The organism is Herbidospora sakaeratensis (assembly GCF_001570525.1).
In the GTDB taxonomy this organism is placed as follows: domain Bacteria; phylum Actinomycetota; class Actinomycetes; order Streptosporangiales; family Streptosporangiaceae; genus Herbidospora; species Herbidospora sakaeratensis.
Map to the genome: position 1 here is coordinate 112,603 of NZ_BBXC01000020.1, position 57,671 is coordinate 170,273.

43 protein-coding genes (2 of these 43 only partly in view) are annotated in these 57,671 nt (G+C 70.3%); 12 read left to right on the forward strand and 31 right to left on the reverse strand.

From position 1 onward, the window contains the following. Together AW271_RS30910 and AW271_RS30915 are read left to right on the forward strand one after the other, a co-directional pair. On the forward strand, window positions 1-93 hold the 3' portion of the coding sequence (locus AW271_RS30910) for a LacI family DNA-binding transcriptional regulator (RefSeq protein WP_062341133.1). It extends 921 nt beyond the left edge of the window; the window shows 93 of its 1,014 coding nt (coding positions 922-1,014); its start codon lies beyond the left edge, outside the window; its stop codon occupies window positions 91-93. A gap of 92 nt (window positions 94-185) precedes the next feature. Next, window positions 186-1,730, forward strand: coding sequence for a glycoside hydrolase family 26 protein (locus AW271_RS30915; RefSeq protein ID WP_062341134.1), 1,545 nt, complete (start codon window positions 186-188; stop codon window positions 1,728-1,730). Here AW271_RS30915 and AW271_RS30920 read toward each other — a convergent pair. From AW271_RS30920 to AW271_RS30965, 10 genes are read right to left on the reverse strand one after another with little or no spacing between them, the layout of a single operon-like run. Then, entirely contained in the window at window positions 1,723-2,439 is a 717-nt protein-coding gene (locus AW271_RS30920) for a DUF1684 domain-containing protein (protein WP_062341135.1), read from the reverse strand. The genes AW271_RS30915 and AW271_RS30920 overlap by 8 nt on opposite strands. Further along, window positions 2,436-3,551, reverse strand: a complete 1,116-nt coding sequence (locus tag AW271_RS30925; protein WP_062341136.1) for an LLM class flavin-dependent oxidoreductase — start codon at window positions 3,549-3,551, stop codon at window positions 2,436-2,438. The genes AW271_RS30920 and AW271_RS30925 overlap by 4 nt, the downstream gene beginning before the upstream one ends. Next, window positions 3,548-4,582, reverse strand: coding sequence for an LLM class flavin-dependent oxidoreductase (locus AW271_RS30930; RefSeq protein WP_062341137.1), 1,035 nt, complete (start codon window positions 4,580-4,582; stop codon window positions 3,548-3,550). Before AW271_RS30930 ends, AW271_RS30925 begins: the two co-directional genes overlap by 4 nt. Continuing rightward, window positions 4,579-5,703 (reverse strand): LLM class flavin-dependent oxidoreductase, encoded by a 1,125-nt coding sequence (locus tag AW271_RS30935; protein ID WP_062341138.1) that lies wholly within the window; start codon window positions 5,701-5,703, stop codon window positions 4,579-4,581. Before AW271_RS30935 ends, AW271_RS30930 begins: the two co-directional genes overlap by 4 nt. Next, on the reverse strand, window positions 5,700-7,022 hold the full coding sequence (locus tag AW271_RS30940; RefSeq protein WP_062341139.1) for an NtaA/DmoA family FMN-dependent monooxygenase: 1,323 nt from the start codon (window positions 7,020-7,022) through the stop codon (window positions 5,700-5,702). The genes AW271_RS30935 and AW271_RS30940 overlap by 4 nt, the downstream gene beginning before the upstream one ends. Then, a complete protein-coding gene (locus AW271_RS30945) occupies window positions 6,943-8,520 on the reverse strand; it encodes a dipeptide ABC transporter ATP-binding protein (protein ID WP_062341140.1) in 1,578 nt (525 codons plus the stop codon). The genes AW271_RS30940 and AW271_RS30945 overlap by 80 nt, the downstream gene beginning before the upstream one ends. Next, on the reverse strand, window positions 8,517-9,299 hold the full coding sequence (locus AW271_RS41700; protein WP_062341141.1) for an ABC transporter permease: 783 nt from the start codon (window positions 9,297-9,299) through the stop codon (window positions 8,517-8,519). Before AW271_RS41700 ends, AW271_RS30945 begins: the two co-directional genes overlap by 4 nt. Then, entirely contained in the window at window positions 9,296-10,219 is a 924-nt protein-coding gene (locus AW271_RS30955; RefSeq protein ID WP_062341142.1) for an ABC transporter permease, read from the reverse strand. Before AW271_RS30955 ends, AW271_RS41700 begins: the two co-directional genes overlap by 4 nt. Then, entirely contained in the window at window positions 10,216-11,859 is a 1,644-nt protein-coding gene (locus tag AW271_RS30960) for an ABC transporter substrate-binding protein (protein ID WP_245653294.1), read from the reverse strand. The genes AW271_RS30955 and AW271_RS30960 overlap by 4 nt, the downstream gene beginning before the upstream one ends. 58 nt (window positions 11,860-11,917) lie before the next feature. Then, on the reverse strand, window positions 11,918-12,703 hold the full coding sequence (locus AW271_RS30965; protein WP_218008221.1) for an SDR family NAD(P)-dependent oxidoreductase: 786 nt from the start codon (window positions 12,701-12,703) through the stop codon (window positions 11,918-11,920). Window positions 12,704-12,775: 72 nt separating this feature from the next. Here AW271_RS30965 and AW271_RS30970 point away from each other — a divergent pair, with 72 nt between their 5' ends. The 3 genes from AW271_RS30970 to AW271_RS30980 all read left to right on the forward strand — a co-directional run bounded on the left by AW271_RS30970 (window position 12,776) and on the right by AW271_RS30980 (window position 15,831). Next, the gene (locus tag AW271_RS30970) at window positions 12,776-13,348 is read left to right on the forward strand and encodes a TetR/AcrR family transcriptional regulator (protein WP_062341144.1); all 573 of its coding nucleotides are present in this window, start codon (window positions 12,776-12,778) and stop codon (window positions 13,346-13,348) included. Window positions 13,349-13,421: 73 nt separating this feature from the next. Further along, complete coding sequence (locus AW271_RS30975) at window positions 13,422-14,069, forward strand: hypothetical protein (protein ID WP_157554801.1); 648 nt, start codon at window positions 13,422-13,424, stop codon at window positions 14,067-14,069. Between the two features lie 91 nt (window positions 14,070-14,160). Next, window positions 14,161-15,831 (forward strand): choice-of-anchor P family protein, encoded by a 1,671-nt coding sequence (locus AW271_RS30980; RefSeq protein WP_157554803.1) that lies wholly within the window; start codon window positions 14,161-14,163, stop codon window positions 15,829-15,831. A 58-nt stretch (window positions 15,832-15,889) separates the two neighbouring features. On the opposite strand, the gene xynA is transcribed toward AW271_RS30980, so the two are convergent. The 14 genes from xynA to AW271_RS41710 all read right to left on the reverse strand — a co-directional run bounded on the left by xynA (window position 15,890) and on the right by AW271_RS41710 (window position 35,325). Continuing rightward, a complete protein-coding gene (xynA, locus tag AW271_RS30985) occupies window positions 15,890-16,852 on the reverse strand; it encodes an endo-1,4-beta-xylanase XynA (protein ID WP_062341147.1) in 963 nt (320 codons plus the stop codon). Window positions 16,853-17,142: 290 nt separating this feature from the next. Continuing rightward, the gene (locus AW271_RS30990) at window positions 17,143-17,934 is read right to left on the reverse strand and encodes an alpha/beta hydrolase (RefSeq protein WP_062341148.1); all 792 of its coding nucleotides are present in this window, start codon (window positions 17,932-17,934) and stop codon (window positions 17,143-17,145) included. Then, a complete protein-coding gene (locus AW271_RS30995) occupies window positions 17,931-18,752 on the reverse strand; it encodes an alpha/beta fold hydrolase (protein ID WP_062341149.1) in 822 nt (273 codons plus the stop codon). Before AW271_RS30995 ends, AW271_RS30990 begins: the two co-directional genes overlap by 4 nt. A 54-nt stretch (window positions 18,753-18,806) precedes the next feature. After that, window positions 18,807-21,530: a helix-turn-helix transcriptional regulator gene (locus AW271_RS31000; protein WP_062341150.1), complete on the reverse strand. Its 2,724-nt coding sequence runs from the start codon at window positions 21,528-21,530 to the stop codon at window positions 18,807-18,809. 7 nt (window positions 21,531-21,537) lie between these two features. Next, entirely contained in the window at window positions 21,538-22,740 is a 1,203-nt protein-coding gene (locus tag AW271_RS31005; protein ID WP_062341151.1) for an MFS transporter, read from the reverse strand. Continuing rightward, window positions 22,737-25,391, reverse strand: coding sequence for an AMP-binding protein (locus AW271_RS41705; protein WP_218008222.1), 2,655 nt, complete (start codon window positions 25,389-25,391; stop codon window positions 22,737-22,739). The genes AW271_RS31005 and AW271_RS41705 overlap by 4 nt, the downstream gene beginning before the upstream one ends. Continuing rightward, window positions 25,388-25,576, reverse strand: coding sequence for an MbtH family protein (locus AW271_RS31015; RefSeq protein ID WP_062341152.1), 189 nt, complete (start codon window positions 25,574-25,576; stop codon window positions 25,388-25,390). The genes AW271_RS41705 and AW271_RS31015 overlap by 4 nt, the downstream gene beginning before the upstream one ends. Next, the gene (locus tag AW271_RS31020) at window positions 25,566-29,228 is read right to left on the reverse strand and encodes a non-ribosomal peptide synthetase (RefSeq protein ID WP_062341153.1); all 3,663 of its coding nucleotides are present in this window, start codon (window positions 29,226-29,228) and stop codon (window positions 25,566-25,568) included. Before AW271_RS31020 ends, AW271_RS31015 begins: the two co-directional genes overlap by 11 nt. Window positions 29,229-29,270: 42 nt before the next feature. Then, complete coding sequence (locus AW271_RS31025; RefSeq protein WP_062341154.1) at window positions 29,271-29,537, reverse strand: phosphopantetheine-binding protein; 267 nt, start codon at window positions 29,535-29,537, stop codon at window positions 29,271-29,273. Beyond that, window positions 29,537-31,024 (reverse strand): NAD(P)/FAD-dependent oxidoreductase, encoded by a 1,488-nt coding sequence (locus AW271_RS31030; protein ID WP_062341155.1) that lies wholly within the window; start codon window positions 31,022-31,024, stop codon window positions 29,537-29,539. The genes AW271_RS31025 and AW271_RS31030 overlap by 1 nt, the downstream gene beginning before the upstream one ends. Before the next feature lie 368 nt (window positions 31,025-31,392). After that, window positions 31,393-33,045: a DUF885 domain-containing protein gene (locus AW271_RS31035; RefSeq protein ID WP_062341156.1), complete on the reverse strand. Its 1,653-nt coding sequence runs from the start codon at window positions 33,043-33,045 to the stop codon at window positions 31,393-31,395. A 19-nt stretch (window positions 33,046-33,064) separates the two neighbouring features. After that, window positions 33,065-33,922 carry a hypothetical protein gene (locus tag AW271_RS31040; protein ID WP_062341157.1) on the reverse strand — a complete coding sequence of 286 codons (858 nt, stop codon included), beginning with the start codon at window positions 33,920-33,922 and terminating at the stop codon, window positions 33,065-33,067. 82 nt (window positions 33,923-34,004) lie between these two features. Further along, window positions 34,005-34,907 carry a hypothetical protein gene (locus AW271_RS31045; RefSeq protein WP_062341158.1) on the reverse strand — a complete coding sequence of 301 codons (903 nt, stop codon included), beginning with the start codon at window positions 34,905-34,907 and terminating at the stop codon, window positions 34,005-34,007. Between the two features lie 118 nt (window positions 34,908-35,025). Continuing rightward, window positions 35,026-35,325 carry a hypothetical protein gene (locus AW271_RS41710; RefSeq protein WP_218008223.1) on the reverse strand — a complete coding sequence of 100 codons (300 nt, stop codon included), beginning with the start codon at window positions 35,323-35,325 and terminating at the stop codon, window positions 35,026-35,028. Between the two features lie 207 nt (window positions 35,326-35,532). On the opposite strand from AW271_RS41710, the gene AW271_RS31050 reads away from it, so the two are divergent. Together AW271_RS31050 and AW271_RS31055 are read left to right on the forward strand one after the other, a co-directional pair. After that, on the forward strand, window positions 35,533-36,459 hold the full coding sequence (locus tag AW271_RS31050; protein WP_062341159.1) for an SDR family NAD(P)-dependent oxidoreductase: 927 nt from the start codon (window positions 35,533-35,535) through the stop codon (window positions 36,457-36,459). A gap of 70 nt (window positions 36,460-36,529) precedes the next feature. Continuing rightward, window positions 36,530-37,807, forward strand: a complete 1,278-nt coding sequence (locus tag AW271_RS31055) for an esterase-like activity of phytase family protein (protein WP_062341160.1) — start codon at window positions 36,530-36,532, stop codon at window positions 37,805-37,807. Window positions 37,808-37,809: 2 nt separating this feature from the next. Here the strand turns inward: AW271_RS31055 and AW271_RS41175 are convergent, their stop codons facing one another. The 5 genes from AW271_RS41175 to AW271_RS31080 all read right to left on the reverse strand — a co-directional run bounded on the left by AW271_RS41175 (window position 37,810) and on the right by AW271_RS31080 (window position 44,407). After that, entirely contained in the window at window positions 37,810-39,114 is a 1,305-nt protein-coding gene (locus tag AW271_RS41175; RefSeq protein WP_218008224.1) for a hypothetical protein, read from the reverse strand. A 12-nt stretch (window positions 39,115-39,126) separates the two neighbouring features. Then, entirely contained in the window at window positions 39,127-40,194 is a 1,068-nt protein-coding gene (locus AW271_RS31065; protein ID WP_169806420.1) for an OmpA family protein, read from the reverse strand. Between the two features lie 164 nt (window positions 40,195-40,358). After that, window positions 40,359-41,228 (reverse strand): hypothetical protein, encoded by an 870-nt coding sequence (locus AW271_RS31070; RefSeq protein ID WP_157554805.1) that lies wholly within the window; start codon window positions 41,226-41,228, stop codon window positions 40,359-40,361. 33 nt (window positions 41,229-41,261) lie between these two features. Continuing rightward, a complete protein-coding gene (locus tag AW271_RS31075; RefSeq protein WP_062341164.1) occupies window positions 41,262-43,454 on the reverse strand; it encodes a hypothetical protein in 2,193 nt (730 codons plus the stop codon). Next, window positions 43,451-44,407 (reverse strand): AfsR/SARP family transcriptional regulator, encoded by a 957-nt coding sequence (locus tag AW271_RS31080; protein ID WP_083977506.1) that lies wholly within the window; start codon window positions 44,405-44,407, stop codon window positions 43,451-43,453. The genes AW271_RS31075 and AW271_RS31080 overlap by 4 nt, the downstream gene beginning before the upstream one ends. Before the next feature lie 120 nt (window positions 44,408-44,527). Between AW271_RS31080 and AW271_RS31085 the strand changes: the two genes are divergently transcribed. Then, a complete protein-coding gene (locus AW271_RS31085) occupies window positions 44,528-44,725 on the forward strand; it encodes a DUF397 domain-containing protein (RefSeq protein WP_062341166.1) in 198 nt (65 codons plus the stop codon). 59 nt (window positions 44,726-44,784) lie between these two features. Here the strand turns inward: AW271_RS31085 and AW271_RS31090 are convergent, their stop codons facing one another. Further along, window positions 44,785-45,663: a helix-turn-helix domain-containing protein gene (locus AW271_RS31090; RefSeq protein ID WP_062341167.1), complete on the reverse strand. Its 879-nt coding sequence runs from the start codon at window positions 45,661-45,663 to the stop codon at window positions 44,785-44,787. Window positions 45,664-45,928: 265 nt separating this feature from the next. On the opposite strand from AW271_RS31090, the gene AW271_RS40250 reads away from it, so the two are divergent. Further along, window positions 45,929-46,096 (forward strand): hypothetical protein, encoded by a 168-nt coding sequence (locus tag AW271_RS40250; protein ID WP_157554807.1) that lies wholly within the window; start codon window positions 45,929-45,931, stop codon window positions 46,094-46,096. A 219-nt stretch (window positions 46,097-46,315) separates the two neighbouring features. Beyond that, window positions 46,316-51,946, forward strand: coding sequence for a ThuA domain-containing protein (locus AW271_RS38040; protein WP_218008225.1), 5,631 nt, complete (start codon window positions 46,316-46,318; stop codon window positions 51,944-51,946). A gap of 46 nt (window positions 51,947-51,992) precedes the next feature. Here AW271_RS38040 and AW271_RS31100 read toward each other — a convergent pair whose 3' ends face one another. Continuing rightward, window positions 51,993-53,177, reverse strand: a complete 1,185-nt coding sequence (locus AW271_RS31100) for an ROK family protein (RefSeq protein WP_062341168.1) — start codon at window positions 53,175-53,177, stop codon at window positions 51,993-51,995. A gap of 131 nt (window positions 53,178-53,308) precedes the next feature. Here AW271_RS31100 and AW271_RS31105 point away from each other — a divergent pair, with 131 nt between their 5' ends. Together AW271_RS31105 and AW271_RS31110 are read left to right on the forward strand one after the other, a co-directional pair. After that, on the forward strand, window positions 53,309-56,119 hold the full coding sequence (locus tag AW271_RS31105) for a PQQ-dependent sugar dehydrogenase (protein WP_218008226.1): 2,811 nt from the start codon (window positions 53,309-53,311) through the stop codon (window positions 56,117-56,119). After that, window positions 56,119-57,671: the 5' portion of a ThuA domain-containing protein gene (locus tag AW271_RS31110; RefSeq protein WP_169806421.1), read on the forward strand. It continues 550 nt past the right edge of the window; only the first 1,553 of its 2,103 coding nucleotides appear in the window; the start codon lies at window positions 56,119-56,121; its stop codon lies beyond the right edge, outside the window. Before AW271_RS31105 ends, AW271_RS31110 begins: the two co-directional genes overlap by 1 nt.

Genomic DNA, 57,671 nt, shown 5'->3' on the forward strand with positions numbered 1-57,671 from the left:
CTGATCGACGGCGAGCCGATCGACTCACCGCGCGTCGAGCTCGCCACCAGGCTCGTCACCCGCGAGTCCGTCGAAACTTTCTCGAAACATTGACTTAGCCGCGATCTCCACCGCACCATGGCGCACACGACACCTGTTCGGCGGGCCGGGTGCCGTTCGCCCGTACGACGAGTGGAGATCCCCGCATGCGCAGAACCGTCCTCCTGGTCGCCGCCTTACTGGCGGGCCTGACCGGGACCACCGTCCTCCCCGCATCGGCCGACGTGGCCGGGCGCAACCTGCCCGCCGGCGGCAGGGTGCTGTTCATGATGGGCCAGGACAGCACGACCCTGTCCGACCTGAAGCGCGACGTGCCGTCGATGAATCCCGGCGGCGTCACCCTCTACACGAACATCGTGCTCGGCGGCTCGCCGCCGCCGCTGGCCGGGATCGCCGCCCCGGCCGACTGGGGCGCGGGGCGGGTCGACTTCCCGCAGACGCTGGGCGACTATCCGAACGCCGCCCTCGCGGTCGGCCTCTACCTGTCCGACGCGACCTCGGGATGCGGCAACCAGCCCCTGCGCGCCATCATCGCCAACCCCGACGCCGACATCACGCCGTCGCTCGTGTCCGCCTACCGCGCCCAGGTCGACGAGCTGGTGAACCGGCTGAAGGGCTACGACCGCGCGGTCTACCTGCGTATCGGCTACGAGTTCGACGGCCCGTGGAACTGCTACAACACCGACTTCTACAAGCGGGCCTTCCGCTACATCAAGGGCCGCATCGACGCGCTGGGCGCCTCGAAGGTCGCCACGGTCTGGCAGACGGCGGCGTGGCCGCTGAACACCTCGACCGACCACCCCGAGTGGAACTACGTCGTCACCGACCCCGACCACCTGACCAAGTGGTATCCGGGCGACGACGTGGTCGACTGGGTCGGCCTGTCGGCCTTCTACAACTCGGGATCGGTCGCCACGCAGTGGGGCTGCCGCGCCTACGACCAGGCCCCGGTGGCCGCGCAGACCCGCGCGCTCGACTTCGCCCGAGCCCGCAACAAGCCCGCGATGATCGCCGAAACCGCCCCGCAGGGCTACACGAACGGCACGCTCACCCGCTCGTGCATCTTCTCCAAGGCGCCCGCCGGCACGTCCGCGGAGACCATCTGGTCGCAGTGGTACGCGCCCTTCTTCGCGTTCGTCGAAGCCAACCGCGACGTGGTGCGGGCCGTCTCGTACATCAACACGAACTGGGACTCGCAGCCGCTCTGGCAGTGCGCGACCGGCGCGCAGGCGGGCGGGCCGGGGTGCGCGAACGGCTACTGGGGTGACTCCCGGATCCAGGCGAACCCCCTGATCAGAAGCCGGTTCCTCGCCGAACTGAGCAAGCCGGTCTACGTCGGCGGCACCGGCCCGAACCCCACGCCGTCGCCCACGCCCACCTCGTCGCCCAGCCCGAGCCCGTCGCCGACGCCCACCGTCACCCCCACGACGGGCCGCTACGACGTCGGCGCGTCGCGGTCGGTCATCTGGTTCCGGCCGAACGGGTTCACCTCGTCGTACGTCACCGTGCACTACCGGGTGAACGGCGGTGGCCAGCTCAACTACTTCCTGACCTGGAACGCCGGGTCGGGACGCTGGGAACTGCCGGTCACCCTGACCGCCGGCAGCTCCCTGAACTACTGGTTCGACTTCCAGCCGACGTCGCAGACGTACCAGGAGTCGACGCCCGCCCGCACCACGACGATCAGCTGACGAGGCCCTTCTCCCCGGCCGTGACCCGGACGTCCAGACGGTTCCCGGCCGGGGGGAAGAAGCAGAGGAAGTGGTCGGTCAGCGCGCACGGCGGCAGGTGGGCCCTGTTGAAGTCGGCCTCCAGCGTCCCGTCCGGGCCCGGGGCGGGCAGCGGGAGGGTGCGGAAGCGGAAGGTCTCCTCGCCGTTCGTCAGGTCGCCGAACTGGGCCGACAGGCCGCCGGGGGCCTCGGTGACCGCGAGGGTGCGGCGGCCTCCCGGGAGGTCGATCTCCACCTCGCCGACCAGGAGCAGGTCGCGGTCGCGGCCGTCGGCGGTGGGGACCGTCTCGGGGCGGGTCTCGCCGTAGGGGCGGAAGACAGCGGGGCGGATCCACGCCGGGTCGTGGGCGTAGGAGTCGATGCCCCGGAAGGCGCGCAGGGTCGCGGCGTCGGGATCCCAGGTCCGGATCACCGGGAGGCCGTCCCGGATGAGGGCCTGGATCTTGACGCGGCCGTGGTGGAGGCCCGAGACGTCGGGGGTGATGACGACCGGGCCGGTCACGGGTTCGCCGTCGATGGTCAGGCCGTCGTCGGGGCCCGCCTTCAGTTCGACGCCGCCGCCGGTCGGGCTCCACACGCCGGGCACGCCCGGGACGACGGTGTCGCCGTCGATCCAGGTCGTGCCGGTCAGGGTGAGCAGGTCGCGGACTTCGGCCTCGCGGGTGGTCATGAGAGCTCCTTCCAGGCCCGGCCGAGCAGTTCGGCCGAGCGCACGCGGTCGGCGTGGTCGTGGGTGATGGTGGTGACGAGCAGTTCGTCCGCGCCCGTGACGTCGCGGAGGACCCGCAGGCGCTCGACCACCTGGGCGGGGGTGCCGACGAACTGGGTGTCGAGACGGTCGGCGATCAGTTCGCGGTCTTCGGGCGTCCACTCGTGCGCGAGCGCCTCCTCGGGCGTGGGGAACGGGATCGCGCCCGCTCCGGTACGGATGCTGCGCACCCACAGGCCGTAGGGTTCGGCGATCCTTTTCGCGTCGGCTTCGGTCTCGGCCACGACGACGTCGGCCGACACCATCACGTGGGGTTTCGCGTGCAGATCCGACGGCTTGAAGGCGTCGCGGTAGGCGTCCACGGCCTCGAGGACCGCCGACGGGGCGACGTGGTAGTTGGCCGCGAACGGCAGGCCGCGTTCGGCGGCGACCTGGGCGCTCTGGCCGCCGCTGCTGCCGAGGATCCACAACTCCAGCTCCGCGCCCTCGCCCGGGTTCACGCGGGCCTCGACGCCCTCGGCCGACCGGTAAGTGCCGGCGATGAACGCCCTGATGTCGTCCACCTGCTCGGCGAAGTCGGGCGACTGCGCGCCGGGCTGCTGGAGCAGCTGCGCCCACAGGGTGAAGATCGACTTGTCGGCGATCGAGGCGAACGAGAACGGCTTGGGGATCAGCAGGCCGTCGACGACCCGCGCCTCCTGGGGCGGCGGCGCGGGCGCGTCCTTGAACTCCTTGGCGCGCTGGCCCGACCGGCCCAGGCCCAGGTCGATGCGGCCCGGGTGGAGCGCGTCGAGGGTGCCGAACTGCTCGACGACGCCGAGCGCGGTCTGGTGACCGAGCTGCACCGCGCCCGAGCCCACGCGGATGGTGCTGGTCGCGGCGGCGACCGCGCCGATCAGCACCGCCGGGGCCGAGCTCGCCACGCCCGGCGTGAAGTGGTGTTCGGCCAGCCAGTAGCGGTGGTAGCCGGCCGCCTCCGCCGCGCGCGCCAGGTCGAGGGTGTTGGCGAGGGCCTGCCGGGCGTCGCCGCCGGAGACGATCGGGGCCAGGTCGAGGATGGACAGCCGGGTCATGCGAGCCCTCCCAGGGGTCTGCTGGGGATGTCGGCGCGGAGCACGGGCGCGATCTCCGCTTGGAACAGTTCGAGCGAGGCGCGGTGCCGCGCGGCGGGCAGCCCGTCGGCCTCGGCCGAGATGTGGATCACCTCGTGGCCGAGCCGGTCGTGGTAGCGGTGGACCTTGTCGATGATCTGCTGGGGGCTGCCGACCAGGATCGAGCTGCGCTCGATGGCGTCCTCCAGACTGTGGAAGACCGGGTCGAGGCCGCGCTGGGCGAAGAACTTCAGCCGCGCGTCGAAGATCGGCCGGTAGGTCTCGATGGCGTCCTGCGACTTCGGGGCGCTGTAGTAACCGGCCGTGCCCGCCCCGACCACGGCGTCCTTCGGGTCGTGGCCGTGGTGTTCCCAGCGTTCGCGGTAGTAGGCGACGAGTTCGGCGTACGGCTCGACCGGATTCGAGACGTTCGCGGAGAACAGCGGGTCGCCGTAGGAGGCGGCCAGGTCGACCGACTCGCGGCTGGTGGCGCTGCCGTGCCAGACCCTGATCGGCCGCTGGAGCGGGCGGGGCAGCACCTCGGCGTTCTCCAGCGGCGGGCGGAACCGGCCCGACCAGGTCACCCGGTCCTCCCGCCAGAGGCGGCGGAACAGTTCGTAGCCCTCCCGGTTGCGGTCCCACTGGTCGGCCTCGGTGACGTGGAACAGTTCGGCCTGCGCGGTGCCGTTGCCCTTGCCGATGATCAGCTCCAGCCGGCCGCCCGACAGGTGGTCGAGGGTCGAGTAGTCCTCGAAGGCCCTGACCGGGTCGAGCAGCGCGAGCGTGGTGACGGCGGTGAACAACCGGATCGTCGAGGTCTTGGCGGCGATGTGGCTCAGCACGACCGTCGGCGACGACGACAGGAACGGGCGTTCGTGGCGCTCGCCGAACGCGAACCCGTCGAAGCCCAGTTCCTCGGCCACCACCGCGCTGTCGACGATCTCGCGGAAGCGCTGCTCGACCGGCGTGCCGGGGTCGGTGTGGAAGCCCAGCGTGAGGGCGAGGAACTTCACGACACCCTCGCGTACCGGCTGGCCGGACGGCCGAGCCCGAGGCGTCCACGCAGGTCGGGGGTCTCGTACGCGGTCCGGAACGCCCCCCGCGCCTGGAGCTCGGGCACCAGGCCCCGGGTGATGGCGGTCAGGTCGTGCGGCAGGGCCCCCGGGCGCAGCCGGTAGCCCTCGAAGCCCCAGTCGAGCAGCAGGTCGGCGAGTTCGGCGGGGCTGCCCTCGAAGACGTGGGCGTCCGACTCCAGCGGCGCGCCGTCGAGGTCGTCGAGGCGGGCCTTGTGGTCGCCGAGGAAGACGACCAGGTCGGCGAACACCTTCAGGTCGGGGTTGAGCTCCCTGACCTCCTCGGTGATCCGGCGGGCGTCGTCGCGGCCGGTGGGGGTCACGTACAGGACGTCGGCGTTGGCGGCGGCGAACTCGTAGGGCTTGGTCGCGTGGCCCAGCGCGGTGACGAGCGGCTGGCCCTGCGGCGGGCGGGGGGTGATCGACGGGCCCTTGACCGCGAAGAACTCGCCCTGGAAGTCGATGTAGTGCAGCCGGTCGCGGTCGATGAACCGGCCGGTCGTGGCGTCGCGGATCTCGGCGTCGTCCTCCCAGCTGTCCCACAGGCGGCGCACCACCTCGACGGCGTCGGCCGCCTCGCGGAAGAGGGCGTCCACGAACTCGGCGTTCGCCGGGTCGAACGGCGGGAACTCCCGGCGGCCGAAGTGGGCCGCCTCGTCGGGACGTCCCGACACACGCGGACGCCAGCCCGCGCGGCCCTTGCTGGCGTAGTCGAGCGAGGCGATGCCGATCGCCACGTGGAACGGCTCGGTGTGGGTCACGCTGGTCGTCGGGATCAGGCCGATCTTCGAGGTCAGCGGGGCGACGGCGGCGGCCAGGAGCACGGCGTCGAGCCGGCCGCGCACCTGGTCGAGGCGGTCGTCGGGGGCGTCGTGCCGGGACGACTGGAGGCTGAGGGAGTCTTCGAAGGTGACCCAGTCGAGCAGGCCGCGTTCGGCCTCGATGACCAGGTCGGCCCAGTATCCGGCGGTGAACAGCCGGTCAGGCCGGGCCCCTTCGGCCCGCCAGGCGGCCGGGTGCCAGCCGGCCCCGTCGAGGGCGACCGCGAGGTGCAGGCTCATGAGAGCTCCTTCAGTCCGAGGTGGTGGCGCAGGGTCGGGCCGGTGTAGTCGGCCCGGTAGACGCCCTTCTCCTGGAGCAGCGGCACGACCTTGTCCACGAGGTCGTCGAGGCCGCCCGGGGTGAGGTGGGGCACGAAGATGAAGCCGTCGGCGGCGTCGGTCTGCACGAAGTGGTCGATCTCCGCCGCGACGGAGAGCGCGGTGCCGACGAAGGTCTGCGGGGCGGCCGTCTCGATGACGAGTTCGCGGATCGACAGGTTCTTCTCCTCGGCCAGCGCCCGCCACTTGGCCGCCGTCTCGGCGCGGTCGCGGCGGAACTGGGCCCGGCCCTTCGAGACGTCGGTCGACAGGTCGGGCTCGACGTCGGGGAGCGGGCCGTCGGGGTCGTACCCGGACAGGTCGCGGCCCCAGATCGCCTCCAGGAACAGGATCGCGGTGCGCGGGCCGACCTGGGCGCGGCGGATCTCGGCCGCGCGTTCCTCGGCCTCCTCCTGGGTGTCGCCCAGCACGTAGGTGACGGCCGGGAGGATCTTCAGGTCGTCGGCGGTGCGGCCGTACTTGGCCAGGCGGCTCTTGACGTCGCGGTAGAAGACGCGTCCCTCGTCCAGCTTGCTGTGCCGGCTGAAGATGACGTCGGAGGAGGCGGCGGCGAACTCGCGGCCCTCCTCCGAGTCGCCGGCCTGGATGATCACCGGGTGGCCCTGCGGCGGCCGGGGCACGTCGAACCGGCCGCGGATGTCGAAGTGCTGACCCGTGTGCTCGAAGAAGCCGATGCCGCCGGGCCGGGCGAACCGGCCGTCCGACCTCGGCAGCGCGTCGGGGGCCCAGGAGTCCCACAGTTCGCGGGCGGTCTGGAGGAACTCCTTGGCGCGGGTGTAGCGGTCGGCCTCGGCCAGGTAGCCGCCGCGCCGGAAGTTCTCGCCGGTGAAGGCGTCCCAGCTGGTCACGACGTTCCAGGCGGCCCGGCCGCCCGACAGGTGGTCGAGGGTGGCCAGCCGCCGGGCCACCTCGTAGGGCTCGTTGAAGGTGGAGTTGACGGTCGCCGCCAGCCCGAGGTGGGTGGTCACGGCCGACAGGGCCGACAACACGGTCAGCGATTCGGGCCGGCCGACGACGTCGAGGTCGTGGATGCGGCCCTTCATCTCGCGCAGCCGCAGCCCTTCGGCGAGGAAGAAGAAGTCGAACTTGCCCCGTTCGGCGGTCTGCGCCAGGTGCGTGAAGGAGTCGAAGTCGATCTGGCTACCCGACCTGGGGTCGGACCAGACGGTCGTGTTGTTCACGCCCGGGAAGTGCGCGGCGAGATGGATCTGTTTGGTCATAGTGCCCTCCTGGCACGGCTGCGAGCAGTTCTCGGGTGTACGGGTCGGCCGGCGCCGTGAAGATCTGGTGCACGTCGCCCGACTCGACGGCCCGGCCGTCCTTCAGCACCAGCACGTGGTCGCTGACGTGGTGCACCACCCCGAGGTGGTGGGAGATGAACAGGTAGGCGAGCCCGAGTTCGGCCTGCAGTCCGGTGAGCAGGTCGAGCACCTGGGCCTGGATCGACACGTCGAGCGCCGACACGGGCTCGTCGCAGACGATCACGCGGGGGCGCGGGGCCAGCGCGCGGGCGATGGCCACCCGCTGGCGCTGCCCGCCGGACAACTTCAGCGGCCGCCGGTCGAGCACGCTCTCGTCGAGGCCCACCTGTTCGAGCAGCTCGACCGCGCGCCGGCGGCGTTCGGGCCGGGGGGTGCCGCCGACCTCCAGGGCCTCGTCGAGGACGCGGCGTACCGAGAACCGGGGGTCGAAGGAGCTGAGCGGGTCCTGATAGATCACCTGCGTCTGCCGCCGGTCGATCTCGACGCTCCCCCGGTCGGGCCGGAGCAGGCCGAGCACCAGCCGGGCCGTCGTGGTCTTGCCCGACCCCGACTCGCCGACGACGCCGAGCGTCTGCCCGGCCCGCAACTCGAAGGAGACCCCGTCGACGGCGGTCCTCCCCTTGAACGTCTTGACCAGGCCCTCGGCCCTGATCACCACGTCACCGGGCACGGTGGTGCGGGAGCCCGGTCGCGGGATGGCGGCGAGCAGGCTCTTCGTGTACGCGTGCTCCGGCGCTCCCAGCACCTGCCGGGCCGGGCCGTCCTCGACGACGACGCCGTCCTTCATGACCAGGATCCGGTCGGCGAGCTCGGCCACCACCGCGAGGTCGTGGCTGATCAGCAGCAGCGCCTGACCGGCCCGTTTGCGTTCGGCCAGCAGCCGGAGGATCTGCGCCTGCACGGTGACGTCGAGCGCGGTGGTCGGCTCGTCGGCGATGAGCAGCCGGGGCCCGCAGGCGATGGCCGAGGCGATCAGGGCCCGCTGCCGCAGGCCGCCGGACAGTTCGTGCGGATACTGCCTGGCCCGGACCGCCGGCTCGGGCACGCCGACCTCGGTCAGCAGGTCGATCACCCGGCCGGGGAGCTCGTGCCGGGGCGCGGCGCGGTGCAGCTTCAGCGTCTCGGCGATCTCCTTGCCGACGGGGCGGAGCGCGTCGAGCGAGACCAGCGCGTCCTGGAGGACGTAGCCGATCGTGCGTCCCCGGATCGACCGCCACTGGCGTTCGCCGAACCTCGACGCGTCCACGCCCTCGACCGCCAGCCGCCCGGCGGTGACGGTGGCCTCCTCCCCGGTCAGCCCGAGGAGGCTGCGCGCGGTGACGCTCTTGCCCGACCCCGACTCGCCCACCACGGCCACGCACTCGCCCGGGTGGACGGCGAGCGAGACGCCGCGCACGGCGGCCACGCCCGGGAAGCTCACGTGCAGGTCGGTCACCTCGACCACGGGTGTGCTCACGCGATCCTCCGCTGGAGCCGCCGTCCGACGACGGTGACGGACAGGACGGTCAGCGTGATCGCCACCCCGGGGAAGACGGCGATCCACCAGGCGACCGAGAAGTAGTCGCGCCCGGCCGAGAGCATCGCCCCCCATTCGGGCGCCGGCGGTTGCGGCCCGAGCCCGAGGTAGCTCAGCGAGGCGGCGGCCACCAGGGCGGTGCCGACCTCGATGGTGGCCAGCACCGCCAGCGGCTCGAACGCGTTGGGCAGCACGTGCCGGGTGATGATCCGGCCCCGGCCGAGCCCGAGCGAGACGGCCGCCTCCACGAACCCGGCGTTGCGGATCACCATGGTCTGGGCGCGCACCAGCCGGGCGTAGCCGGGCGCGGTGTAGAGGGCGATCGCGAAGATCACGTTGACCGTTCCGGGCCCGGTGACCGTGATGACGAGCAGCGCCAGCAGCAGCGTCGGCAGCGACAACACGATCTCGATCAGGCGGGTCACGATCTCGTCGACCACCCGCCCGCCGAGGGCGGCCAGCAGTCCGAGCGCGGTGCCGACGACCACCGCCAGGGCGGTCGCGCCGAGCCCGGCCAGCAGGGAGGGCGCGGCTCCGTACACGATGCGGGCGAAGACGTCGCGGCCGTTGGCGTCGGTGCCGAGCAGGTGGTCGGCGCTCGGCCCCTGGAGGGCGGCGAGCGCGTCGGCGGCGTCGGGGGTGACGCCGCCCGTGAGCAGGCTCGGCGCGAGCGCGGCCAGCGTGATCAGGGCCAGGAAGGCCACCGCGAAGACCTTCACGCCGCACCCCGCAGCCGGGGGTCGATGAGGAGGTAGAGCAGGTCGACGACGATGTTGACGACGACGTACACCACCGCCGTGAGCAGCACCACGCCCATCACGACCGGCAGGTCCTTGCCGCCGACGGCGGTCAGGGTGAGCTGGCCGACGCCCTGGCGGGAGAAGATCTGCTCGACCGCGACCATCGCGCCGACCGTCAGGCCGACCAGCCAGCCGATCAGCGTCACGGTCGGGACCAGCACGTGCCGCAGCGCGTGCCGGAGCCGAACGCCGAGGTCCGACATGCCGCGGGTGCGGGCGGTCAGCACGAAGGGCTGCTCCAGCGTCAGCTCCAGGCCCTCGCGCATCATCTGGGTGAGCAGGGTCGTGATCGGCAGCGCGACGGCGATGACCGGGAGCACCAGCGCGGCGAGACCGTCGTTGCCCACGGCGGGGAACCAGCCGAGCTGGAAGGAGAAGATCGTCAGCAGCAGGATCGCGGTCCAGAACGTCGGGATCGACACCCCGACGAGCTCCAGGCCCGACGACAACCCCCTGATCCAGGGTCTGCGCCGCGCGGTCAGGATCGCCAACGTCGTCGACACCACCACGGCGACCAGCAGCGAGACCCCCGCGAGCTGCAACGACGGCCCGAGCTGCGCCCCGATCGCCGAGGCGACCGGTTCGTGCAGCTGGTACGACTGCCCGAGGTCGCCCCGCAGCACGCGCCCCAGGTAGGTGGCGTACTGGACGGCCAGGGGCTCGCCGAGCCCGTAGTCGGCGATGATCTGGGCCCGCACCTCGGGCGTGACGACGCTGCTGCCGATCAGCACGTCGACCACGTCGCCGGGCGTCAGGTGCAGGGCGGTGAAGGAGACCGTCACCGCCCCCCAGAGCACCAGCACCGAGGTGCCGAGCCGGGTGAGGATGCGGCGGATCATGCCTTCGACACCCAGGCGTCGTAGAAGGTCGGGAACGCCTGCGGCTCGAAGGTGACGTCCTGGACGTTCTTCGACGCGCCCAGCAGATAGGTGAAGACGTAGACCGGGACGATCGAGGCGTCGGCGTTGGCCTTCTGCTGGACCTTGGCGTAGAGGGCGGCCCGCTCAGTCAGGTCGGTGGTGCGCAGCGCGCCGGTCAGCCAGCCGTCGACCTCGGGGTCGTGCCAGCGGGCCAGGTTCTGGCCGAAGAAGTCGGGGCGGGGGATGTTGGAGATCGCGAACAGGTTGCGCAGCGCGTCGCCGTCGGCCCGCTGCCAGCTGAAGTCGATGAGGTCGTAGTCGCCGGCCAGCGCCTTGGGGGTGAAGTCGGCGGGCGTGACGTCGACGAACTGGACGTCGAACCCGGCCTTCTTGGCCTCGGCCTGCACCTGTTCGGCCAGCGTGCCGCGCTGCTCCCGGGCCAGCGCCTTGAGGAACGGCCACTTCACCGTCAGCCGCCGGCCGTCCTTGGTGCGGTAGCCCTCGGCGTCCTTGCTCGACCAGCCGGCCTCGTCGAGCAGCCGGGCGGCCCCTTCGGGGTCGTACCTCCACTGCGTCTCGGTGGCCTTGTCGTATCCGGCCGTCGCCGGGGAGATCGCGCTGAACGCCGGGTCGAAGGCGCCGAAGTAGAGCTTCTCGACGACGGTGGCGAAGTCGATGCCGTCGCGGAACGCCTGCCGGACCTTCTGGTCGGCGAAGACCCCCTTCTCGTTGTTCGGGTAGTAGTTGTAGTTCCCGCCCGGGGCCTGCTTGCGGATGATGGTCAGCTTGGGGTTGGCCTCGACCTGCGTGACGTTGACGGGCGGCACGCTGGCGATGGCGTCGATCTGCCCGCTGGTCAGCGCCCCGAGCCTGACGGCGTCCTCGACGATGACCTTGAACTCCAGGCGTTCGAGGCGGGCCGGCCCGGCGTGCTTGGCGGTCGGGGGCGCCCAGTCGTAGTCGGGGTTGCGGCGGTAGGTGATGCCCTGGTGCGGCACGTACGCGTCGATGACGAACGGCCCCGTCCCGACGACCTTCTTGGCCAGCGCCTCGGGCCCGAGCGCCAGCTGCTTGGGCGACTGGATGCCGAAGTAGGCGGTGGCCAGCGCCGCCAGGAAGGGCGAGTACGCCTCCTTGAACGTCACCTCGATGGTCTGCGGGTCGACGACGGTGCTCTTCTCGTACGGCCCGAACGCCGCCGCCGCCAGCTGCGACTTGGTCGCCGGGTCGACGATGTGGTCGAGGTTGGTCTTCACGGCGGCGGCGTCGAAGGGCGTGCCGTCGCTGAACTTCACCCCGGTACGGAGCTTGAAGGTGTAGGTCAGCTGGTCGTCGGAGATCTCCCACGAGCTGGCCAGCCACGGGTGCACGTCGCCCTTGTCGTCGAGGGCGACCAGGGAGTCGAGGACGGGCCGGGTGAACAGGCCGGTGACGTCCTGCGGGCTGGCGTGGGGGTCGAGGTTGAGCGGCTCGGTGTTGACGCCGAAGACGAGCGAGCCGCCCTGGGCGGGCGGGCCGGCCGGGGCCTGCTCGGGTGCGCTGGTCCCGCCACAGGCGGCGAGCAGCGGAAGTAGGAGTAGTGCGGCAAGGGGGGCGCGGAACCGGCGCACGGAGATCACCTCTCAGTTTCCTACTTTTAATGTAGGAAATAGGGGAATCTCCGTCAAGCGGCTGTGGTCAGTGCCACCCTCCGTCGACCCGCAGCGTCGCGCCGGTGACGTAGCCGGAGCGCGGGCTGGCCAGGAACGTCACCAGGCCGGCGTACTCCTCGGGCAGCCCGATCCGCCCGACGTCGACCATGGTGGTGAGCCGCTTGCCCGCGGTCTCGGCCATCTCCTCCCAGGTCTCGCCCCAGCCCGACTGCCGCCCGAGTTCCGTCAGCCGGACCTTCGCCTTCGGCGTGAGGATGCCGCCGGCGGCCACCGCGTTCGAGGTGACCCCGGAGTCCTTCAGCTCCCGGGAGAGCGAGGCGGCCAGGTTGTTGCGCGCGGCGTTGGTCGCGGCGTAGTGGGGCTGGGTGTCCATCGGGTGGTCGGAGAGGGCGCTGCTGATCTGGATGACCCGCCCCCAGCCCCGCTCCTTCATGCCCGGCACGAACCTCTTGATCATGCGTACCGAGGCGACGACGTTGACGTTGTAGATGTCGTTCCAGTCGTCGGCCGACAGACTGTCCCAGGTCAGCGAGGGGTCGAAGACGCCCAGGTTGTTGACCAGGATGTCGACCTCCTTGGCCGCCTCCGCCACGGCGTCGGCGCCCTCGTCGGTCGTGAGGTCGCCGATCGCGACGGTCCCGCCGATCTCCTTCGCGATCGCCTCGGCCCGGCCCCGATCCCTTCCGTGGACGACCACCGTCACCCCCTCGGCGGCGAGGGTGCGGGCGATCTCCTCGCCCAGACCGCTGGTCGATCCCGTCACGAGGGCGCGCTTGCCGGTGAGCTGCAGGTCCATTTCGGTTCCCTTCATGGATTGGACTACGCGGTCCAAAATGCCATCAGAAAAATGGACTGTCAAGTTCACTTTTGCTAGAGTACCCAGGTGAGAGCACTGACTCCGAAGGGCGCCGCCACTCGGCAGCGGATCGTCGAGGGCGCCGCCAAGCTCATCCGCGACCACGGCCCCGCCAACGTGGGCCTCGACGACATCCGGGCCGCGACCACCACGAGCAAGAGCCAGCTCTTCCACTACTTCCCCGACGGCAAAGCCGACATGCTGCTCGCCGTCGCCGCCCACGAGGCCGAACTCGTGCTCGCCGAACAGGAGCCCTACCTGAGCGACCTGACCTCATGGTCGCAGTGGGAGGCCTGGCGCGACCGGGTGATCGCCCGCTACGCCGCCCAGCGCCGCCGCTGCCCGCTGTCGGCGCTGACGGCGCAACTGGGCCTGGCCGACCCGGCGGTCGAGGGCATCATCACGGGCATGTACACCCGCTGGCACCGCCACGTGGCCGACGGCGTGCGGGCGGTCCGCCCCGACGCCGACGCCGAACGCGTGGCGACCCAGATCATCGGCGCCATCGCGGGCGGCGCGACGATGCTGGTCGCGACCGACGACATCCGCTATCTCGAAATCGGCCTGACCGACGCCATCGAAAGCCTCAGAAACGCATAATCAACGCGATCCATTCGTGACCGATGGCTGTGATCATCAGATTCACCAGTTCGTGGCCGGTCGGGGCGTCTCCATGACGTCGACCTTCTCCACGGTGGAGGAGGACTTCGACTACCGGCAGAAATTCCGCGTCGAATTCGGTCCCGACGGGATCGTGGCGGTCGACCGGCGCGACGTCGCCGATCCGAGATATCCCGATCCGCCACTCCGCTACGTCTTCTTCGAAGACCGTTACTACTGCCAGGGCTGGTGGTGCCTGACTCCGCCGACGAAGACGTGGGTCAAATTCGAAGAAACCGGCCGCGTCCCTGACTTCTCGGCAGGCGACATCGCCATGGACGAGCCCGCCACCCTGAAGGCGCTGCTGGCCCGCGCCGTGAGCAAGAAGCCCGGCGGCGTCTACGACGGCACTCGCACCACCCTTCACCGAGGCGCCATCAGTCACCACGATCTCTATCGGATCTCTCCCGCGTTCCAGCGCAACTACGGCGGCAAACGGCCGACCGGAAACAACGCGAAGCAGAGAATCGTCTGGCGGATCTGGATCGGCGAGGACGGGCTGGTCCGCCGCGTCTGGACCTCGGACGCCGAGAAGATGGGCCCTACCCGCATCGTCACCTCGATCACCGACTCCCTGCTCAGGGGCTGGGGCGCGGAGACCCACATCCAGGAGCCGTCGGCCAGCGATTCGGCTGAGCCCGACGAATGGCGTGAACACTGACGAATGCCTCAGTTTCTTGACAGGGAGTAGTTCGTCGGAGACTTTGTGTACGAACTGAGGACCGCCAGTTCGCCACGAAGGGATTCCACCTTTGCGACGAATCGTCCCTGCGGTCGTGCTCACCCTCATTCCACTGACCGCCGTCCTGTCCCCGCGAGCGGCCGCCGCCGCGCCCGCCGATCCGCAGGTCGTCTTCAGCGAGGAGTTCGAGAACGGGATGGGCACGGCGCCTCTCATGGTGACCGACTACACCGGGCCCGCGCCGCACGCCATGACCTACACCGCCGACCCCGCCTGGCTGACCTCGTGCAACGGTCTCATCGCCAGCCGCCTCAACCCGGCCGTCGCGCCTCCGCTGGCGCAGCAGTGCGGCGGGTGGTGGCCGGTCGTGCGTGATCTGGCCGCCTCCCTGGGCCAGTGGGCCGGCGGCGACCCCGCCACGAACCACGCCGTGACGGCCTTCACGCACACGCCTCCCGGCGCCGGCAAGGTGCAGCTGGAGACGGAGAACCCGGTGTCCATCGGGAGCGGCAACCGGTTCGTCACCTTCTCGGTCGACGCGGCGGCGGTGAACTGCAACGTGGACCATCCGCTGATCGCGTTCTACCTGCTCGACGGGAACACCGCGATCCCGACGTTCAGCCAGCCCATCGACACCTGCGCCAACCCGGGGGCCGTGATCAACGGCATCTCGGTCGGCACCTACACGAGCGACGCGCCCGTCCTGTTCTCCGGGTCGCAGCTCGGCATCCGCCTGGTCAACACGCAGGGCGGCACCAACGGCAACGACGGGGCGATCGACAACGTGCGGGTGCTCGACGTGACCCCGGCGCTCGGCGTCTCCTACGCGCCGGGCAGCCCCGCGATCGGCCAGACCGCCACGCTCAAGCTGACCGTCACCAACACCTCGGAGTTGCGGGAGAAGGACGGCTGGTCGTTCAAGGTCGCGCTGCCCGACGGGCTGACCCCGGCCGGGGCCGCCACAAGCGACTGCGCCCAGCACTCGGTCTCGGTCGCCAACGGCGTCGTGTCCGCCGGAGGCGCCATCGGCGACGGCGTGACCAGCTGCACCGTGAACATCCCCGTGAAGGCCGGGGTCATCGGCGAGTACACGACCTGCCCGGCCGACGTCTCCGACCGGGTCGGCATCAACCCGCCCGCCGCCTGCGCGTCGGTGACCTTCGTCGCGCCGGAGCACAAGTTCGACGCGCACGCCCACGCCGCCAAGGTGACCGCGCCGCTGATCGGCGGGGCGGCGCTGGTTCCCTCCGACGTGACCTGCACGGCCACGCCCGGATCCGACCACGACTCGCTGCTGACCGCGATCCTCCCGGCCGTCGCCTCGCTCGGGGTGCTCACCACGGAGGCCGAGGGCACGGTGGGGCCCGACGGGCTGCGTACCGCGCGGGCGAAGGCCACCACCGCGAAGCTGAACCTGCTCAACGGCCTGATCACGGCTGAGGAGATCACCGCCCAGGCGACCGCGACCGCCACCGAGAGCGGGACCGTCACCACCTCGGGCACGACCACCTTCACCACGCTCAAGGTCAACGGGTCGACCGTCACGAACCCGCCGGTGAACCACACGATCACCATCCCGCTGGTGGCCAAGATCGTGCTCAACGAACGGGTGCCCTACGGGAACGGCACCGGCATCAAGGTCAACGCCGTCCACGTCACCACGATCGCCGGGGTGGACGTCGTCATCAGCCACGCCCGCGCCTCGCTGACCCTCCCGGGCCAGTCCTGTCCGTCGGCCTAGCCGGAGGACGACGGAAAGCCCAGGCGCCGATCACCTGGGCTTTCCGCTCATCGGGAGGTCAGCCTGCCTGGCAGGAGACCGTCGGCCACGTGCTGTTGCCGTTGCGCATGATCGTCACGCCCCAGTTGTTGCCGCTGCCGTTCGGGCGCGCGGTCAGCGTCTGGGCGTTGGGGTAGCTCGCGGAGATGTTCCAGGTCGAGCTGATCTTCGCGGGTGACGGCACGTTCATCGTGACCGTCCAGTTGCTCGAACCGCTCACCGAGACGTTCAGGTTGTAGCGGTCACTCCACGACTGGCCCGCCGACAACGACGCGGTGCAGCCGCCGCCGCCTCCGCCCCCGCCGTTGGTGGGGGTGGGCTGCGGGTTCGGGTTGCCGCCGCCGATCGTGATGTTGGAGCTGCCGCTGCTCTGGTAGCCCTCGGTCGCCATGATCATGTAGTCGTGGTTGCCGAGCTGCATGCCGGCCCGCGACCACGCGTCGAAGTGGTTGCCGGCCGTGATGGTGCCGCCGGTCTTCTTCGACTGCCGCACGCTCCAGAACTGCTTGAACGTCCGGGTGCCCTCGATCGACGGCGCGTTGGTGCGGGTCGTCTCGTAGATGTCGTAGGTGCCGCCGTCGCTGGTCACCGTGCCCTTGAAGGAGCCGGTCGGGCGGTAGGTGCCCCAGTTGTCGACGATGTAGTACTCGATCAGCGGGTTACGGGTCCACCCGTAGAGGGTCAGGTATGCGTTTCCCGACGGGTTGAAGCTGCCCGAGTACGAAACCGTGCGGCGGCCACCGGTCTGCCAGCCCTTGCCGGCGACGAAGTTGCCGGTGTTGCGCCACGAGGTGCTGTAGTTGCCCCCGGAACCGAGCTCCATCGAGACCGTGCCCTGCGAGTCGGTCCAGAAGGAGTACCAGTAGCCGTTGTTGTTACCGGTCTGGTTGGTGGTCACGGCTGCCTGGGCGACGCCCGGCAGCAGCGTGATCATGGCCATCACCGTGGCCCAGATTCCGGCGGCCGCTAAGCCTTTTTTCATGGGTGTGCTTCCTCCCTGCCTAAGGGGCTCGGAACGACCGACGGGAGCGGATCGGTATCCCCGAAAGTGTCGGCGGGGACCTCCGGGCTGTCAACAACTTTCAGAAACATCTCCGAAACCTGAATCCGCAGATCAGAGGCGAATTCGCAGGTCAGCGGTCATCAATCGAGACGGCTTCGTGATGCACACAGATGAATGCAGCGCTCTGCCAGAAGTCGCGGAAAGAAACTTTCGGGCCGGAAGCGAAAAGCCCGCTCCCCCGGGGCGGGGAGCGGGCTCGGGGCCGGGCGTCAGCGCTTGTGCTTCAGCGCCCACTCCAGGGCGTGGTCGGCGACGGCCTCCCAGCCGGGAGCGCCGCACGTCCAGTGGTCGCGGCCCTCGAACTCGTGGTAGTCGGTCAGGGCGGGCGAGTTCTTGTAGTGCTTGGCGTTCGACCGGTTCACCGACGGCGGCATGATGTGGTCCTTCTCGCCGGCGATGAACAGTAGCGGCGCGCGGTCGGCGTCGAAGTCGACCCACGTGTCCTGGTGGCCGGGCTTGAAGTTGGCGAACAGGCCGTACTCCCAGACCCAGTAGCCGGGGGCGGCGATCGCGTAGCGCTCCCAGACGGCGCGGGAGTCCTCCTCCGACAGGGTGTTGGTGAAGGCGTAGTGCCACTCCTCCGGCGTGAAGCCGACGGCGCGGTGCCGGTTGGCGGGGTTCTTCAGCGCCGGGAACAACGACCTGGCCTGCGAGATCGGGTTGACCCGCACGCCCTCGGTCGGGGCTGAGTCGATCACCACGCCGGCCGAACCGAGGCCCTTGGCCAGCAGCAGCTGGGTCAGCGTGCCGCCGAACGAGTGGCCGATGATGATCGGCGGCTCGGGCTCGGCCTCGATGACCGAGGCCAGGTGGGCGACCGTCTCGTTGACGGTCAGGTTGGCGATGACGTCGGGGTTCTCCCGCAGCGCCTCGACCTCGATGTCGAAGCCGGGGTAGGCCGGGGTGAGCACCTTCACGCCCTTGGACTCCAGGTAAGGAACCCAGGCCTCCCACGAACGGGGGGTGACCCACAGGCCGTGGACGAGTACGACGGTCGTCATGAGATGAACTCCAGGATGTCGGCGTGGAGGCGGTCGCGGTCGGTGTCGGGCAGGGCGTGGCCGCTGCCCTCGTACACCTTGAGGACGGCGCCGTCGATCAGGGCGGCCGAGCGCTTGCCGCCCACCTCGAACGGCACGATCTGGTCGTCGTCCCCGTGGATGACCAGCGTCGGGACGTCGATCTTGGCCAGGTCGGGGCGGAAGTCGGTGGCCGAGAACGCGGCGATGCACTCGTAGGCCGCCCGGTGCCCGCAGGCCATGCTCTGCAGCCAGAACGCGTCGCGGAAACCCTGCGCCACGTCGCCGCGCCGGTTGTGGCCGAAGAAGGGGCCGTCGGCCAGGTCGCGGTAGAGCTGCGAACGGTTCGCCAGCTCACCGGCCCTGATCCCGTCGAACACCTCGATCGGCAGGCCCTCGGGGTTGTCGTCGGTCTTCAGCATGAGCGGCGGGACCGCGCCGACGAGCACGACGCGGGAGACGCGCGAGGTGCCGTGCCGGCCGATGTAGTGGACGATCTCGCCGCCGCCGGTCGAGTGTCCGACGAGGGTGAGGTCGCGCAGGTCGAGGTGCTCGATCAGGCAGGCCAGGTCGTCGGCGTAGGTGTCCATCTCGTTGCCGTGCCAGGTCTGCGACGACCGGCCGTGGCCGCGCCGGTCGTGCGCGATCGCGCGGTGGCCGTTGGTGGCCATGAAGAGCGCCGAGGCCTCCCAGGCGTCGGCGTTCAGCGGCCAGCCGTGGCTGAACAGGACCGGGGAACCCTCGGTCCCCCAGTCCTTGTAGAAGATCCGCGCACCGTCATCCGCGGTGACAAAGGGCACTGTGGCCTCCTTGGCTCGAGTGGGGTGACTCGAGCGTCGCTCGGAGGCGGGTGCCTACGTACCACGCGATTCACGTAGTTTGTCGGCCAGTTGCCGGCGCGACGAGATGCCGAGTTTCTGAAACACCTTCCGCAGGTGGTAGTCGACGGTGTTGACGCTGAGGAACAGGTTGGCCGCGATCTCGGCGTTGGTGCGGCCCACGGCGGCCAGCCGGGCGATGGTCAGCTCCTGCGTGGTCAGGTCGGGCATCTCCGACCCGGCCGACGCCGCCGCCTTCAGCCCGGCCGCCTCCAGCTCCGCCTTCGCCCTCGGCACGAAGATGTCCGCGCCGCTGCGCTCGAACAGCCTGACCGCGATCTGCAGCTGCTCCCCGGCCTCCCGCCTGCGGCGCTGGCGGCGCAGCCATTCGCCGTAGAGGAGATGCGCCCTGGCCAGGTCGATCTCGGCGCAGGCCGGGCCGAGAAGCTCGACCGCCGACGTGTAGCAGCCCTCGGCGTCGGCGTCGTCGCTGATCAGCGCCAGCGACCGCAGGGCCACACCCCGGCACCAGTCCGACCCGTTCGCCTCGGCGCGCGTCAGGAGGTCGTCGACGAAGGGCCGGGCCTCGGCGGCGTGCCCGCTGCGGACGGCGGCCTCGACGAAGTCGGGATACTCGATCGGCGTCACCTGGAGGAACGGATTGAGCATCAGCGGCCGGAGCCGCTCGTACGCGTCGCGGTAGGCGCCCTCGGCGAGGTCGCGCAGGCCGACGGCCCCGACGGCGGTGGCGCCGACCCCGCCGAAGCCGAGCGCGTTGGCCCCGTCGGCGATCGCGAGCACGACGTGCCGGGGTGAGCCGGTCCAGCTCATCAGCGAGGCGTTGATGACGTGCTCCGCGTCGTAGCCCATCGCCAGGCGCACCTCGCGGACCTGCGCCATCGACTCCTCCGCGAGGCGGACCGAACCGCCCATCAGCTCGGTGAGGGAGATCACCCAGAGCAGGGTGTCGAGGGCCTGCAGCGCGCCCATCTCCCGGGCGGCCGCGGCGGCGCGGGCGAGCCCCGCGCGGCGTCTGTCGTCGTCCCACAGGAACGCGCCGAGCGCGGCGATGGCCGAGCCCATGTGCATCATCTCGTGGTCGGGCAGCGTCAGGATCGCGTCGAACGCGGCCCGGACGTGCGGCACCGCCTCGGCATAGGGGAGCAGGATGAGCGCGCCGATGCCCGCCAGGATCTCCCGGTCGGGCCCGTCGCCGACGGCCCCGGCGGTGATGCGCCGCCCCAGTTCCTCCTGGCTGATGCCGACCATCAGGCGGTCGGCGACCGCGCAGGCCTCGTAGGCCCGTAGCAGCGCGCGCCGCTCCCGTTCGAGATCGCGCCCCTGGAACGCGTCGGCCGCCCGGACCAGCTCGGCCGCGGCCGAGGGCAGCAGCCGCGCGTCGGCCGAGAACATGGCCAGCGCGCACCGCACGACGATGGCCCGGCCCTGCTCGACCGGGCCGACGGTGGTCTCGTCGACGAGGCCGAGCAGGTCGCCCGCGACGTGCACCGCGCCCACCGCGAGCGCCGCCTCGGCCGCGCCGACCAGGCGGGAGTTCTTGACCGGGCCCGGCGGGGTGAGCTCGGCGGCGCGGGTGAGGATGCTGGCCCGGGAGGCGAAGCCGCCCCGGCGGGCGGCCAGGTCGGCGGTGTGTTCGAGCCGGTCGGCGACGCGGGCGTCGGTGCCGATGGCGGCCTTGGCGGCGTGCCAGGCTTCGAGCTCGACCATGCCCAGCCCGGCCGCCGCCCTGGCGAGGCCCCGGTGGGTGCGCCTGCGGTCGGGGCCCGACGAGGCGTTGTAGGCGGCCGACCTGACCAGCGGGTGCCGGAACCGGACGGTCTCGTGCAGTTCCACCAGCCCGATCGCCTCGGCCCGTTCGGCCACCTCGTCGTCGAGGCCCAGCTCGCGGGCGGCCGAGGTGATCAGGTCGACGTTGCCGGTGGTGTCGGCGGCGGCGAGCAGGACCCAGAGGCGCACGTGGGGGTCGGTCTGCCCCAGACGGCGGGCGTAGTGGGCCTCCAGGCGGCGGCCGACCGGGATCGGGTCGCCGCCGAAGCCGAGGCCGGCCATGTCGCGGGCCTCTTCGGCCAGGTCGATCAGGGCCAGCGGGTTGCCGCCGGTGGCGCGGGCGATGGCCGCCGCCGACGCCGGGTCGATCGGCGCCGACAACGACCGCAGCAGCAGCGCGGTCGCGGGTTCCTGGGGAAGCCCTTCGAGCAGCAGCTCGGGCACCCCGGCGAGCCGGGAGGCGATGCCCTGCTCGTCGCGGGCGGCGAACAACAACGCCACCGGCTCGACCGCGATGCGCCGGGCCACGAACGCCATGACGTCGAGGCTCTCCTGGTCGAGCAGGTGGGCGTCGTCGACGGCGCAGACGATCGGCACGTCGCCCGCCGCCGCCGCGAACAAGCCCAGCACGCCGAGGCCGACCAGGAACCGGTCGGGCGGCGGCCCCTCGGCCAGGCCGGAGGCGACCCTGATGGCCTCGCGCTGCCGGTCGGGCAGGGCCCCCAGGTGGTCGCTCAACGGGATCGTCAGCCGCTGGATGGCCGCGAACGGCAACTCCATCTCCGACTCGAAACCGTCGAGCCGGATCATCCGGAGCCCGGCCACGCCGGTGGTCGTCGCCTCCAGCAGCGCCGTCTTGCCTATCCCCGGCTCCCCGGTGATGAGCAGCGACCCGCCATGACCGTTGCGCGCGTTGCCGAGCAGCAGTTCCAGCCGCCGCCGCTCGTCATCCCGCCCGAGGAGCCTTAACACGGACCAATCACACCAGATCCCTCCTGCGTCCCGGAAGGCAGAGCCACGCTGACACCAGACCGCCGACGAGGCACACCGCCCACAACGCCCATTCGTTGTACGCGTACACCAGCCCGCCGAGGATCGGGCCCACCCCGGTGCCCGCCGTGATGGCCGCCTGGTAGAGGCCCTGGTATCGGCCGCCCAGGTGCGGCGGGGCCAGGCCGCCCAGGTAGGCGCTGGCCATGGCGGCGTAGAGCATCTCGCCGAGGGTCCAGACGACGACGGTCGCGCCGAGCCAGCCCAGGTCGCCGAAGAAGCCGGTCATCGCCAGACCGACGCCGGTCAGCAGGTTGCCCAGGGCCAGCACCGCGCCGGGCGACCGCCGCGAGACCAGCCCGGTCAGCGGCAGTTCCAGGGCCAGGACCAGCACCCCGTTCAGGCCCATCAGCAGACCGAAGTCGGCCGGGGTCATCTGCTCGGCGTCGATGTGCAGCGGCAGGCCGACCGTCGCCTGGATGTAGACGAACTCGGCGATCAGCGTCATCACCAGGAACCGCCGCAGGCGGCGGTCGGCCAGGGCCCGCCGGTAGCCGCCCTTCGGCTCGTCGTCGGGCGACTCCTCGACCGCCTGCGGCACGTCGCGCAGCGCCACCGCCGCGATCACCGCCAGCAGCAGGCAGGCGGCCGCGTTGCCGACGAAGAGGGTCTCGTAGGAGACGGTCGCCAGGAAGCCGCCGAGCACGCCGCCGGCCGCCGCGCCGATGTTCATGGCGAAGCGGTGCACCGCGAAGGCGGCCAGCCGCTCCTGGTCGGTGTGGGTGGCGTCGACGAGCAGCGCGGCGGCGGCCGGGCGGTAGATCTGCGCGGTCGTGCCGGCTGCGAAGGCCAGCAGGATCAGCATCGGCAGGTCGTCGAACAGCGGGATGGCCGCCGTCGGGCCCGCCGTGGTGACCATCGACAACACGATCGTCCAGCGGCGGCCGAGCCGGTCGGCCAGGTAGCCGCCGATCGTGCTGCCCAGCACGTTGCCCAGCCCGGCCGCGCCCAGCACCAGCCCGGCCGCCGCCGGGGCGATGTCGCGGCTGGTCAGGAACAGCACCATGAAGACCGGCAGGAAGTTGCCGATCCGGACCACCAGGATCCCGGCGCTCACGATCCACACCGTCGGCGGCAGCCGGCGGATGGTGTCGCGGAACCGGGGCGCGCTCTCCGGCGGGTTCACCGTCATGGGGCCGCCTCGGTGTGGATGCGCACCAGCGCGGCCAGCCGCTCGGCGTTGGCGACGGCCTCCGCGACGGTGCCGCCGCGCGCCAGGACGTAACCCACCCGTTCGTCGCTCCAGGTCAGCTCGACGACCTCGCCGCCGGGCTCGACCGTGATCTCCAGCTCGACGAGCGCCGGGTCGCGCCGGGCCTCCTCGACGCCGGTGATCTCGACGACCCGTCCGGGCGCGGGGGTGAGGAAACGGATCGCCGCCCCCGCCCTCGGCGCGGGCGGCTCGGTGAGCGGCTCGACCACGCCGAGGCGGGCGCCGATGGCGTGGCGGTCCATGTCGACGCCGTAGGCGATCTCGGTCAGCTCGTTGATGCGGTCGCCGCCGATGCGGGCGTGCCCCTCGACGACGCGCGGGCCCCGAGCGGTCAGCTTGACCTCGGTGTGCCCGGGGCCGTGGCGCAGCCCGACCGCGTCGAGGAAGCGCACGACCAGCTCGGTCGCCTCTCTGAGCTGCTCTTCGGGGTGCACGCTCGGCGCGGAGTGGCCCACCTCGACGAAGCCGGGGCCGCCGAGCACCTTGTCGGTGATGCCGACCACGACGTGGCGGCCGTCGTAACTGAGGGTCTCGACGCTGATCTCGGGGCCGTCGAGGAACTCCTCCATGAGGAACCGGTCGAGCGGGGCGACCAAGTCGGCGGGGTCGAACCGGGCCTCGATGTCGCGTAACCGGCCCGGGACGGCGACCAGGTCGGCCTCGTCGCGGACGGCGAACACGCCGATGCTGCCGGCCTCGCAGACCGGCTTCACGAAGATCGGGTAGCCGTGTTCGGCGACGAACTTGCGCAGGTCGTCGACGTTCTCGCCGACGGCCGCCGCGACCGGGGAGACGTCGAGCGCGTTGAGGTGGGCGCGCATCCGCCCCTTGTCGAGCAGCAGCTCGACGGTCTCCACGGTGTAGCCGCCGAGCCCGAGCATGCGGTCGGCCTCGGCGGCGGGCTGCACGCCCAGTTCGTACAGGGAGACGACCGCGTCGACGGGGTGGGCCTCGTCGAGCGCCCGGAGCAGCGGCAGCAGGGTGGCGGTGTCCATGTAGTCGAGCAGGAGGGCCTGGTCGACGTAGGGGTGGTGCTCCTTGTCGTACTGGCGGGGGGTCTGGACGTAGACGACGCGCAGGCCGAGTTCGTGCGCCTTGCGGACCAGTTTGGGCTTGCCGCCGATGATGACGACGGTGCGTTTGTCGCGGATGGTGAACGGCTCCTTCGCCAGGGCGTGACGGTCGACCTTGCCCGATCGGTTGAGCGGCAGGCGGTCGAGCCAGATGTGGAACCTCGGCAACATGTGGCCGGGGAGCTTGGCGGCGAGAGTCTCGGCGAGGTCGTCTCTCGGCGTGCCGGCCAGGTAGGCCACGATGGCGGCCCCTCCGGGGGCGTCGTGGCGGACCAGCACGGCGGCGTCGACGACGCCGGGACAGTCGCGCAGGGCGTGCTCGACCTCGCCGATCTCGACCCGGAAACCGCTGATCTTGACCTGGTCGTCGATGCGGCCGACGAAGACGAACTCGCCGTCGGGGCGGCGGCGCACGCGGTCGCCGGTGGCGTACATGCGGGCGCCGGGGACGCCGGAGAACGGGTCGGGCACGAAGACCTGCGCGGTGCGGCCCGGCAGGCCCAGGTAGCCCCGGGCCAGGCCCGCGCCGCCGATGTACAGCTGGCCCTCGGGGGCCGGGTCGAGGTTCTCGTCGAGCACGTAGGCGCGGGTGTTCCTGATCGGGGCGCCGATCGGCGCCCAGCGCGGGGTGCCGGGCCCGCAGCGGTGCCACAGCGGGGCGACCGTCGTCTCGGTGGGGCCGTAGCCGTTGGCGACCACCAGGCCGTCGACGTCGGCCAGACCCGGGCCGTCGAGCTGCGAGCCGCCGGTGATCACCAGCCGCACGCCGGCCTCGGCCAACCTCGGCAGCAGCACCTGGCCGTAGGGGCCCAGCACGGCGGCCGGGATCTCCAGCGCGGTCGCGCCGAGGGCGCGCACGGCGTGGACCATGCGGGTGGCGGGCAACTCGCCCGCCTCGGGCACGGCCACCGTGCCGCCGTGACAGAGCGGCATGAGCACGTCGTGCATGGAGCTGTCGACGGTGACGGCCAGCGTCCACAACATGACGTCGCCGGGGCGGATCAGGTCGAGGTCGTCGGCCGAGGCGAGCATCAGGTTGAGCAGCCCCTCGTGGGGCACCCCGACGACCTTCGGACGGCCCGTCGACCCCGACGTGGTGATCGCGTAGGCCAGGTCGAGCGGATGGGGCGACCCCAGCTCGCCGACCTCCTCGTCGGCCAGCGCCGGGTCGCCGAGAACGGACGCGTCGACGACGTGGCGGCAGCCGGTGTCGTGCAGGATCTCCCCGTTGCGCGGATCGTCCGGGTCGAGCGGCAGGCAGGCCGCGCCCGACCGCAGGATGCCGACGACACCGGTCAGCGCCTCGGCACTACGCGGCGCGATCAGCGCGACGACGTCGCCCGGCCCGGCCCCGAGGCGGCGCAGCCGGGCGGCGAGGCGGGCCGTGGCGGCGCCGAACTCGGCGTAGGTCCACGTGTGGCCGGCGGTGCGCACGGCCGGGGCGTCCGGTCGTTCGCGCAGCTGCCGTTCGAAGAGGTCGAGCACGGTCCGCGTCACGCGTCCTCCCGCAGGCTCCGGGGACGCATGTCGGTCCAGACGGCGTCGATGTGGGCCAGGCACCCGGCCTTCGGCCCGCTGTGGCCGATGGCCGTCCAGCCCGCCGGGACGGGGCGGCCGACCGGCCAGATCGAGTACTGGCCCTCGTCGTTGACCACGACCTCGAACTCGCCCTCATCGAACATCAGGCACCTCTTCCACCGCCCATGAGATGGCTTGCGGGAGCATCGACTGCCAGGCGGCGTAGGTGTGGCCGCCGTCTCCGTACTCCTCGCGGACCGTGTGGCCGCGTGCGGCGAGGTCGGCGGCGGTGTGCTTCACCGCCGCGACCAGGCTCGATCCGTCGTCGAGCACGATGTCGGCCTCGTCGCGGCCGGCCGACAGGAACAACCGCGACGGCGCGGCCGACGGGCCGAGGTCGTGCTCGGTCAGCGGCCCCGACATGGCCACCGCGCCCGCGAACCGGTCGGGACGGCGCAGCGCGGCCCTGAGCGCGGCCACCGCGCCCAGGCTCGCGCCCACCACCGTGGCCCGGCCGTCGATCTCCAGCTCGGCCAACTGGTCGGGGTAGCCGTCGTCGAGCAGCTCCCGGCGGCGCGACGGCCAGTCGGAAGGGCTGACGAAGACCGCCCTGACCGGCGGCACGCGGCCCTCGCGGACGAGCCGGTCGAGGATCGCGGGCAGCCGCATCACGTCGACGAACTCCGACCCGTCGAGCACGACCAGGGTGCGCTCGGGGCGGCCGGCGGACTCGTACACGTCGGTGCGCAGGCCGCGCCACGTGCCGCGCTCCAGCGTCGCGCCGGGCCCGACCCCGGGCAGGCTCTCGGCCAGCAGACCGGCGGCGTAGGCCGCCGGGGTGCGCCGCGCCATCATCAGCCGCAGCGGCACCTCGCGGCCGAGCAACCGCCGGACGGCGGCGGTCGCGCGCGGCACCAGCAGCGAGTGGCCGCCGTTTTCGAAGAAGTCGGCGTCGGCCGCGAGCGGCCGGCCGAGCACCTGCGACCACGCCTCGGCGACCCGCGCCTCCAGCCCCGACTCCGCCGGCGGCGCGGCCGTCTTCGCCGCCGTGACCGGCGGCAACGCGGCGCGGTCGACCTTGTTGTTGGCGGTCAGCGGGATCGCCGCGACCCGCACGACGTGATCGGGCAGCATGTACGCCGGCAGCGTCGCCCGCAACCGCCCCCGCAGTTCCGAGGCGTCGCCCGAGGTCACGACGTAGGCCACCAGCGCGGGCCCGGTCGGCAGGTCGGCCCGCACCACGACGGCCGAGGTCGCGCCGTGACGCAGCAGCGTGTGCTCGATCTCGCTCGTCTCGATGCGGTAGCCGCGGATCTTCACCTGCCGGTCGGCCCGGCCGAGGAAGTCGATCGCCCCATCGGGCAGCCGGCGGCCCACGTCGCCGGTCCGGTACATGCGCCCGCCCCCGCCGTCGGGATCGGGCACGAACGCCTCGGCGGTCAGCCCCGGCCGCCCGTGGTAGCCGAGGGCCAGCCCGTCGCCCGACAGGTAGATCTCTCCGCGCATGCCGACCGGCACCGGGTTGAGGTCGCGGTCGAGCACGCGCACCCGCGTGTAGGGGATGGCGTGCCCGATCGGCACCCGCCCCGACCACGTGCCGCCCCGGAAGACGGTGGCGAACACGGTGCTCTCGGTCGGGCCGTAGGAGGCCATCACCTGGCAGCGCGGCAGCGCCTCGCGGGCGGCCGAGAAGCTCTTCGGGTTGACGACGTCGCCGCCCACGACCAGCTGCCGGAGTCGCGACAGCCCCCGCAGGCCGCGTTCGACGAGCAGGTCGAGCTGGGGCGACACGAGCTTCAGGGTGCTCACGTCGTGGGCCCGCACCACCTCTTCGAGGTCTTCCAGCAGGGCCCCGGTGCCCGTGACGACGACCGTGCCGCCGTGGGCCAGCGGACCCCATTCGAGCACCGAGACGTCGAACGTCAACGGCCCGGCCTGCAAAAACGTGGTGCCCGGACCGATGTCGAGGTAGTCGGGCGCCCCGGCGACGAGCCGGCTCAGCGCCGAGTGGGGGATCGCGACCGACTTCGGCACGCCGGTCGACCCGGAGGTCGAGATCAGGTAGGCCAGATCACCCGGCCGCGCCGCGAGCGGCGGGTTCTCCGCGTCGTACGCCGCCAGGTCGATCTCGTCGAGCACCGTCGCGCCGGGCACCCGGTGCCGGAGCGACGCGCTCGCGACGGTGAGGACCGCGCCGGAGTCGTCGAGCAGGAACCGCAGCCGGTCGGCCGGGAACGCCGGGTCGAGCGGGAAGTAGGCCGCGCCGCGCTTGAGGATCGCCAGCAGCACCACGAACCGGTCGATGGTCGGTTTCAGGCAGACCGCCACGACCGACCCGCGCCCCACCCCGCGCTCGGCCAGGTAGCCGGCCAGCCGGTTGGCCCGCCGGTTCAGTCCCCCGTACGACAACTCGCCGCCCTCCCCCGTGACGGCGGCGGCCTGGGGACGCAGCGCCGCCTGCGCCTCCACCAGTTCGACCACGGTGGTGCGCGGCGCCGGGAGGGCCGGCTCCGACGGCACGCCGGTCAGGCCGAGCTCGCCCAGCGGCCGGTCGGGCTCGGCGACGCCCCGTTCGAGGAGCTCGACGTAGCGCCCGGCCAGGGACCTGATCGTCGCCTCGTCGAACAACGACGGCCGGTAGACGAAAGCGGCGCGCAGCCGCCCGTCGACCACCTGCGTGGTCAGCGACAGGTCGAACCGGGCGGTGACCGGCAGGTCGGGATACCACCAGACGGGCGCGCCGGGCGCGCTCGCCAGGGCGGTGCGGTCGCCGGCGTGGTTCACCACCACGTCGAAGATCGGGTTGTGCCGGTCGTCGGTCCCGGCGTTCACCGCGCCGACGATCTGCTCGAACGGCACGTCCTGGCGGGCGTCGGCGGTCATCCACACGTCACGCGTGCGGGTCAGCAGTTCCCGGAACGTCAGCCCCCGGCCGCCCACGTCGACCCGCAGGACCAGCGTGTTGACGAAGAAGCCGACCAGGTCGTGCAGCTCCGGCCGGGGCCGGTCGGAGACGATCGCGCCGATGACGACGTCGTCCTGGCCGCCGAACGCGCCGAGCGTGGTGACCAACGCCGCCGTCACCACCACGGCGGTGCTCGACCTGGCCCGCCACGCCAGCGCGGTCAGCGCCGACGTGGTCTCCTCCGGCAGCTCCACCACGACGCTCCGGCCGGCGCCGTCGACGGTCGTCGTGCGCGGCCGGTCGGTCGGCAACTCCAGCCGGGAGTGGCCGTCGAGGCTCTTGGCGATCTGCTCCAGCCCGCCGGTGTCGGGCATGCGCCGCTGCCAGGCCGCGTAGTCGCCGTATTGCACGGCCAGGCCGGGCAGGTCGGGCTCGCGGGCTTCGCGTGCGGCGTCGTACAACTCGAACAGGTCGCGGGCCAGGACGTCCATCGACCACCGGTCGGTGACGATGTGGTGCATGGCCATGAACAGGCCCGGCCCGTCGTCGAGCTCGGCCGCGACCACCCGCACGAGCGGGGGCCGCGACAGGTCGAACGGCTCAGACGCGGCCCGCTCCACGGCCTCCCGCCAGGCGGCGCCCGCCCACACGACGGGGATCTCGGCCGTGTCGGCGACCTCCTGCGCGACCAGGCCGTCGGCGTCGAGGACGAACCCGCTGCGCAGGACGTCGTGACGCCGGGTCAGCCCGGCCAGCGCGGCGGCCAGCGCCGAGGGGTCGAGCCACGCCGGGAACCGCCAGCCTCCGGTGATGTGGTACTGGTCGTGAGACGACTCCAGCTGGCGCAACCACCACAGGCGCTCCTGCCCCGCCGACAGCGGGAACCGGCGACGCGAGGGGTCACGGTGCAACGGGAACGGATTCGTCGGACGTGGCTCGAACCTCGGCATCGGCTACGCCCTCACCTCGGAGGCCGACCGGACCGCCGCCGTGATCGAGCCGACCGACCGGAAGGTGTCCTCCTTGAGGGCCTCCTCCGGCAGCTCGACCTGGAAGGTGTCCTCGATGGTGAGCATCAGGCCCATGCAGCTCAGCGACGTCATGCCCAGGTTCCACAGGTCGTCGTCGACGCCGAACTCGAAGCCGTGTGCGGTCAGGTTGAGGTGCTTGTCGACGAGCGCGCGCACGGCCTCGGTCGTCGACTCCTGCGAGATCGTCATCACGCACCCACCGGCTGCGCCTCGGCCCGCGCCAGGCGCTGGAAGTAGCGGGCGACCCGGCGGGCGCCGAGGAGGCTGCCCTGGGCGTACCAGAGGATGTCGGGCCCGAGGGCGTAGTCGATGTTCATGGTCTCGTAGAACTTGATCGCCATGTTGCGGTAGTAGTCGGCGATCTGGTTGGTGGTCATCTGGGGCGCGGCCTGCGCGCCCGTCTCGAACCAGCCGGCCAGGTTGTGCTCGACGTACTCGTCGATCGACCACTCGATCGTGCGGGTCTCGATGGGCTTGCGGGTGGGCTGGAACATCGGGTCGATGGTGCCCGGCTTGCCCTGGAGCTCGTTGGCGACGTGCTCGGCCAGCAGCGGCGCGCAGTGGAAACCGTCGCGGTAGGTGCCGGTCAGCAGGTAGAGGCCCGACAGCGGCAACCAGCCGATCAGCGGGAACCCGTCGAGCGTCACCGGCCGGTTCCCGGCCAGCCACTTCACCACCTCGTGGGAGGCGACCCGCTCGTCGAGCTGCTGCATGGAGTACTGCGCGAGGAAGCGCACGTCGGCCATCCAGGTCACGCTGGACACGGTGTCGACGAGGCGGTTGGTGGCGCCGTAGTACTCCAGGTCGCCCGGACCGGGCACGACGTGGAGGCCGCAGGCGAAGCCGCGGTTGGGGGTGCGGACCACGCTGCGGAACTTCTCGCCGCCGGTCCGGCGGGCCAGCATCGCGAACCCGAGGCCGGGGAACATCGGCACCGTGTCGAAGTCGTCGAGCGCGGTCTTGACCAGGGCCTCGCTGCGCGCGCCGGTGGCGACGACGACGGTGCCCGCCTCGATGAAGTGGCCGTCGTCGAGCTCGACGCCGATGATCTGGCCGTTGTTCCTGACCAGCTTGGCCACGGTCTGGTCGACCAGGACCGTATCGGTCTGCGCCAGCCGGTTCTCCAGCGCGGCCAGCACGCCGCGGGCGTCGACCGCGCCCTCGTTGGGCAGGTGGACGGCCTTCAGCGCCCGGGTGTCGAGCCGGGGCCGGTAGCCCGGGATCTCGTTGGGGTCGATCTCGGCCCACGGCTTGCCGTACTCGTCGAGGGCCTTGATCATCGCCTCGTAGTTGACCGTGTCGAGGGTCGCGCCGATCGAGTTGAGCACCACGTGGGACTCGGGCGTGACCAGCAGCGGGGAGCCGGTGGTCGAGTACTCCTCCAGCCGGGCGGTCACCTCGGGCCAGCGGTCGTGGGCGCGCACGCCCAGTTCGAACCGGGTCCGCGAGGCGTCGGTGCGGAGTGACTCGGTGGTGGTCTCCCCGAAGCAGCCGAGCATCGCGCCGGCGGCGGCGCTGGCCCCCGCGTCGCGGTTGCCCGGCCCGACCACGACCACCGAACCGGCCCGGCGTTCGACCAGTTCGTCGGCCAGGAACAGGCCGAGGGCGCCGTTGCCGACGATGACGATGTCGGCCTGGTCGGGTCGTACTTTGTGGCTCGCACTTTCAGTTCGCACGTTCAACCCTTTCCGGGAATTTGCGTGGTGGAATTGCGAAACACATTTCTGGGCAGCGTCGGGCGCCTCACCTTGATAATTGAATTTTCACGTGCCCCGGCCGCAGCGCATGCCAAAGCCGGCACACTGCGGTTAGATTGCGCCCCCGTACGCGTAGATCCTTAATCCCCCAGATCAGCAGTCATGCCGCTCTGCCCCCGCGGCAATCGATGTGCAGTTGTGGACCTTTCGGAGCAAACAGTTGACCACTCTAACTATTGGCCCGTAACCGCGCAACAGATTGTTTCTTAATTCCGCCGAAACGAGGGCGCCGCTCCGACGGCGAGTAGTAATGCAATAAAATCCTGACCGAAAAAACAAACCGCCGGTCAGACGTCGCGGAAGAGCTCCCGCAGGGTGTCGAGCCCGGCCGGGCCGCCGCGCAGCGCCCGGGTGTGGAACTCCCGGAGATCGAAGGCGGCCCCCCGGCGCGCCCTGACGTCCTCGCGCAGACCGAGCCACAACCGCTCCCCGACCTTGTAGGCGGCCGCCTGACCAGGCCAGCCGAGATAGCGGTCGACCTCCTTGGCCGCGCGGGCCGGGTCGGTCAGCGTGCGCTCGGCGAGGAACTCGACGCCGGTCTCGGGCGTCCACCGCTCGCCCTCGCGGAACCCGGTCCCGGCCGGGATGGCGAGCCGCAGGTGGAGGCCCAGGTCCAGGACCACCCGGGCGGCCCGGAAGAGGTTCTTGTTCAGCATGCCGAGCTGGAAGGCGTCGTCGAGGTAGCCGAACTCGCGCATCAGCCGCTCGGCGTAGAGCGCCCAGCCCTCGCCGTGGCCGTCGATGAAGCAGAGCAGCCGCTGGAACCGGTTGAGCCCCGTGGTCGCCACGGCGGTGCCGATCTGCAGGTGGTGGCCCGGCACGCCCTCGTGGTAGACGGTGCTCGCCTCCCGCCAGGTCGGGAACCGGTCGCGGCCCTCGGGCAGCGCCCACCACATCGTGCCCGGACGGCTGAAGTCCTCGGCCGGGTTGGTGTAGTAGGCCCCCGCCCCGCTTCCCGGCGGCGCGATCCGGCAGTCGAGGGTCATCAGCTCGTCGGGGATGTCGAAGTGCGCGCCGCGCAGGTCGGCCAGGGCCCGGTCGGAGAGCTCCTGCATCCAGTTCCGGAAACCCTCTTCTCCGTGGACGAGGTAGCGCGCGTCGGCGTCGAGGATTTCGGCCGCCTCGGCCACCGACGCGCCGGGCCGGATGCGGCCGGCCAGCTCCGCCATTTCGGTCTCGATCCGGCGGAACTCCTCCCAGCCCCAGGCGTACACCTCACGCAGGTCGAGCCGGGCGCCGAGGAAGGCCCGGGAGCCGAGGGCGTAGAGGTCGGCCCCCACGGCGTCGTCACTGTCGGACTTGTGACCCAGCTCGTCCTTCAGAAACCGCCCAAGATCGGCGTAGGCCGCGGCGGCCGTCGCCGCACCCGCGACGAGATCGGCCTTCAGCGCTTCCGGTACGTCGGCCTCGCGGACGAAGCCGGCGAAGAAGCCGTCGTGCGCCGACCACGACTCGCACTGTTCGACGGCCCTGCGGATCTGGCGCGCCGCCGCGATCCGGCCCTCGCCGGCGGCCAGCGACTCCCGGTAGCCGCTCAGCGCCGCCGGCACCGCCCGCAACCGCCGGGCGACCACCTCCCAGTCGGCGGCGGTCGCGGTGGGCATCAGGTCGAAGACCCACCGCACGTTCTGGACCGGGCTGACGATGACGTTGAGTTCCGCCTGCGGCAGGCCGGCCTCGAACGCCTCGACGGCCAGGGCCATCCGTTCGGCGAACACCGCCTTGGCGACGCGTTCGGCCTCGTCGACGGGTTCGGCGGCGGTGACGTCGGCCAGCGCGCGGCGGGCCAGGTCGGCCCGGGCGCGGTGGCCGTCGGGCGAGAGGTCGGGGAGCCGGTCGTCATGGCCGCCGATGCCGAACTCGGTGGCGGCGATGGGGTTCAAGCGTGCGTAGTCGTCGACGTAGCCGTCGCAGATGTCGTGCACAGCGAGAAAGCTCATGCCCTGGACCATAAGAGGTTCAGGCGCGGACCGGCCCGACGAGCGCCCTGACCAACGCGATACCGGTCTGCGACCGGCTGGTGCGCCATACGTGGCGGTATTCGTAGGGCCACGCGTAGACCGGGAAGTCGGCGCAGTGCAGGGTGGCCACCCGTGGTTCGCCGAGGTCCTCGGCGGCGGCCAGGTAGAGCGGTTCGAGCCGGGGCACGATGACGCCGTAGTCGAAGACCCGGCCGAGGATGTTCTCCCCGTCGAGGATCTTCTCGATCGGCTCGTCGTCGAGCGGATAGGTGTCGGGCAGCACGTCCGACAACGACAGGAACAGATCGGCCCCCCTGCGCCGGGGGTCGCCGAGGAGCGGGCCCAGGCGGGCCAGCCGGCCGAGGGCCAGCCGGGGCCGCACCAGCAGGCAGTGGGCGTAGAGCACACGCAGCAGGGCGACGTCCATGAAGAAGCGTTCGAGCGGGGTCTCCCGCTCGACGAGGTCGCGGTGCGCCAGGTATCCGGCGACGATGCTGGCGTTGTGGGCCAGGTACCACCCGCTCGGAGACGGGGCGCGCAGGAAGGCCGTCCAGTGGCCGACCGCCTTGGTGCTGGGCTCGCCGGGCACGCCGGCGACCAGCAGCGACGCCTCGGTCGTGTCGTGGAGCAGGGTCTCGTTGACGGCCCGCCACCACGGGCTGCCGGTCGCCGGGTCCATCAGGCCGCGGTCGACCTGCCAGCGCATGAACGCCATCTCGGCCCGCCGATAGGGCCGCAGGACTCTCGGCCGCTCGTAGCTCCGCGCGGCCAGCTTCAGGCGGCTCACGGGGTCGTCGCGTGCGGCCGCGACCATCGCGGCCGCCTGGGCGGCGGCGTCGGCCGACACACGGGACATGGGGTCAGCATCCCTCAAAGGGTGATGATCTCGCACGTGACACTTGCGGGCGGCAGGCGAGCCGCCGCAGGCGATCCTGCGGTCAGTGATCGCAGGTCGGAAGCGCTCGAATGGCCAGGACGGTCCCGTCATCCTGCACCGAGACGGGACCGCCCCAGGACTCATCCCAGGTCTCCTGAGGCCAGTTCCCGCGCTGGGCGAAGATCGCCTTCCGGTATTCCTCGACGCCTCCCCCTTCGGCGGAGAGCAGATCGAACAAGCCGGTCTCGACACCCGAGAACGCTTCCACACGTTTGTTGTTCAGCCGGAAGACATGGTCGGTGCCGACGAAATCCATCCCCAGAAGTCCGTAGCCGGCGTCCCGGACGCTCCCCGCCGCTGCGTGGGCGATGGAGTCACCGCGGTCTCCGTTCCGTTGCCTCTCGGTCAAATACCTGGCGGCGACCATCGCGTCCCCGGCGAAGGCCGCCACACCGGCGGCGGCGGTTCTGGCCAGCACCTGCTGGAACCACCGGAAATGTCTCGGCATCAGATGGAACCCCGGTTCCACGTGGTCCTTGGACACGCGAATCCCGAGCGGCAGGTTCTTCTGCTCCGCCGGATCGTTCAGACGACATGCCGGACGGTCGGGCGTCTCAAGCAGATCGCCCTTCCCGCGGGCGTGAAGGGCGTGGATGGTCAGCGGGCCCTCGGGTGACAACTGCGTGCTCAAGAGGAGACCGGGCGTCTCATCCGGCGCCCCGATGACCATCGAGTCAGCATGCGCGGAGCCGGCGGCCAGTTGCGTATAGGAGGTCGCCGGACGGCGATTGTGATTTCCCTTGGCGGCTATCGGGATCACCTGTGAAGGTTCCCCGGGTCGCCAGATCTCGGCGAAGAAATCCGGCTGGTAGCCGTATCCCAGCGACCGCCGGGCCCAGCCGGCCCGAATGACGACGTCCGCACGGATTATCGAGACAAGGCTGCCTGGATAGAGCTGCCGCAAGACATGGCGGGCGAGTAGCCGCGCGAGTCCATGGCCGAGTTCGTGAGACTGAATTCCTTACCCTCTGCCGAGAGCGCCATATACGTTTGGCTCCCGGCGTCCAGGGCCTGACTGTATTTCAGGCTCCCCCAGTGTTCGCCAGGCCACGACCTGCTCCCTGCCGGGCCAACGAGAGGGCACAGGCGAGATCGTGCAGGACATGCCAAGGGGTGAGACGCAGAAGTCTGGTCGTTGAAGGGGGTAACGGAGTCAGCTCTCTCTTGCGGCGCAGATAGTCGCCCTTCTTGGCTTTCTTCGCATCATCCCTGTCCGCCACTTTTTTCACATGAGATTTGAGACTCGAATCTGTTCGGACCGCCAGACCGGCCGGCAGGACCAGATCCTCGAGAACATCCGTGATTTCCTTCCTTGACGCCATCACTCGCTCTCCCTGCATTCGCCGGGCATACGCCATTGAGCGTGACATCCTCGGTCACAACATTCCGCCATCTCCGACAGAACACATGTCCATTCCCGGCATCGCCGTTCTGGTCATTCGGGGCGCCGCCGGCGATCCTGCGGTCGGAGGAGCCGGGACGTCCGGCGGCGGGAGGTGCGGCGCACGGCGGGCGGTGACGCTGGAGCCATGACCGAAGAACCACGCAAGCCCGCCCGCCGAGCCGTGCTCGGGCTCGCCGCCGCCGGGGCCGGGGCCGCCGCGCTGGCCGGGGCCGTCGTCGTCCCGCCGTTCCTTCGTGACCCGCCGACCAGTCCGGCCGCTGCCGCGCCGCCGCGAGGGCGGTTCGCCGGGAAGGTCGTGCTCGTTACGGGCGGCACCTCCGGCATCGGGGAGGCCGCAGTGAAGGCGTTCGCCGCCGAAGGGGCCCGGGTGGGGTTCTGCGGGCGGCGGGAGGCGGAGGGGGCCCGGGTCGCCGCGGCGACCGGGGCCCGGTACGTGCAGGCCGACGTCCGCGATCCCGTCCAGCTCCAGAGGTTCGTGGACGACACCGTCGCCGCGTTCGGCCGCCTCGACGTCGCGTTCAACAACGCCGGGATCACCAGGACCGGCCCGCTGCACGAGCTCTCGGTGGCCGACTGGGACGACGTCCAGAACACCAACGCCCGGGGCGTGTTCCTGGCCATCAAGTACGAGGTCCCGCACCTGCTGGCGAACGGCGGCGTCATCATCTGCACCACCTCCGAGTCGCGCCGGCCGGGAGGCGCGGCGTACACGGCGAGCAAGCAGGCCATGAAGGGCATCGTCGAGACCGCCGCGATGGACTACGGCCCGCGCGGGATCAGGGTGAACGCCATCGCGCCCGGCACCACCGACACCGCGCTGGTCCGGCCCGGCCTGCCCGATCCCGTCTGGGAGGGGTTCAAGAAGGCGTGGGGGCCGCTCAACGTCCCGGCGCTGGGACGCATGGCAACGCCCGAGGAGATCGCGCGGGCCGTGGTCGCGCTGGCCACCAACGAGTTCGGCTACATGGCCGGGTCGACGGTCCTGGTCGGCGGCGGGCCCTTCGGGGGCGGGCCGATGCGCATGCCCGCCGGTTTCCCTTCATCGGGATGAGGCCCGATGTTCAAGATCGGTCATTACGGTGGTCGGCTGGCAATTGTGTGACATAACGGAAGGTACGCCGATGTTCCGTCCCGCCCTCGCCGGTCTGGCCCTGGCCGCCGCGACGCTCGTCGTCCCCGGTACGGCCACGGCGAAGCCCGCCCCCGCCCCGGTCGTCGTCAAGGACGTGACCATCCCCTCGGTCCCGCTGAAGGAACTCCAGTCGTCGATCCAGGACGACCGCGGCGTCAAGCTCGGCGGCATCGGTTCCGGGTTGTTCCCCGCCTCCCGGAGCGGCGAGTTCTGGATGGTCACCGACCGCGGCCCCAACGGGCAGCCGACCGTGGCGGGCGAGAAGCGGCGTACCTTCCCGATCCCCGAGTTCGCCCCCGCCATCGCCCGGATCTCGACCCGGTTCGGCGTCGAGGTCAAGCAGTGGATCCCGATCACCGGCCGGTCGGGCAAGCCCGTCACGGGCATGTCGAACCAGCAGGGGCACGACGAGCTGCCGTACACCTGGGACGGCCTGACCAAGCTCGACTACAACCCGAGCGGCGTCGACACCGAGGACGTCGTGGTCGACCGCCACGGCGACTTCTGGCTCGTCGACGAGTACAGCCCCTCGCTGATCCACGTGTCGCCGAAGGGCCGGGTCATCGCCCGGTACGTGCCCCAGGGCCTCAACCTGACCGGCGCCGACTACCCGGTGAAGGACGTGCTGCCCGCCATCCTGTCGCTCCGGCCGCAGAACCGCGGCTTCGAGGGCCTGGCGATCAACGGGAACACCCTCTACCTGGCGGTGCAGAGCCCGCTGCAGAACCCGACGAAGGCCGTCGGCGACGTCTCGCGCACCGCGCGCATCCTCACGTTCGACATCCGGCGCGGCCGGGTCACCGGCGAGTACGCCTACCAGTTCGAGGACATCAAGACCTTCGACCCGTCGTACAACGGCGACCAGAGCCAGATGAAGATCTCCGGCCTGGCCCACGTCGCCGGCGACCGGATCCTGGTCGACGAGCGCACCGACAAGGTGGCGCACGTCTACGAGATCAACCTGGCCAAGGCCAAGAACCTCCTCGGCGGCAAGTACGACCGCACCACGACCACCCCGTCGCTGGAGGCGCTGACCGACCTGACGCCGGTGCGGCCCGCCCCGAAGAAGCTGATCGCCGACCTGTCGAAGGTGGCCCCGACGCTGCCCGGCAAGGTGGAGGGCCTGGCGATCCTCGACCCGTGGACGATCGTCGTGGCCAACGACAACGACTTCGGCCTGGGCGAGTTCGGCACGGACGGACGCCTGATCGACAGCGGAGTGAAGAGCCGCATCGTGACGATCAAGCTGCCCAAGCGGCTGCACTGATCTCATCGCGGGGCCGGTGGCAGGGCCTGAACCACGGCCGGGCCACCGGTCCCGGTGAGCTGGCCACTGTAGATGGCGTCGAGTACCCGCTTGCGGTGGCGGAGTTCGTCCGGGTGACGTTCGTCCACCAGGCGGCAGACCTCCAGCAACGGGCCGGGCTCCATCGACGGCTGGGCGATGCCCTGGAACTCGGGCGTGGGCAGCAGCTCGTCCTCTCCCACGACCGGCTCCGCGATGGCGACGTTGCCGGTCTGCCGGTGGAGGGCGCGCACCCGGAGAATGAAGCCCTCCCACGCGGAGACCATCTTCAGCCGGAGCAGACCGATCATCTCGTCGCGAAGGGTACGCAGGTCGCCCCAGGCGGAGTCGTAGGCCGCGATGGACCGGTCGGCCCACCCTGACCGGAGCTGGTAGATCATTTTCGACCGCCACAGGCTACGTGACGCGGCGCTGAGTTCCTCGGCCTCCTTGTCCGCCGCGGCCGCCTTCACCACCACCGCGCCGAACGACAACATCGCGATCAGGAGAACCACGGAGATCACTGGGTAATCACCCCGCGGATACAGGATTCGAATCGCCGCCCAACTCCCGATCACCATGAGCAGCGCGGCGATGAACACGACCGGGAGCGTCCACCAGAAGACCCGCATCAGCCAGCGTCCCGCCCGGGTCGGCAGCCGGTCCGCCCGCTCCGGCCGATCGAACGCGAAGGTCCGCCAGGCGCTCAGCGGCCGCTGCAGCAACTCTCCGGCGGCGGCGGTGATGACGGCGAGCGCCACGCCGGGGATGATGGCGGCCATCGTCTCCCACAGGTGCATCAGGCCGGAGCTCTGGCTGCTCCCCGCGTCGCCCGTGGCCGAGGTCAGGTACTCGAAGACCTGCTTGAAATACCAGACCTCGAAGAGGCCGACGCCGATGACCATGGGCCATCGCATCCGCCTCAACCAGCGCGACCGCCGGGGACCGGCGTCGGCCGCGCGCTGCGCCTCCCGGACCTTCGTGGCCTTCGCGCCGATCTGGTTGGTGCTGAGCGTGCGGGCGAGCCGGTTCAACTGCCGATCGGCCCGATTCCAGCGGTCGGTGGCGGCGTGTCGGCGGGGGGCGAGGCGGTGGTCAGTGCGGATCGCGTCGAATCCACTGCGGACCGCCCCCAGCATGGCGCGCATTTCGGTGGCATCGATCTCCTCCGCCTCGCGCCATCCGGTGTCGGCCGCGCGCGCGACGAGGTCGCGAACGCCGCAGACACATCCTGACGGGCACTGTGAGAAGGGATCGGAAGAGGTACGGGGTGGCGCGGGATGAGTCATGGAAAACCTCGGTCAGGTGTAGACGACGATCTCGACGCGCCGGTTGCAGGCCATGGCCACGGGGTCGGGCACGCCCTTCTTGTACTCGGGCGTGCAGGCAGGGCGCGTGGACGCGTACCAACGTGCGGTGGCCGGGGTGACGCCGTGGTCGCGGAGCACCTTCACGACCGCGCTCGCGCGTCGTTTCGACAGTTGCCGGTTGTGCTCCGGGGTGTGGGTCGAGTCGGTGTGCCCGTTCACCACGATGCGGGTGTACTTGAGCGCGGCAATCTCCTTGAGGACCGAACCCATGGCCTCCTGCGCGCGGGGTTCCAGGGTCGAAGAGTCGCTGTTGAAGAGGATCGAAGCCGGCAGGGTCAGCACGGTCGGGTTTCCCGGTGTCTTGGTCATCCCCGGCATACGGACTTCCGCGTCATCCGCCAGGGTCACCGACGACGCGTCCGCCGTCTTCGGAGCCTCGGCGGTCGGATCGAGGCACGTCGCCTTCATTGCCGTGCACATCTGCTTCCACAGGTCGATCAGCCAGGTGCGCTGTGGCGTCTTGATGTCGGGCCAGCCTGGAGCCACGTTCCCGAGACCGACGAACTGCACCGTGTAGCTGGAGTCCAGCTTCGGCAGTTCAGCCTGGCAGCCCTCCACGAGCGCCGGGATGACCGAGTGGTCGCCGATGTCCGCGCCTCGGAGGTCGGCGCACCCGGTGTTGCTCAGTCCGTCGGTGGCGATGACGACTGTCTTGGGAACCTTCTTGTACTTCCCGATCTGCTGGGACGCGGTCGCCACCGCCCGCAGCACATCGGACTGGGGCGCGGCGGAGCCGCCGTTCAACTTCCCGGTCAGTTCCGCGTTCAGGCAGGCGCGGGTGTCCTCGCGGTCGTTCTTGGTGCGGAGAGCGTTCTGGCTGTCGCCCGGCGTCATCTTCTCGGTACGCCACTCGACGGATCCCCCGAAGACGCCGGCGGTGATCAGGTTCTTCGGGGCGTCCGGAAGTCGCTGCACGACCATGGCCGGCCAGTCGAGGTGGCGACGGGGTTCCGTGGCGCTGTAACTACTCGACGAGCCGTCGGTGAGCAGGACTGTCACGGACGCGGCGTCAGGCGCGGCGCCGATGGGCTCGGTGAGCAACTCCGAGCACCGGTCGGCCTGCCCGGTAGGGCTCGGGACCAGTAACTCCCCAAGGCCACACCCGTTCGCCGTCGTCAGCGTGAGCGCCGCGAGCAGAACGCCCGTCCTCGTTCGTGGCCGCATCAGACGCTCGCTTCTTCCCGCTCGGAGAACAACGTCTCGGGGCCGAGCTCGGGCCGGGGAATGCCGAGCAGGTCGTAGGCCTTGGCGAGGGTGCCGTCGGTGGCCATCGCGAACTCCAGCAGGTCCATTCGCTCGTGCCCGGCCGCGACTCGGGCAACGGTGTCGACCAGTCCCTGCGCCTCCTTCTTCCGGTCGTCGCGCATGGCGTCGAGCACGGCGGCGGTCTGGGCCGGAGCCTGCGCCATGAGTACCGCGTAGGGCGTTTCCCACTCGGGGAGACCGTTCTCGATGAACTCGGCCCACCGGACCCGCAGCTCACCGAGACGCTGTGCCGCCTGCTCACTCAGCTCGTAGCGAGCCTCGGCCTGGACTTGTTCCGCGATCGACCGGCGCTGCAGGTCGCGGATCGCCGGGTCGACCTGGACCCGCACGACCGCCGTGCAGTCGAAGTTGACCCCTTCCTCGTCGGGCGAGCCGGTGAGTGCGGCCTCGATCGCCTCCTGAACCCGAACGGTGACCGCAGGCTCGGCTGCTCCGGGCCGGAACGGCGGGAACTCCCGCGCCGTACCGCGGACGACGTTCCTCGTCACGGTCTCCAGATCGCGAAATCGATCGGCGATCTTCGTACCGACCTCGTCGTCGTGGACCGTTCCCGTGGCACAGAGGCAGAGGTCGACCTCGATGGTGAAGTCATAGGCGTCGCCCTTCGCCGGAGTGGCGAAGGAGAAGTTCCTGGTACGCCTCGTCGTCTTCGGGACGGGCAGGATGGGCGCGGGGGTCTCGCTCTCGTATCCCGACGAGAACAGGCCCTTGACCCAGTCGACCACTCGCCCTAACAGGCCCTTGCGGGGTTGGGATGGATCGGACATGGCGTTTCTCCGTTTCCTCGTTGGTGTGCGCGCCTAACCGCGCCGGTCGCGGAAGCGCCACACGCGCATATGGAAGTCGAGGCTCTTCGCGAGGTCCTCGTCGTGCGCCTCGATGTCGGCGACCAGGGTTTTCAGGTAGGGAGCGAAGCCGTCGGCCGGTGCGTGACCGCCGAACCTGCCCGCCAGCACATGCCACTGATGGAGTGCGTCCCAGACTTTCTCGTCGCCCGCGAGGGCGTTGCACCAGAGCAGGACGAGATCGCGGTGCACATCCGGTTGCCCGGCCGCGAGTTCGGCCAGCCGAGGCCAACCACGGTCCCTGCTCTTCCTCGGCGCGAAGCTCAGCAGGCACCTGGCTGCGGCCCGCCGCCACCTCCAATGCGGCGCTTCCGTCCATTCCGCCAGCTCGTGGATGATCTTCTCTTCGAGGCCGTCACGGAACACGTTCATCAGCGCCTGCTGGACGATCTTCATGAGTTCCCGCTCGGCCTGGTCGACCAGGGGATCACGAGAGCCATCCAGCCGTTCGATCCGGCCGCCGACGGCCAGCCGCATCGCGGCAAGCGCCTCATCCGGGTCGCGGACGCCGAGCAGGGTCCCGTATGCCGCGATGGCGGTCGCCCTGAGCTGCAGGTTCCCCTCATGGCCCCAGCCGCGGACCAGACCTCTGGCGCGTTTGCCGAACCGGCTCTCGCTGAGCCACTCGAGTGCCCATGCGGCGGTCATGCGGGTGCGGAATCCGCCGTCAGCCGCCCAGGGCTGGATGATCTCCCTGATGGCGACATCGAAGTCGTAGCAGGCGAGACGGGCAGCGGTATGGGCGGCCTTGACGCGGACCGGTGCTCGCGGATGATTGCCGAGCGGGCCGAGCCATCGGATGAGCGTGTCCCGTTCGCCGAGATGGTCCTGCCAGACGAGCTGAAGGATCGACGTCTCCAGGTCGTCGTGGGTGAGCCGGACCTGCCGGCCGGCGCCGTCACCCTCGACGTCGCCGACCAGTTCCACGCACGCCGACCACTTGCTCATCGGTCCGGCGAACCAGTCATGCTGACTGGGGTCGTCGTGGAGACCGTCGCCGCGGTGCAGATCGGCGAATCGGGTGGCCTCTCGTATCACGGTCCCGGCAGGCTGGCGGTGCATGACGGCAGCGGTGATGAGAAAACTCTTCTGCCAGACCCGCTGAGGGGTGAGCAGTTCCCCTTCGGCGTTCTTGAGATCGGTGGACGGGTCGGGGCGGGACAGCAGCTGCTCGTCCGGAACCGCGCCCGCCACCTCGTCGAGCACGGCCGCCGCGAGCGCGGCGGCCTTCCGGGGCGACCGGCATCTCCTGACCTCGTAAGCCACAGTCGGCTGGCCGAGGATCTCGCCCGCCCGGAGGTCACCCAGTTTGGTGGACACGTGGCGGAAGAACACCGCCTCTGAGGCGGGCGGCTCGTGGTGGACGACGAAACCGAGCCTCAGCCCGGTCGACCCGCTCGGCTCCTCGGCAGTGACGACGATCAGCGCGCAGCGCGGGGGTAGTCCTTCGGCGATGGCCACGAGCTGGGCGACGGCGGGGACCGCCTCGTCCAAGCCGAGAATCAGCACCATCACCGAGTTCGGCGGCATCGACTTCGGATCGAAAGCGGCCAAGCCGCGTTCGGAGGCCAGCAGGCGGATGTTGCCGTGCACCGGGAGGCGGTGGCTCTCCAGGAACGAGATGGCGCCCGCGATGGCGGCGGTGGTGCGTCCCTGTCCGGGGCCGCCGACGTAGCACTGGGCGGCCGAGTTGTGACGTAACGCCTCGGTGAGACGCCCGACGGACGGCGTGTCGGCCATCGTCAACAGCAGGTTGGCGAGAAATGCGGCGCCGAGTGTGCCGTGCCGCGGCCGCTGCGCGACCTCGCCGCCGAAGTAGTAGAGCTCCTGGGCCTGGAAGACCCTGGCCCTGTCGCCGGAGACGTGGGTGCCACGCAGGCCGTTCATGCGAGCGGTGTGCGCGTCTTCGTCGTCGGCGGCCGAGGCCTCGGGGTCGCTGTCTTCCAGCCTCGGCTCGGGCTGCGGATCAGCAGAAGTGTCGGGCGTGGCGGGCGTGGCGGGCGTGGCGGGCGTGGCGGGCTCCTTCTGCCCGTTCTCGCCAGACGGCTCCTGCGCCGGGCCGCTCTCGATGTCGATCACCGGTTCCGCGAGCGGCTCCGAAGGCACGGACCGTACGTCGTCGGGCGGCGAGGCGGCCTCCTCGGTCATGGGGACTCCGGAGCTTCGTGGTAGGTGCTGTGCCAGAGCTGGTTCACCCTGGCCCTTTCACCGGTCACATGGATCGTTCCCATCCCGGCCGCGGTCGGCGGTGCTTCCTCGGGTTCCGCCGTCTTCTCGGCGGCGGGCGACTGCTCCGCGTCGATGGTCTCGTCTCCGCCGGGCTGCTCGGAAGCGACCAGGCGGAGTGTGGGTTCGTTCTTCATGATTCGCTCCCTCAGTGCGAAGGTTTCCGGGCTCGGAGAGCTTTTCCGCGATTTCTCCAAGGACCTGGCGAGATAGTCGAATGCGATTTCCGCCGCACCTCTGTTTCCCGCCCGGCCGTGCGCCTCCATGCGAAGGCGGCCGAGTTCCTCGTCCTCTCCCGCTTCCAGGACGAGGCGGTCGAGTTCGGGGATGAGTTCGTCCAGCAAACCGAGTTCCAGACGCACTCCGAGCAGATTGAGGAGTGTCCGCCGATACTCTTTTCTGACTCTTATCGCTCGCAGCGTCATCGAGCCCGGGACGTATCCGCCGAACGGCTGCGGGCCTGACAGGCCGGCGCTGTGGGAGCCCCACTCGGCGAGCGCTCGCCGGCCGAGTTCGAGCGCTTCCCCAGGAGATGCGGTCGCGGCCGCCGCCGAAAGTCGCCGAAAGCGGTGGTAGTCGATCTCCTCCGGCGATGACCGCAACTGGTAGCCCACCTTCTGGTGGGTGGTGATCAGCTTCCTGGCCCCCGGAACCGCCTTGTCCAGAGAGCCGCGGAGGCTCGACATAAGGGTGTTGAGAAGTTCGTCGTCCTTTTTCCCATCCCAAATTCCGCCGAAAAACGTCTCTCTTTGAACGACCCCCCGGTCCAGCGTCATGAGGACGATCGCGAGACCCTGCTGATGGCCGGTAAGACGAACCCGATGACCGTCGACCGTCACCTGGACAGCGGGGAGAATTCTTATGTTCAGGTTCATTCAGCCAAACTCCAGATCCGCCCAGGCCAGCTTGCGCTCGATTACAGATTGCATTGATTGGCTTCGTTCTGTGACCGGATAAACGGTCGATGGAAACGAGAAACGAGAAGGGCTTTGCGAATGAATGAGTCTGTACTGCTGAAGTGGCAGATCAGCAGCGCTTGCGACGAGGGCGCGTGCGTGCAGGTGGCGCGGCACGGCGACTACGTCTACGTCCGCGACTCCAAGGTTCCCAACGGTCCGGTGCAGGTCTACACCGTGCCCGAGTGGGCCGCGTTCATCGCCGGCGCGAAGCTGGGCGAGTTCGACGTCGGTTAAGCCGACCCCTTCGGGGCCGGAGACGATGCTCCGGCCCCGAAGGCCCCCCACGGGCGGCCTCATCGGCCTTCCTTTTGGAACTGGGCGACCAGCCCGGTGAGGAAGCGACGGGCGTCGTCCTCCACAAGGGCCGCTTCGCGGTACATCGCCCACCGGCTCCGGTAGAGCTCCACATCCGAAGGGCGGTGAGCGGTGATGTTGGCGTGGACGGTCTCGATGCTGACGAACTCGCCGGTCTCATCGTCGGCGGACTCGAAAAGGGTGAAGGCGTGCGAGAAGGGCACCCCCGCCTCACCATCGAGGGGCAGGACACCGATCGACACGTTGCTCAACGTGCTCAACGTGCTGATCCGGTCGAGTTGGGCGGCCATGATCGCCGCGGCTCCGGTGGGCCGCCAGCGCAGGGCCGCCTCAGTGATCAGAAAGTGGAAGGAGCGGCCCTCGTCGTACAGGATGAGCTGACGGTCGAGTCGGCCGGCCAGCGCGGCGGCGGCCTGCTCCTTGGTGTACGGCACCTGGAACATCGAGAACACCCGGCGGGCGTACTCCGCGGTCTGCAGGAGCCCGGGCACGACAGAGGACTGAAAAGCGAAGATCCGACGGGCGGCCCGCTCCGCCTCACGGACGTCGCCCTGGAGGTGCGGTTGGTCCACCAGCTCGGCCTTCCACGAACGGACGTCGGTGTGAGCGGTGTCGGTGAGGGCCGACAGCAGTTCGGCCGTCTCCTCCGAGGCGTTCACCTCCTCAGCCCACTTCCTGACTTCGGGAAGGGTCGGCACGGCTGCGCCCGACTCGATCCTGGAGACCTTCGATTGGCTGATGTTGAGGCGTTGGGCCAGATCACGGCCGGACAACCCGGACAGATCACGAAGACGGCGAAGCTCGGCGCCGAGGCGCCGCCGTCCTCCTTCGAGGTTCTCCGCGGGCTCGCGAACCACCCGTAACTCCTTGAATCATGTCATGTCGTGATGAATCGCCCTCTATCCCCACCAGGGCGATTCGGAGCTATTCGTGGGGATGCATACTAGATCAGCGATGGTTTTGGTTTGTCAAGGCCCATATACCGTTCCATCCTGCGTCGTCCGATGACACAGAGTCAGGTGAGGTGACAATGGACATGAATCGATTCGCTTTGATTCATAACGATGCAAGCATCATAGCCGCCCGAATCGCCCCGAACCAGACCCGATCGGCAGCGATCCGATGACCTGGGAGGCGGCCACACTCCTGATCGCCGCCGGCGCCGGCGTCATCACCCTCTGTCTGGGGCAGATCCGGGAAATCCTGATCAAGGCCGCCGAGATCGTCGATGCCTGGAACCGGCTGAGGCGGGCGATCGCCAGGGCCAAGCGCGGAAAGCGGCGTGACTGACAGCGGGAAGCGGCCGCACTGATCGCAATCGTTACCTGATCACCCCTGTGCCCAGCGGAAACATCCGTGTTACAAACCTCATTAATCACCCGGGGAGTGGCATCTCCGGCTAACTGAATACGTGGCAGCGTGATCGGCGCGCGCGCTTTGCCTGACTGTCTCCCTCCTGTCAGGAAAGGTCTCTTCATGCCTTTTCGAAGGCTGGCCAAGGTTCTCCTCTTGGCCGCTGCCCTCGTGCTGCCTTTGACCCCGCCGGTGGCCGCGCACGCCCAAGCGCAGGCCGTCGCAGCGGCGGCCGACCCTGAGTTCAAGGTCCTCGTCTTCTCCAAGACGACCGGTTTCCGGCACGACTCGATCCCCGACGGCATCGCCGCCATCCAGAAGCTCGGCACGGAGAACAACTTCGCCGTCGACGCGACGGAGAACAGCGCGGCCTTCACCGACGCCAACCTCGCGCAGTACGCCGCGGTCGTCTTCCTGTCGACCACCGGCGACCCGCTGAGCAACGCGTCCGAGCGTGCGGCGCTGGAGAAGTACATCCAGGGCGGCGGCGGGTTCGCGGGCATCCACTCGGCCTCCGACACCCACTACGGCTGGGAGTGGTACGGCAAGCTGGTCGGCGGCTACTTCAAGAGCCACCCGGCCACCCAGCAGGCCACCCTCCGGACCGAGGACCCCGCCCACCCGTCGACGGCCCACCTGCCGACCACGTGGACCCGGGTCGACGAGTGGTACGACTACCAGACCAACCCGCGCAGCACGGTGCACGTGCTGCAGTCGCTCGACGAGAAGTCGTACACCGGCGGCACGATGGGGATCGACCACCCGATCTCCTGGTGTCAGGACTACGACGGCGGACGCTCCTGGTACACCGGCCTCGGCCACACCAAGGAGAGCTTCGTCGAGGCGAACTTCACCAAGATGCTGCTCGGCGGCATCCGCACGGCGGCGGGCGTCGAGAAGGCCGACTGCGCGGCCTCGCAGTCCGGCAGCTACGAGAAGATCACCCTCGACGACAACACCTCGAACCCGATGATGATGGACGTCGCCAAGGACGGCCGCGTCTTCTTCGTCGACCGTCTCGGTGACTTCAAGATCATCAAGCCGAGCGGCGCCACGGTCACGGCGGCGAAGTTCAACGTGCACACGGCCAACGAGGCCGGCCTCATGGGCATCGCGCTGGACACCAACTTCGACACCAACAACCAGGTGTTCGTCTACTACTCGCCCGCCGGGGTCAACGTCGACCGGCTGAGCCGTTTCACGGTCGTCGGCGACACCCTCGACATGGCCAGCGAGAAGCAGGTCCTGAACATCCCGGTGCAGCGCGCCGAGTGCTGCCACCACGGCAGCCAGATCCTGCTCGACCACAAGACCGGCGACCTGTGGCTCTCGACGGGTGACAACACCAACCCGTTCGCCTCCGACGGCTACGCGCCGATCGACGAGCAGGCCGGCCGTGCCACCTGGGACGCGCAGCGCACCTCCGCCAACACCAACGACCTGAGCGGCAAGCTGCTGCGCATCCGGGTCCAGCCGGACGGCACGTACACGATCCCGCCGGGCAACATGTTCCCGCCCGGCACGGAGAAGACCCGTCCCGAGATCTACGCGATGGGCTTCCGCAACCCGTTCCGCATGGGCCTGGACGCCAAGACCGGCCACGTGATGGTCGCCGACTACGGCCCCGACGCCGGCGCGAGCAACCCGCAGCGTGGCCCGCAGGGCACCGTCGAGTGGAACCTGGTCAGCAAGACCGGCTTCTACGGCTGGCCGTACTGCGTGGGCAACAACACGCCGTACATCGACTGGAACTTCGCGACCAAGACGCCGGGGCAGCCCTTCAACTGCGCCAACCCGGTCAACGAGTCGCCGAACAACACCGGCCTGACGCAGCTCCCGCCGGCCGTCCCGGCCACGATCGACTACGTCAACTCCACCAACCCGAACCGGTTCCCCGAGCTCAACGGCGGCGCGCCGATGGCCGGCCCGGTCTACCGCTACGACGCGGCCTCCGAGTCGACGGTCAAGTGGCCGGCGTACTGGGACGGCAAGGCCATCATGGGCGAGTGGAACACGAACAAGATGTTCTCGTTCCTGCTCAACGAGGCCGGCGACGCCCAGGTCAAGATCAACCAGATCCTGACCGGGATGAGCTTCAAGCGCCCCATGGACATCAAGTTCGGTCCTGACGGCGCCCTGTACCTCATCGAGTGGGGCTCCGGCTTCGGCGGCGACAACGCCGACTCCGGCATCTACCGCATCGAGTACGTCAAGGGCACCCGCCCGCCGGTCGCGCGCGTCTCCGCCGACAAGACCGACGGCCCGGCCCCGCTGACGGTGCAGTTCTCCAGCCAGGGTTCCAGCGACCCGGACGGCAAGCCGATCACCTACGCGTGGGACTTCGACGGCGACGGCACCACCGACTCCACCGCGCAGCACCCCAGCCACACCTACACCCAGGCCGGCCAGTACAGCGCCGTGCTCACGGTGACCAACCCCGACGGCCTGCACGGCACCGCCAACCTGCCGATCACGGCCGGCAACACCCGCCCGACGGTGACGCTCACGCTGCCCCCGAACGGTGGTTTCTTCGAGTTCGGCGACCAGGTCGGCTACAAGATCTCGGTCACCGACCCCGAGGACGGCACGATCGACTGCGCCGGCGTCCAGATCCAGGCCTACCTGGGTCACGACAGCCACGGCCACCCGCTCGACCAGCACCAGGGGTGTGAGGGCACGATCCAGACCCTGACCGACAGCGGTCACGGCATCGATGACAACCTCTTCTACATCCTCGAAGCGACCTACGCCGACAAGGGCGGCCAGGGTGGTTCGCAGTCGCTGACCGGCCGGGCCGAGGTCATCCTCCAGCCCAAGCGCAAGCAGGCCGAGCACTTCTCGGGCACGGGCCGCGTCGCCGACGGCGTCGGCACCGACCCGGCGGGTGTGCAGATCGAGGCGACCGGCGACACCCAGGGCGGCAACCAGAACATCGGGTTCACCCAGGACGGCGACTGGTTCTCCTTCAGCCCGGTCAACCTGGGCGGCATCTCCCAGATCCGGTTCCGCACGGCCTCGGCCGGCGTGGGCGGCACGGTGCTCGTGAAGACCGGCAACCCCGACAACGGCCCGGTGGTCGGCCAGATCGACATCACCCCGACGGGGGCGTGGCAGACGTACAAGGACGTCACGCTGAACCTGACCAGCGCTCCGGCGACGACCGGGCCGCTGTTCTTCGTGCTGCGCAAGCCGGCCGGCGCGGCGGCGGGCGACTCGCTGCTGAACTTCAACTGGATCGACTTCGTCGGCAAGGGCGTCACCGAGAACCAGCGCCCCGCCGTGACGGTCACGGCCAGCCCGCTGTCGGGCACGGCCCCGCTGAAGGTCGACTTCACCGCCACGGCGACCGACCCCGATGGGGACACACCGCTGACGTACAAGTGGAACTTCGGGCCGACGACCGCGACGGCGAGCAACACCTACGCGGCCCCCGGCACGCACACCGCCTCGGTGACCGTGACCGACGCCCGGGGCGCGGCCACCACCGCGTCGGTGAGCATCAGGGTGGACGCGGTCACCAGCACCTGCTTCTCGGGTCGTTCCGACGACTTCCTGGGCACCTCACTCGACCGTGACCGCTGGTCGGTCATCCGCGAGGACCAGAACCTCAGGGTCCAGGACGGCAAGCTCGTCCTGCCGACCTCGCTGACCGACATCTACGGCACCAACAACACCGGCACCCCGAACCTCGTGCTCCAGCCGGTGCCACAGGGCGCGTGGACGGCCACCGCCAAGCTCACGATGAACGCCCGCGACCAGTACCAGCAGGCGGGCCTGCTCATCTACGGCGACGACGACAACTACGCCAAGATGGTCCTCCAGGCTCGCGCCACGAACGACCACTCGCAGCGTCTGTTCCAGTTCATCCGCGAGGAGAACGGCGTACCGAACGAGGTCGCCGCCAGCAACTCGCCGAACCTCGGCGACGCCTACGCCGACACCGTCTACGTGCGGTTCGTCAGCGACGGCGCCAACATCACCGCGCACTACTCGCAGGACGGCGCGACCTTCACCGCGATGACGCAGACCAAGGCGCTGGCCGGGATCGCCAACCCGCGCATCGGCCTGGTCTCGCTGGCCGGTTCGGGCACCCGCCCGATCGTCGACGCCGCCTTCGACTGGTTCCACATCACCCCCGACGACAAGGCCGTCAAGCCGGGCCCGAACGACGAGTTCGACGGCACCGCGCTGGACGTCTGCCGCTGGAACGCGGTCGTCCGCCCGGACGCCGCCACCAGCCGGGTCGCCGGCGGCAACCTGGAGATCGACACCGCGCAGGGTGACATCTACGGCACGGCCAACACCGCGCCGAAGAACTTCATCCTCCAGACCGCGCCCTCGGGCGACTGGACCCTGGAGACCAAGCTCGACGGCTCGGCGTTCAACGAGCAGTACCACCAGGGTGGTCTGATCGTGTACGTCGACGACGACAACTACGTGAAGATGGACTTCCTCACCGACAACACGGCCGGCTCGGCGGTCACCCGCCGCATCGAGCTGCGCAGCGAGGTCGGCGGTTCGGTGCAGAACCCGCAGCCCGGGGCGAACAACCTCACCCAGGGCGTCTGGCACCTGCGCCTGCAGAAGACCGGCACCACCTTCCGCGGCTCCTACTCGGCCGACGGCACGACGTGGACGACCATCGCCGAGGCCGTGACCAACACGGCGGTCGGCGCCGGCAAGATCGGCCTGTTCGCCCTGGGCGCCAACCAGACGGCGGCCAAGCCGGCCAAGTTCGACTACTTCAAGGTGACCCAGCCGAGCAGCGACACCACCGCCCCGGTCACGACCGCGACGCCGAACCCGGCGCTCCCGGCGAGCGGCTGGTTCACCAGCCTCGTCCAGGTGGCCCTGGCCGCCACGGACGCCGGGTCGGGCGTGGACAAGACCGAGTTCCAGCTCGACGGCGGCGCCTGGACGACGTACGTCGAACCGGTCACGGTGGCCGGCGACGGCCCCCACACGCTCAACTACCGCTCGGCCGACAAGGCCGGCAACGTCGAGCAGGCCAAGTCGCTGGCTCTCAAGGTCGACGCGACCACCCCCCTGACCACGGCGGACTTCCTGCCGGGGAACCAGGTGGCGCTGGCCGCGACCGACGCCACGTCGGGCGTGGAGAAGATCGAGTACAGCCTCGACGGCGGGGCGTGGACGACCTACACCGCCGCGGTCTCCGTGACCGGCGTGGGCGACCACGAGCTGCGCTACCGGGCGATCGACAAGGCCGGCAACGTCGAGGACACCAAGGCCGCGACGATCACGATCGAGGACACCGCGCCGACCATCGTGATCACCGGCGTCCAGGACGGCGGCTCGTACGGCGACGGCGCCGACGTGACGATCGCCTGGGAGGTGACGGGCGCCGGCGTCAAGACGGTGACCGGCACGCTCGACGGCCAGCCGTACGTGTCGGGCCTGGTCCAGCCGCTCTACAAGCTGGCCCTGGGCGAGCACGTCCTGCTGGTGACCGTGACGACCGAAGCGGGCGGGACGTACACCAAGGAGGTCAGGTTCACGACCACGACCTCGACCGATGACATCTCGCTCCTGATCGAGCGGTTCCAGGCGGCCGGGAAGATCTCGGCGACCGGGGCCGCGAAGCTCCAGGACGACATCGCCAAGGTCATGGCGTCGGAGGACAAGGGCCGTGACCGCGACAAGCCGAAGATCATCAAGAAGCTCGAGAGGTTCGTCGAGGCGGTCGACGATCCCAAGATCGTCAACGACGCCGAGGCGAAGGCGACCTTCCTCCGGGACGCCGCCGCGCTGATCGAGTTCTACAGCTAACCCGTTTCAGAGACCGGGGCGCCTCTTCGGAGGCGCCCCGGTTTTTTCACGCTGAGTAGACGTGGTCGCTGATGAGCCGGGCCGCGCCGACCACCCCCGCGACGTCCTCCAGCTCAGACAACACGATCGGCAGGTTCCCCGTCGCCAGCGGCAGCGACCGCCGGTAGACCACGCTGCGGATCTCGGCCAGCAGGATGTGGCCCAGCCGCGCCACCCCGCCCGCGATGATCACCAGGCCGGGGTTGAAGAAGCTGACCAGACCGGCGAGCACCTGGCCGACCCGGCGCCCGCCGTCTCTTATCAGCTGGATCGCCACCGGGTCGCCCTGGGCGGCGGCCATGGCGACGTCCTCGGCGGTCACCGAGCCCGTCGCGGCCAGCCGGGCGGCCAGATGGGGGGAGACCCCGCTGCGGGCGGCCGACTCGGCCTGGGCGGCCAGGGCGGAGCCGCCGAAGTAGGCCTCCAGACAGCCGATGTTGCCGCACGGGCAGACCGGGCCGTCTTCGTCGACCATCATGTGGCCGATGTCGCCGGCGCTGCCGGACACGCCCCGGTAGATCCGGCCGTCGACGACGATGCCGCAGCCGACGCCGGTGCCGATCTTGACCAGCAGGAAGTCGTCGACCTGGCGGGCGACGCCGGCGTGCAGTTCGCCGAGCGCCATCAGGTTCACGTCGTTGTCGAGCATCGCGGGGCAGCCGAGTTCCTGGCTGACCGTCTCGCGCAGCGGGTGGCGGTTCCAGCCGGGCATGATCGGCGGCACCACCGGCACCCCCTCGGCGAAGCTCACCGGGCCGGGCACACCGATGCCGGCGCCGTTGAGCTGGGTGTAGAGCCCCTGCTCGCGGAGTTTGCCGACGAGGTCGAACACCCGGTCGAGCACCGGGGCCGGGCCGTTCCTTATGTCGATCGGCTCGCTCACGTGGCCGAGCACGTTCAGCTCGCCGTCGGTGACGGCCACGTCGACCGAGGTGGCGCCGATGTCGATGCCCGCGAAGCGGGTGGCGGGCGACAGCCTGACCAGGCCGGATCGCCGGCCGCCGCGCGACTCGGCGAAGCCGTCGGGGGCGGCGAGGCCGAGCTCGATCAGGCGGTCGAGCTCGCCGTTCAGCTTGGACCGTGACATTCCGTCGGAGGTGAGGTCGTTGAGCTGGGCTCGCGACCTGGGCCCGTCGCGGAGGAGGCGCAGCAGCGCGGCCTGGTGCGGGTTCTCCGGGCGGTTGGTCTTCACGGGAAAAAACTACCTCACAAGCTACTTTCGTCTGAAAAATCAAAAGATTAGTTGGACCGTACGTAACTTCTAGACCATATCCCCGAAACAACTTACGCTTCGATCGAGTCAAGTCCGGCTTAAGGATGCACATGAAACACCGCCGCAGGTGGCTGATCGCCACCGCATCACTGCTCGTCCTGTCGGGCGTCACCGCCGTCCCCGCACAGGCCCACACCATCAACGCGACCGACTTCCAGCAGGTCACCCTCGCCAAGGGCGAGCCCGAGATGGGTGAGCCGATGTCGCTCGCCGTGTTACCCGACCGCTCGGTCCTGCACACGGCCCGCAACGGCACCCTGCGGCGCACCGACGCCGCGGGCAACACCTCGGTCATCGGCACGCTGCCCGTCTACACGCACGACGAAGAAGGGCTGCAGGGCGTCGCCGTCGACCCCGGCTTCGCCACCAACCGGCACGTCTACCTCTACTACGCGCCGCCGCTGAGCACCCCCTCGGGCGACGCCCCCGCCTCCGGAACCGCCGCCACCTGGACGACGTGGACCGGTGTGAACCGCCTGTCCCGGTTCACACTCAACGCCAACTTCACCCTCAACATGGGCAGCCAGGTCAACGTCCTGGACGTGCCCGCCAACCGCGGCATGTGCTGCCACGTCGGCGGCGACATGGACTTCGACGCGGCCGGCAACCTCTACCTGTCGACGGGTGACGACACCAACCCGTTCGAGTCGGCCGGCTACTCGCCGATCGACGAGCGGACCGAGCGCAACCCCGCCTACGACGCCCAGCGCAGCGCCGGCAACACCAACGACCTGCGCGGCAAGATCCTGCGCATCAAGGTGAACGCCGACGGCACCTACTCCATCCCGTCGGGCAACCTGTTCGCCCCGGGCACCGCGAACACCCGTCCCGAGATCTACGCGATGGGCTTCCGCAACCCGTTCCGGATCAGCGTCGACAAGGCCACCGGCATCGTCTACGTCGGCGACTACGGGCCCGACGCGGGCTCGACCAGCTCCACCCGGGGTCCCTCGGGCCAGGTCGAGTTCAACCGGGTCACCAGCCCGGGGAACTACGGCTGGCCCTACTGCACCGGCACGAACACCACGACCGAGACGTACAACGAGTGGAACTTCGCCACCAACGCGACCGGTCCGAAGTTCAACTGCGCGGGGCAGCCGACCAATAACTCCTTCCGCAACACCGGCCTGCAGACGCTGCCGCAACCGCGCCCGGCCTGGATCCGGTACGCCGGTGACGCGGGCACGCCCGCCGCGTTCGGCGGGGGCAGCGAGTCGCCGATGGGCGGCCCGGTCTACCGCTACAGCGCCTCGAACACCTCGGCCACCAAGTGGCCGCAGAGCTTCGACGGCCAGTTCTTCGCCACCGAGTTCGGCCGGGGCTGGGTCAAGCCCATCCACGTGAACGCCGACGGCTCGGTCGGCACGATCGACACCTTCCCGTGGAACGGCAAGCAGGTCATGGACTCGGCGTTCGGCCCCGACGGCGCCTACTACGTCCTCGACTACGGCACCGGCTACTTCAACGGCGACGCCAACAGCGCCCTCTACCGCTACGACTACGTCGGCGGCGGCAACCGCGCCCCGAACGCCGTCGCGGCCGCCAACCGGACCTCGGGCGCGGCCCCGCTCGCCGTGACCTTCTCCTCGGCGGGCAGCAGCGACCCCGAGGGCGGCGCGCTGACCTACTCGTGGGCGTTCGGCGACGGCACCACGTCGACGGCGGCGAACCCGACCAAGACGTACAGCGCCAACGGCACCTACACGGCCACGCTGACCGTGCGCGACCCGCAGGGCGCGACCGGCACCGCGAGCGTCGTGATCAGCGTCGGCAACACCGCCCCGACCGTGACGATCAACCTGCCGGCCTCGGGCCAGCTGGCCTCCTTCGGCGACAGCGTGCCGTGGAGCGTCACCGTCACCGACCCCGAGGACGGCACGGTCGCCTGCTCGCGGGTGACCATGACCTACCTGCTCGGCCACGACCAGCACGCCCACCAGATCACCGCCCAGAACGGCTGCTCCGGCACGATCACCATCCCGGTCGACGGCGAGCACGACGACGCGGCGAACATCTTTCCGATCTTCGACGCGTCGTACACCGACAACGGCGGGCTGACCACGCACACGCAGAACCTGCTCCAGCCGCGCAAGCGCCAGGCCGAGCACTACAAGACGTCGTCGGGCGTCGCCCCGATGACGAAGACCACCGCCGACGGCGGGCGCACGGTCGGCGACATCCACAACGGCGACTGGATCCAGTTCGACCCGTACAAGCTGAACAACGTGACGTCGTTCACGGCCCGGGTCTCCTCGGCCGGCATCGGCGGCACCCTCCAGTTCCGCACCGGCTCGGCGACCGGCCCGATCATCGGGCAGGCGGCCGTCGCGCCGACCGGCGGGTGGGAGACGTTCGTCAACGTCACCGGCACGATCTCAGGCGCGCCGTCGACCGCGACCTCGCTCTACGTGACCTTCGCCGGCACGGGCACCGGGGCCCTGTTCGACCTCGACAGCTTCACCTTCGCGACCGGCACCCCGCCGGCCAGCGGCCGGGTCACCGGCCTGGGCGGCAAGTGCCTCGACGTCCGGGGCGGCACCGCCACCGACGGCACCCAGGTCCAGATCTACACGTGCAACAGCTCGACGGCGCAGACGTGGACCCGTACCGGACAGACCCTCCGGGCCCTCGGCAAGTGCCTCGACGTCTCGGGCGCCAGCACCGCCAACGGCGCGAAGATCCAGATCTACACGTGCAACGGCACCAACGCCCAGAACTGGACGGTGAACAGCGACGGCACGATCCGCAACGTCGGATCGGCCAAGTGCCTCGACGTGACGGGTAGCAGCACCGCCGACAGCACCGTCGTGTCCCAGCAGACCTGCACCGCGGCCGCGAACCAGAAGTGGACGGTTTCCTGATGCGGAAGTTACTGACGGCAGCCGGGGCGATCGCCCTGGCCGCCACCACCCTGACGGCGTCACCGGCCCAGGCCGCCGACGCCCCCTATGACGTGCTCGTCTTCTCCAAGACGGCGGGCTTCCGGCACGACTCGATCGCGGTCGGCACCCAGGCGATCCGCGACCTGGGCGCGGCCAACAGCTTCAGCGTGACCGCCACCGAGGACGCCGCCGCCTTCACCACGGCCAACCTCGCCCAGTACGAGACGGTCGTGTTCCTCAACACCACCGGCGACGTGCTGAACGCCACCCAGCAGACGGCGTTCGAGAGCTACATCCGCGGGGGCGGCGGCTACGTCGGCGTGCACGCGGCGGCCGACACCGAGTACGCCTGGCCGTTCTACAACACGCTGGCGGGCGCCTACTTCGCCAGCCACCCGGCGATCCAGCAGGTCACCTCGCGCACCGAGAACCGGGCCCACCCGGCGACCGCGCACCTGCCGCAGGCGTGGACCCGCACCGACGAGCTGTACAACTACCAGACCAACCCGCGTTCGACCGCCCGGGTCCTGGCCACCCTCGACGAGTCGACCTACTCGGGCGGCTCGATGGGCGCCGACCACCCGATCACCTGGTGCAAGGGCATCGACAGCGGCCGCTCGTTCTACACGGGCTTCGGCCACACCCAATCGACCTACGCCGAGGCCGGCTTCCGCAACCAGCTCCTCGGCGGCATCCGGTACGCCGCCAAGCGCGCCGACGCCGACTGCCGCCCCGAGACCGGCTACACGACCCTCTACAACGGCTCGACCACGGGCTGGTCACAGTCGGGGCCGGGCAGCTTCGCCAACTCCGACGCGACCCTGTCGTCCGTCGGCGGCATGGGCCTGTTCTGGTACAACGCCAAGCAGTACACCAACTACTCGCTCAAGGCCGACTGGCGGCTGACCGGCGACAGCAACTCGGGCATCTTCATCGGCTTCCCGAACCCCGGCGGCGACCCCAACATCGCCGTCAACCAGGGGTACGAGATCCAGATCGACGCCACCGACACCGCCGACAGGACGACGGGCTCGATCTACGGCTTCAAGTCGGCCGACATCGCCGCCCGCGACGCCAACCTCAACCCGCCGGGCGAGTGGAACACCTACGAGCTGCTGGTCGAGGGCCAGCGTGTCCGGGTCTACCTGAACGGCGCGCTGATCAACGACTTCACCAACACCAACGCCGCGCGCAACCTCGACGGCTACATCGGCCTCCAGAACCACGGCTCCGCCGACCAGGCGGCGTTCCGCAACGTCCGGATCAAGGAGCTGGGCGGCGCGCCGATCTGCGACACCCGCGTCCAGGCCGAGTCGTTCACCTCGGTGAACGGCGCCGCGCCCTTCACCAAGGCCGGGGCCAACAACGGGCAGACCCTGGGCAACATCGAGCCCGGCGACTGGGCCGGCTACAACAACATCGCCGTGGGCGGCGCGACGGCGATCCTGGCGCGGGTGGTGTCGGGCGGCCCCGGCGGCCAGATGCAGATCCGCACCGGCTCCCAGACCGGCCCGATCCTCGGCACGGTCGC

Coding starts and splice junctions, on each gene's coding strand:
- AW271_RS30915 (WP_062341134.1), top strand. CDS start 186: ATGCGCAGAACCGTCCTCCTGGTCGCCGCCTTACTGGCGGGCCTGACC.
- AW271_RS30920 (WP_062341135.1), bottom strand. CDS start 2,439: ATGACCACCCGCGAGGCCGAAGTCCGCGACCTGCTCACCCTGACCGGC.
- AW271_RS30925 (WP_062341136.1), bottom strand. CDS start 3,551: ATGACCCGGCTGTCCATCCTCGACCTGGCCCCGATCGTCTCCGGCGGC.
- AW271_RS30935 (WP_062341138.1), bottom strand. CDS start 5,703: ATGAGCCTGCACCTCGCGGTCGCCCTCGACGGGGCCGGCTGGCACCCG.
- AW271_RS30940 (WP_062341139.1), bottom strand. CDS start 7,022: ATGACCAAACAGATCCATCTCGCCGCGCACTTCCCGGGCGTGAACAAC.
- AW271_RS30955 (WP_062341142.1), bottom strand. CDS start 10,219: ATGATCCGCCGCATCCTCACCCGGCTCGGCACCTCGGTGCTGGTGCTC.
- AW271_RS30965 (WP_218008221.1), bottom strand. CDS start 12,703: ATGAAGGGAACCGAAATGGACCTGCAGCTCACCGGCAAGCGCGCCCTC.
- AW271_RS30975 (WP_157554801.1), top strand. CDS start 13,422: ATGACGTCGACCTTCTCCACGGTGGAGGAGGACTTCGACTACCGGCAG.
- xynA (WP_062341147.1), bottom strand. CDS start 16,852: ATGAAAAAAGGCTTAGCGGCCGCCGGAATCTGGGCCACGGTGATGGCC.
- AW271_RS30990 (WP_062341148.1), bottom strand. CDS start 17,934: ATGACGACCGTCGTACTCGTCCACGGCCTGTGGGTCACCCCCCGTTCG.
- AW271_RS31005 (WP_062341151.1), bottom strand. CDS start 22,740: ATGACGGTGAACCCGCCGGAGAGCGCGCCCCGGTTCCGCGACACCATC.
- AW271_RS31015 (WP_062341152.1), bottom strand. CDS start 25,576: ATGTTCGATGAGGGCGAGTTCGAGGTCGTGGTCAACGACGAGGGCCAG.
- AW271_RS31025 (WP_062341154.1), bottom strand. CDS start 29,537: ATGACGATCTCGCAGGAGTCGACGACCGAGGCCGTGCGCGCGCTCGTC.
- AW271_RS31035 (WP_062341156.1), bottom strand. CDS start 33,045: ATGAGCTTTCTCGCTGTGCACGACATCTGCGACGGCTACGTCGACGAC.
- AW271_RS31040 (WP_062341157.1), bottom strand. CDS start 33,922: ATGTCCCGTGTGTCGGCCGACGCCGCCGCCCAGGCGGCCGCGATGGTC.
- AW271_RS41710 (WP_218008223.1), bottom strand. CDS start 35,325: ATGGCGTCAAGGAAGGAAATCACGGATGTTCTCGAGGATCTGGTCCTG.
- AW271_RS31050 (WP_062341159.1), top strand. CDS start 35,533: ATGACCGAAGAACCACGCAAGCCCGCCCGCCGAGCCGTGCTCGGGCTC.
- AW271_RS31055 (WP_062341160.1), top strand. CDS start 36,530: ATGTTCCGTCCCGCCCTCGCCGGTCTGGCCCTGGCCGCCGCGACGCTC.
- AW271_RS41175 (WP_218008224.1), bottom strand. CDS start 39,114: ATGACTCATCCCGCGCCACCCCGTACCTCTTCCGATCCCTTCTCACAG.
- AW271_RS31070 (WP_157554805.1), bottom strand. CDS start 41,228: ATGTCCGATCCATCCCAACCCCGCAAGGGCCTGTTAGGGCGAGTGGTC.
- AW271_RS31075 (WP_062341164.1), bottom strand. CDS start 43,454: ATGACCGAGGAGGCCGCCTCGCCGCCCGACGACGTACGGTCCGTGCCT.
- AW271_RS31080 (WP_083977506.1), bottom strand. CDS start 44,407: ATGAACCTGAACATAAGAATTCTCCCCGCTGTCCAGGTGACGGTCGAC.
- AW271_RS31085 (WP_062341166.1), top strand. CDS start 44,528: ATGAATGAGTCTGTACTGCTGAAGTGGCAGATCAGCAGCGCTTGCGAC.
- AW271_RS40250 (WP_157554807.1), top strand. CDS start 45,929: ATGACCTGGGAGGCGGCCACACTCCTGATCGCCGCCGGCGCCGGCGTC.
- AW271_RS31105 (WP_218008226.1), top strand. CDS start 53,309: ATGAAACACCGCCGCAGGTGGCTGATCGCCACCGCATCACTGCTCGTC.